Here is a 57,157-nt window from a genome sequence, read left to right as displayed (position 1 = left end):
CGGCTTACATAGACAACAGAGGAGGGGACAGCAAAGAGAACACGACCCTGCTTCTTAAAGCTTTCAGCGAGCAGACAGGACTGCTTGAACTGAGCCGGGAAACGCAGGTCGGCGTTATTCAGAAAGGCAGCACAAAAGCTGTGAGCCAGTCCCTCGTGCTTCCGAAGGACGGCAGTTACAGGCTGGTGCTGGTCCTGTATGAGGGCGGACAGAAGAAAGCCGATTCAAGGATCACTATCCGTAATCTCTCCGGCATGCCCACAGACCTGCAGGATGTTGGTATCCAGATCAGCAGCATGGACTTCATGGTGAAGAACGTCACAGCCGGGAAAGTCATCATTGAGAATGATATCTACCTGAAGAACGAGGGGACAAGGACCACTAACGATTACAGGGTACTTGTCAAGGCAAGGGAGATAGATGCCCGGCTCATTGCAGATAAGGAGTGGACGTCCACCGGCAGGATAGAGCCTGAAGCAACGGCCATCAGGGCAGTCAGCCTCACAGTCCCTGACGGTTACAACTACGTGGTGGAGGTCAGCGTATGGAACGGGGATACCCTGGTAAAAACAGGAGAGGACTATGTGCAGCTGAACCCCCAGAAAGTGATCAGCAAGAAGCAGACGGTTCAGACGAAAACTATCCAGACAAGCGATTTTGTGATTGAGGATGCGTATGAGGACGAGATGCCGGTGAATGAAATTCCAGCAGAGGAAGAAAGCCCCGGATTCGGATCTGTTATGGCAATCGTGGCTATCTTATCCGCACTGATAATTATAAGGAGGGGAAAGCATGAGTGAAGAAAACATGACAGACAGCGGGGATAACAGTGTCTTTGGCACACCTGCTGCTAACGAGAAGAACAGGAACAAAGCATATACTGCGAAAACCATAAACGAAGAGAAGAAGAAAACCACACCTGAGGAATACTTCAGATGGAGTGTTTTCGGCATAGCAATGTTGCTGCTGTTCATGGCAGCTTTCCAGTTGTACTTCTCCATGCAGGAAGTGATACGTACCTGGTTCGAATGGCAATATGTCTCCCTGTTCAAATCGGTTTACAACCTTGTGATAATAGTGCTCTGCATCTACATTATAAGGCTCTATGTTTTCAGGAAACAGGCTTAAGGCCTGTTATCTTTTTCCTGTTCTTCTCCATCTTCATTTTTATATAGCTTTCATGAGTATACTGCAAGACCCATGACGATACTCAAACCCGAACTTCTTGCCCCTGCCGGGAATATGGCATCTCTCACTGCAGCAGTTGAGAACGGCGCTGATGCTGTTTACCTGGGAGTGAAGGATTTCAGTGCAAGGGCGTATGCAGGCAATTTCACCATGGAGGAATTCAGAGAGGCTCTCGATTATGCCCACCTGCGGGGAGTTAAGATTTACGTCACCCTTAATACCCTCATAAAGGATACTGAGACAGAGACGGCTGTAAAGCTGATGCAGACCCTGGACGAGCTAGGTGCGGATGCCATTATCATCCAGGATATCGGGCTCCTGTCACTTGCAAGGGAATTCGTGCCCGAAATGCCGGTCCACGCCAGCACCCAGATGACCATCCATAACACTGAAGGAGTGCGCTTCCTGCAGGATATGGGAGTGAGCCGGGTGGTGCTCGCAAGAGAGATGTCGCTGGACGAGATCAGGACCCTAAGGCAGGAAACAGGCATGGAGATAGAGACTTTTATCCATGGTGCCCTGTGCATCTGCTATTCCGGCCAGTGCCTGATGAGCAGCGTGATAGGAGGCCGGAGCGGTAACCGGGGGCATTGCGCCCAGCCCTGCAGGAAAAAATACAGTCTCATGGAAGGCACCAAGAGGCTCGACACCCGGGGAAGCTTCCTCCTGAGCCCCAAAGACCTTAACATATCCGCGATACTCCCTGAACTCATGGAAGCAGGCATCTCTTCCTTCAAAATAGAGGGCCGCATGAAGCGCCCTGAGTATGTTGCAGGCGTAGTGAGGATATACCGCCGCCTGATAGACAGGTACGCAGAGAATCCGGAGGGATACTTCGTGTCCGATGAGGAGGACACACAGCTTGCTCAGCTCTTCAACAGGGAGTTCACTGCAGGATATTTCAAAGGCAATCCCGCAGGCAAGCTCATGAGCAGGGAAAGGCCTTATAACAGGGGAGTGCCGGCAGGCAAGGTCATCGGATACGACCGAAAAGCGAGGACTCTTAATCTTGAACTTCAAGGGATCCTGCGAATCAGCGACGGCATTGGCTTTGAAGAAGAAGAGGATTCCGGTACTGTTGTACAGGCCATGTACAGCGGAGGAAAGCCTGTAAGGGAAGCAGCTAAAGGCTCTTTCGTTTCAATACCCTTCGATATTCCCCTGAGGACGGGCACGAGGATATACAGGACATTTGACAGCTCATTTATGAAAGAGCTGCAGAGCTCATTTGAAACCACCGGCATGCGCAGGAAAGTGCCTGTATACATGAAGGCAGAGGCATCCGTGGGTGAGCCCTTCATTGTGACACTCAGGGATGGGGATGGCAATACTGCCATTGCCAGATCTGATTACATCATCGAGAACGCCTTAAATAAATCAACCTGCAGGGAGGACATACACAAACAGATGGACAGGCTAGGCAACACCGTATTTGAGGCGAGGCGCATTGATATAGATATGGGAGAAGACGGCCTTTTCATACCTATCCGGGAAATGAACGAGGCCAGGAACAAGGCCGCTGCCGGGCTGGAAAGACTCAGGACGGAAGGCCGCAGAAGGAAAAGCCATCCTGCATATGTCCCAATAACAGAAGCATCCGCTGCACCAGCCGCGGGAAAAACACTCCTTGCGGTCAGCTTCAGTACGATGGAAAGCCTCGGGCAGGCCATATCAGGAGGTGCAGACATCCTCTACTATGACCCGGAGCTATCTGTCACTAACATAGAAATCAGCCCCCAGGACATTGTTGCGCGTGCGAGAGACGCGCATGTACCGGTTTATTTCCATACGCCACTTATTGTAAAGGATACGGAGATGCGCGATCTTGAACATGCTATGGCTGCTGCCAATGAAGCAGGATTTGAAGGGGTCATCGCTGCAAATATGGGTGTCCTGCGGATGGCGTTAGCGCGGAGGATCAGAACCGTTGCGGACAGCTCCCTTAATATATTCAACAGGCAGGCTGCCTCAGTTCTCAGTGAGAGGGGAGCTGAAATGCTTGTACTTTCCCCGGAGATGAACTTCGAGCAGATAAAGGAGGTGAGTCGCGGCACAGCCACTGAGTGCATAGTCCATGGCAGGCTGAAGGTCATGGAATCCGAGCACTGCCTGGTTGCCGCCCTGGCAGGATCAGACGCGCTACCTGCTTCAGATAATGGCAGGAACGTGTTCTCACTCAGGGACGAGAGGGGATTTTCTTTCCCGGTCACCACCAACAGTAAAGGAAGAACGAGTGTCTTCAACTCAAAGGAGCTATGCCTGCTGGAAGATATACCCAAGCTCGTTGATGCAGGTGTTTCCAGATTGAGGGTCGATGTAAGAATGACAGGGGTTGAGGCCACAGGGCAGCTTGTGAAAGCATACAGGGATGCCATTGATTCATATTACTATAAACGCCGGGCAGGATGCCGGAATTGCCGGGACTTCGGGACGGACTTTACCAGAGGACATTACCACAGAGGAGTATTATGAAGATATTCCTTTCAGTCTCGATACGCGGCGGCAGAGGACTGCTGGGGACATATCTGCACATGCTGGAACTGTTGCAGCACCACGGGCACGAAGTGCTGAGTTTCCATGTTGCTGATCCCCGGCTCGATGAAAAGGAATCACTGATGAGCGAGCGAGAGATATATGATCGCGATATGGGATTTCTCACAGTGAGCGAACGCGTGATAGCAGAGGTCAGCACGCCATCTACTGGTGTGGGCTATGAGATCTGCCGGGCTCTGCAGCTTGGTCTTCCCGTGCTCTGTCTCCATTCCCCGCATTCCATGGTTTCTGCAATGATACTGGGAAACAGGAATGAAAGGCTCGCAGTAAGGCAGTACTCCTCTTTAGGGGAACTTGAAAGCGCCATCCTGGACTTCCTGGCTCACCTTTGTGCCTGATCCCTGGTGCGGAAACCAGGGAAAAAGAGTTATTTTATCTATGTGGATTGATACTTCATGTAGTACCTTTAAACTGTTTTTAAGCAATAATCATAAGCTGAATCCTTGAAAAAGGCTAAAAAAGGTAGTTTTATATACATAGTGTGTATATTATCCTTTAGATTGATTAACTGGCGCTAATTAGCCATGGAATCAATTCTTGAAGTCTGATAACAGCTCTATAGGGTTAATGCAGTATTGACTGCTGTAAGAAACCAGTATGGCTTGTTTGAATTCTTTAAAACAAATGAGGGTATCTCTCCATGGGAGGTGAGATATAATGGCACCAAAGGATCAGAAGAAGGATGACAAGAAGGGAGCAGTAAAGGCCCCTGCAAAGGATCAGAAGAAGAAATAATCTTACATTCCTTAACTTTCGTTCTTTTGAGGAGGTAAAACTCCTCTTTTTTTCGCAGCATAGTTTTTTAGCAATTATTAAATACTAATCAAGACAATTTAATAATGGTAACTATGATGAGTGAGATATTCATATTGTTAATAGCGATTATAGTTGCAGTTATCCTGTACAAGGTACTGAAAACTGCTACAAAGATGGCAATAAATGCAGTTCTGGGACTTCTCGTGCTCTTTATTGCAAACGCAGTGCTGGGGCTTGGAATAGCCTACACATGGTTAGTCATTCTTGTATGCGCCATCGCAGGAGTCGTTGGTGCCCTGCTAATGATAATATTGAGCTACCTTGGTATTGCCTTTTGAAGGCTGGCCTTTCCCTTTATGAGGTGGCGGGTGTGAAGCTCGCCATTGAACGTTTTTTCCGTCCTTATGCTTTGAAGGTCCACCTGTACAAATCCACCGAGCAATGAGACCAATTCCTGTTCCGTAAAATAATGATAGATTATGCCACCGTTCCTTAAGAAAGTGTTGTGCTCTACCTCATGCCCCCCAAATCTCATATCATCGGTGCCGAACACCTCTATGAACAGGATTCCCGAAGGTTTCAGCACCCTTCTTATCTCTTCGGCTGCAAGTGTCCTCTCGCTTTCGAACAGGTGCTGCATGACCCCATAGCACACTACCGCATCAAAGGAGTTGGCAGAAAAAGGGAGAGCAGTGAGCGTAGAAGCAATGCACTCGGCATGCCTGTCACTTCTGGCAAGGTAGGACCTTGCCTCCGATAGTGCATTCATTGAAACATCGGCGCCCACGACATCGTACTTTTTAGAGAGAGGGAGCAAGTACCTTCCGTTACCGCATCCGGCATCCAGCACGAGGGAGCCCGGGAGGACTTCCTTCTCAACAGCAGAGACAGGCCTTGGGCCTCCCCATCTCACATGCCTGTATTCCTCATCCCAGGCAAGGATGTGCGATCTCGTATCCATATCAGGGCTTATAGTTTGCAGCCTCGCTGAAGCGCTCCACCAGGAAATCCTTTTCCAGGGAAGAGAGGAACCAGCCTGCTTTGGGACCGGACTGCTGTCCGAGCACTGCAGTATAGACTGCTTTGAAAAGGTCCTTGGGATCCGCTTGTACCTGGTCAGGACTGATACCCAGTATGCTTGCCATTTCCCGGGTCAGTTCTGAATCCTGGTCCTTTGCCGAATAGACAAGGTTGTGATAGTCCTCCCCGCTCAATTCAGCCTGCAGGGAAATCATCTTTGAGAAAGATGCCAGGAAAGCCCTCTGTAGCTCGGAAAGGCTGGCTGCCTGTACCGGAAGCTCATCTTTCACGCTGAACTTTGCAAACGCAGGCGCATACATCTCAAGCCAGTTGCCTACATTGTCAGCCAGCTCCTTAATGCATTTCTCGTTCTTCGTGTCATATCCTGCCCTTTTGACGATGCGCATGATCTTCCCGAAATCCCCGCCTGCGGCCTGGTAGATCGTGATCATATGCTTGAATGGGATATCCGTGTGGCATATGCCTACTGCATGGGACAGTTCCAGTATCCTCTTCTCGTAGGAGCCGGGGTTGTCAATAGAATGCAGGCGCTCGAATTCGTCAACGAGGGTCAGCAGGGGCTGTCCCGGATCGAACTTGATGTGCTTCTCTGGCTTGGTACGGATGATCAGGTACCTGAGCACTTCGGGAGGCACGACCTTTAACATATCGGCTATGGAAACAACGACACCTGATGATGAGGACATGGCACCCTCGTTACCCAGCATGATCCACTCATAGACTATTGGGAAGGGGGCATCGTAACCGAACACTTCCTTTGCTATCAGCACGCCGGTATCGTAGGAGCCGCCCTTGGAGGCATGGTCCTTACCGTAGGGTTCCACAGTAACTCCGAGAGCCTTCCATCTTGCAGGCCAGTCCACACGCCATGTGAGCTTGCCTCCGCCTTTCATTGGAACAGTGCCGGAGTGACCGCAGGAGCACTTATAATCCACTGTCTCTGCATCCAGGTCAAAACATGTGACAATTGTCGTGTTGATCTTACCGCAGTTGCTGCATATGGGGTTAAAGGGATTCCATGTTTCTGCAGGGGTTTTGCCTGAAACGTTCTTGAGGATGGCTGCGATCTCATCCCTTTTCACAAGAGCCTTCTTGATAGCATCCGTGTAGACTCCCTGCTTGTAGAGTTCATCCGCCCTGTAGACAGTGGGATGTATCCCCAGCCTTTTAAGGGCACCAAGGAAAGGCTCGAGGTAGTGTTCGGAATAACTAGCATGCTTCCCACAGGGACATGGCACATTGGACAGGGGTTTGCCCACATGCTCTGCGTAGCTTTCGTCAAGGAAAGGATATACCTTCCTGAGGGGATCGTAAGTATCAGCGATGTAGACGAATTCAGCCTGCGTACCTTTGTCGAGAAGAGCCCTGTATGCTGCATCCGCTGTTACGACCTCGCGCATATTGCCTATATGAATATGACCTGATGGCGTTATTCCTGTAGCAACAAGGTGCTTCTTGCCCCTGGCAAGGACCTCTTCTGCAACTACATCCGCCCAGTGTGTAATATCTGCCATTCTTTTCACCAGTACCAGAGAGTGGATAATTCCTAATTACCAATAATCTTTCTTCATGATCGGTCTCAGAGAGATTAAGAGACTGTAACCTTAAATTATTGCTACTATTATAAGCTTTGCTTAAGAGGGACAGAGAGGTTTTATCGGCGATGTACACCCGACACCTGTACTTTTATGGCACAGTGCGGGATAATTTCCAAAATCATATATATCTTAACTACTTACGCCTATAGGATAGGCGGTGGGTAAGTTCATGCATCCTGAACGTACAGATCAATATCTTGAAACGATCTTTCTCCTGATAAGAAGGAATAATGCTCCTGCAAGAACCACGCAGATAGCTGCGGAGATGGGAGTGTCACCCCCGAGTGTTACAGAGATGATACAGCGGCTCTCTGAAGCAGGACTTGTGGACTATAAACCATATTATGGAGTGGAACTGACCGAGCCAGGGGAGGCACAGGCAAAGAGAATAAGACACAGCAACCGCGTGCTTAGGCGCTTTCTTACAACAGTATTGGGGATAGAACCAGAGACTGCAAGAAAGGAAGCGAACATACTTCAGCATAACACTTCAGAGACAGTGCTTGAACATATATGCCAGTACATGCGACATAGAGAATTCTGTCCTAAGTGTGAACACCCTATAGGATCAGGATGTTGTAAATTCTCCCAGTAAGGCAGTATCCATTCAGGCAGCTGAAAACTAATCTCCCGACTTTTAAAAAATGATAGCAGGAGTCCCCTCTCTCTTAAATAATGCAGATTGTTCGTAACTTGACGAACCGTAAGGTTTTAATAACTACTCAATGTAGTACCCTATGATGACCCGCATAACCACCACCAAAGTAGACATGCCTATGTGCACGTCTATGGACATACTCCATATGAGGAACAAGCGTGAACCCGCAGATCAGGACGTCCTTCCTTTTATTGCAGTTCACGGTAACCACGCGACCATCAACAACGAAGCAGTACTCTACGAAGAGGAAGAAGTATACCAGGTATACACCAAGAATGTATTTATACAAATTGAAAAGCCAACTCCAGAAAAAACCATCGAACCGAAGACCGAAGTAGAACCCGACCTGGGCATCTACCACTGAAGGCCGTGGTTTAGTAATTCATCGATCGTGACGGACTGCCCAATAAAGAAAGTGTAGTCTTTGACAAGGTGTCCGTCCATCTTTATATCATCAAGGAAGCCGTACCAGTAAACCACCATACCGGTGCCGAAATTGCCTTCGTAATCGGTGAATTGTTTTTTCATATAATAGTGGTGTTCCTTTTCATCACCAAACAGAGCCTTGCTCTCTATCCACTTTATTTTTTTGCCATTTATCTCCAGGGGCTCTTCCAGCAGGAAATCCGGTGTTTTTGCAACTCCCATTTCCCGGAGGTCATTCTCCGTCCTGAAAGATATTCCCTTACTCTGAAGCCACTGCTCCAGTATGGACTCACCCATTTTACCTTTGACCATATGGACTTCATGGGCCTGCGGAGAGAAGAAATGGTCCGAAAGCATGGCTTCCTTAACTTCTTTTTTAAGCCGCATGTCAGGAAGCTCGTCAATGTTCTTCATGAAGGATTTCTTTGGAATGCCCAGCTCGGCTAGGATCATGGTAGCCATGAGGGTTGCGGGGATCTTGTTCTTCCGCGCGATCTGGACGATGGTTGTGCCCTTCTGCCACATGGCAACATGCCTGCCACTTCTTTCCTGCACACGGGAAAAGTTCTTCTTTACGTTCGTGACCGTCTTCTGGTTCAATATGGAGTATATGACACCCACGGGTTGTGAGAACTTCTCTGAAACCCTGTCAATATCATCAACCCCCTGCAGGGAACTGTAAATCTCTTCATAGGTATTGATATCCATCCGAATATCTCCTTATTCACAGAGGTCTTGCCGTAATAGCAGACACTCATCACATCTTTTCTTTCCGCAGAATCTCTTCGAATACTCTACAATCAATGCATGGTACTCCTGATATATACCAACATCCACTGGCAGGCTGCTCTCAAAGAGGCTCTTAAGCCTCATGTAATCGCCTTCCACTCCCATGCATTTCATTATACGGGTCGTGTATGCATCTATTACAAAGCTTGGCTTGTGGGCGGCATAGAGCACTATGCTGTCCGCGGTCTCATTGCCCACGCCTTTAAGGGACAGCATCCTCTGCCTCAAAGTATCGGCGGGCAATGAGAACACAGCATCCATGGGATGTTCAATGAAGTATGCTGCAACACCCTTCAGGCGGGAAGCTTTCTGGCAATAGAAACCACAGCATCGGACCAGCTTCTCAATCAGGGCGATATCCGCTTCCGCAAGAGTCCCGGGTTCGAGCAGACCATGCTCCCTGAGAGCACATATAGCTTTTTCAACGTTGGACCACTTGGTCTGCTGGGTAAGCATCGCACCTACCACAACTTCAAAAGCCGTTTCAGCAGGCCACCAGTATTGAGGGCCTAATTCTTCCCGGAGTATATGATAGATCTGAAGCAGATCTTTATTTCTCACGCTCATATGAAAAGAGAAAGAGGGTTATTTCCAGAATTCCTCCTCGTAATTATCAGGAAGACCAAGGTTCATTACGTCATCCAGCGATTTCCTCTTTTTGGAAGCCTGCTCCTGGCTTGCTTCCCTGGATTCGATCACTGTGGTATTCTTAGTATTGATCACAGTCACTTCTTCACGCAGCTCAGAGATCTCTTCCAGGGCACTTCCTGAACGGACCTCAGGACGCTGCCACGACTTAAGCTCATCACGTGGAATGGAGCCTGATTCCCTGAGGGTCCTCACAGGAGCGATATCCGCCCAGTGCCTGGGTTTTGCCTCTTCGGCCGGAGCAGGAACAGTTTCCGTACTTTCGTAGACCTTCGGTGTATACAGTACATCTGCAGTCTGCCTCTTTTCGACAGATACTTCCACACCGCCCGGATTTTTCTGAACGGCAGCTACTTGGCTTACTTCAGCCACCTGCTTTTCCCGCGGATAGGATCCCAGGGGCTCCTGGCCATGCCTGTCCCCGAATCTCCGGCGTGTGTCCTGTGCATAGCTATCCACAACAGGAGATGACTTTGACAGGTTCTTATGAGTCGATCGGTAGCCTATGATACATTGTTCATCTCCTGAGCGCCAGTCAACAACGTACAGATGGCAGGCATTTTTCTTACAATGGGATGCCCCGTCGCGGGGGCAGTTATCAGGTAGCGTCATGTGAAATGCCTCATTTGGATAAATATTGGCATTTATTCTATATAATTAATGCTTATGATTGTATATACCCTTGATCGTAGATGCTATCAGAGGCGCGACACTGACAGAACTCTGGATCCTCTCAATGGTATCCGTGGAGATTATGTCCTTCACACCTGCATTGTGCAGTCTCATGACAGCATTTCTTGCGAGCACGGGATGCACGCAGGCAAGATATACATCTTTTGCACCCTGAGCTCTAAGCAGTTTTATGGACTCCACCATCGTCCCGCCGGTAGCTATCATATCGTCCAGCAGCACGATATCCCTGCCCTGCACATCAATGCTCTTTGTCTTGATGGTCACTGTGTCACCGGAAATGCGCGTCTTCTCAAGATAGTCGCAGTCGTACCCTATTTCCTTTGCAGTCCTTTCCACGAACTCCATGGCCCCTGCATCAGGAGAGACCAGCAGGGCATCCTTCAGGCCCATGGACCTTATATGCTGGCCTATGAGCTGGGAGGCATCCAGGTCAAACGCATCAGCGTTGAAATAGTCCAGCACGCTGGTCTTGTGGACGTTCACTGTGAACACCCTGTCAGCGTTAATGGTCCGGGCAATAGCCCTTGCGCTGATAGGTTCACCGGTCTTGAATTTCCGGTCCTGCCTTGCATATCCCATGTAGGGGATAACAACATTGATGACCGGGGAGTCCTCGCATGCGTCTATGAGCTGTAACAACGCTACAAAATCAGAATCCGTGATTATGCTCTGTATTATAGTGACCTCGTCCACATCCTCGTCCAGGATGCGTGTATAGAGCTCACCGTCAGGGAACCTTGTGAAATCGCATACTGTCGGTTCCAGATTCAATTCCCTTGCAACTCGTGATGAGAGAGCCTGAGATGCGGGTCCTCCTATGATCTTCAAATGATGTACCTCTTTTAGTTCCATTTTTTATAGTACTGCTAATGTAACGATTCTCATACATTAGTTTTGGTCCCTTTGACTTTTGAAAGGACCCTGATATTGCGTATACACGTGAGGGGATAATTACCGGTATCGTCCTTTTCGGCAGACTTGACCATATCCCATATGGTCAGGAGCGCCGTAGAGACTCCTGTAAGGGCCTCCATTTCAACACCCGTCCTGCCAACGGAACGTACTTCCACCACTGCAGATACATGGTCATCCTCTATTGAGAAGTCCACATCCACACTGGTGATGGGTATCTGATGGCACATGGGAATCAGTTCCGGGGTTTTTTTTACTGCCAGAATGGCAGCTATCCTTGCAGTAGAGAGCACATTGCCCTTTTCAACGGTTCCATTCCTGATATTCCCGATAGTGTCCCTGCCCAGAACGATCTCACCCGAGGCCATTGCCTTTCTTGCAACAGTATCCTTGTTGCTTATATCCACCATGACGGCACGGTCATTTTCTATATGAGTGAAGTTCTTTGTCAAACGATCACCGGGAGATCTCAGTCTATGCGCAGGTTCTGTCTCTGCATGTAATCCTCAATAGTTATATTTAATGTTTCTTTCAGCTCCCTTGCCTCATCAAGGGTTAGCTTGAGTATTTCCTCATCCTCCCCATGGCTGATGATCATCCGGATCCGCTTCCTTTCAATGTCAAGGGTTATTTTCCTGCTCTCCTGTTCCATACATTACCACTCCTGCTTCATAACATAAGGGATATTCTGAATGACATCGCTTGCAAGCAACCCGTACCCCTTCTCGCCAAAGGCCAGATCACCCGCTGCACCGTTGATAAAGCAGCCGCAAGATGCTGCATCGAAGGCGCTGTTGGTGGCAAACAATGCCCCAACGACACCTGCAAGCACGTCACCTGTGCCCCCCACGGTCATGCCTGCATTTCCCGTTCTGTTGAATCTTGTTTCTTCCCCATCGGATATTATATCTATACTTCCCTTCAGTACTGTCACAGCATGACTATCCAGGGAGAAGCTGCGCACCAGTTCCTTTTTCTCCTGAAGGGAAGGAGTAATTCCCGGCCTGTTGCCCCTAAGGCGGAAGAATTCCCCCCCGTGCGGGGTCAGTATGTATTCGCCTCCATCCGGCAAAGGCAAGGGCAACTGATAAAGTGCATCGGCATCAATAACGGCCTTCCTGCATAATGGCAGTATCTGCCCGATGGCTTCAAGGGTTGCTCCGTCCCTCCCGAGACCCGGGCCTATGATAACAACATCACTTGAACTAATGAGACGCCTGATAAAAGGGACGTGCTCCGGGCATAACCGGTCACCGTGCAAGCCGCCTGCCACAATCAGGTCCGGAGAATAGCCGGCTATTGTCCCGGATATGCTCCCGGGGACCGCAAGCGTCACCAGGTCTGCGCCTGCCCTTAAAGCTGCAAGGGCGGCAAAAGCAGGTGCTCCGGAATATGGTCCACCTCCAATTACCAGGATGCTGCCGGAATTGCCCTTATGTGCGGAGTTGCTTCTCACAGTAAGATTCCTCAGATCTCCCGGTCCCACAAATTCCTCGGCATCCCTGCAGACACCTATCCCCAGGACACGGACCTCACCTGTAAGGGCCTTTGAGGAGGGTAAAGCAAGGCCAGCCTTCATTTTATGGAACGTAAGGGTCAGGTCCGCCCTCACGCATTTTTCCACACTGCCTGTCCCTGCATCAAAACCGGAGGGAGAGTCTATGGAAATGACAAAAGCATCCGCGGCGTTGATAAGGTCTATTGCGCTTGATTCCGGCTCCCTCGGAAGGCCCTTCATTCCCGACCCAAGCACACCATCAACGATTATGTCGGCATCCTTCCAGCCGGGGTAGGAACGCAGGTCTGCAGAATCGCGTATTTCCTTCACATCATCGACCCCGCTGTATCTTAGCAGATCGAAATTGGTCCTCGCTTCCGCAGTCCTTATCAGGGACGCACTGCCCAGCAGGAGCAACCTCACCCGGAACCCGGGAATAAGGGAAAGGTGCCTAGCAGCCACAAAAGCATCTCCTCCGTTATTACCCCTGCCTGCAACGAACAGCACTGTTGCGCTGCGGGTCTGCGAGCTGATCTCCCGGGCAATACCCGCGCCTGCATTCTCCATCAGCTGCAGGGGACTCATACCCAGATATGCACAATTGATGTCCACTGCCCGCATTCTTGATGGTGTGATAGCTTCCATGATTACCTATTTATCCTTGGTTTGCATTCTATTTAGCAGTTAATGTCTTTTCTTTTAGGAATTCTTTAATATACCTGACATCCTTTATATGAAAAGGAGGTAATCATATTAACGCCGTTGCTAAGGAGACCACCACAACCGACAGGATCAAGATAAGACCCACCTATCTCATACTTGGAAGTGGGAGTTTCGGTTTTGCATTGGCCAAGGAACTCAGGGAGCTTGACAAAGACCTGATAATTGTGGATAAGGACGCACAGAAGGTCGAGACCCTGCGCGATGAGGCGTATGAGGCCATTGTCGGCGATGTGGGCGATCCTGCACTCCTTGACAGGATCAACACAAAGAACCTGTCAGGCATACTTATTCTCAGCTCAGATACCCAGGCAAACAAAGCCGCCCTTGAGAATGTCAGGAAGAAAGTATCAAGGGACGTATACTGTGTCGCCAGGGCCACTGATGTTATTAATATGCAGGAAATGGAATCCATGGGTGCCGACCTTGTTATCATGCCTCCCAGAATGGTCGCTAAATCCCTCTCAAGATCCCTTGAGCGTGCCGAAGGGCTCAGGCGCGGCAATAAGATGGCTCAGTGGTTTGAGAGTATAAGGAACAAAAAGATGGCCATCATGGTGCATAACAACCCGGACCCTGATGCCATTGCCAGCGCCCTTGCACTGAAAGCGATAGCAAATTCCCACGACATACGCTCCGATATCATCTATCACGGAGAGATAGGCCACCAGGAGAACAAGGCTTTTGTGAACCTGCTGGGCATCGACCTTTACAGGTATGACGATATAGAGATAACATCCTATGACAAGATCGCCATGGTGGACTGTTCCGGCCCCGGGGCCAACAATCCCCTGCCTACCAATACTCACATAGGTATCATTATCGATCACCATCCCATCACTGATTCTGAGATAGACGCAGAGTTCATAGACATACGTCCTAACGTAGGGGCCTCCTCAACCATCGTAACAAAGTATCTGCAGGAGCTCAACATCGATATCGACAGCAAGCTTGCTACAGCCCTGCTGTACGGGATAAGGACCGATACCATGGACTTTAAGAGGAACACTGACTCCGCCGACCTCTCGGCAGCGTCCTACCTTTATCCGCTTTCGGACCATGACATCCTTGACCAGCTTGAACGCCCTTCCATGTCGATAGAAACGCTGGACGTGCTGGGAGAGGCCATCAACAACCGTCAGGTAATTGGGAGCTACCTGCTGTCTAACGTAGGAAGCATCCGTGACAGGGACACACTTCCCCAGGCTGCAGACTACCTGCTCAACCTTGAGGGCATCTCAACCACCGTCGTCTTCGGTGTCAGCGAGGACAAGATCTTCATCTCAGGAAGGAGCAACGATATCCGCATCAATCTGGGAGACATCATGAAACGCGCTTTCGGAGAGGAGGCCGGCGGAGGACATGCCAATGCGGCAGCTGCACGGATAGACCTCGGGGTCTTCAGCGCAGCAAAGGACAGGCAGACCCTTCTAAGACTGGTGAACGAAGCCGTGGTCAAGCGCTTCCTCACAGCCGTGGGCGTGGAAGAGGACGACCTCTGACCCCTGCGTTCTTCCTTTCCTTTCTCCGCTTTCACCCTGATTGACAATACTTTTCCCTATTCACTGCTGATTTTCTGATGACGATGCCTTTATAAGGCCGGCTGAAAACAGTCACATGAATATATACAATATAATGAACACATATATACCTATATATCACAAAATAAATAATCTTCCAGATGGTTGGAAACTGCAGTATATGTACATGCTAAGCCCATTAATGCATCGTGCTTACCCTGAAAAGGAACTGTAAATGCCCATATCCATTCCGCACGGGTCATACCTTTTAACATAATCACCTGCAACCCAACTCCTGAAGGATGCATGAAATACCTGTTCCGGAACACAAGATCATTATAGCGCTGCAGAGAGTTCTTTTCATACAGTCCATGCACTCTGTAATACCGGGGGACACCATACGAGTCATACGAGTCATACATATCACACATACATTCCTATTTTGCATACATTTTGCAAGAGAACATAAAAGACCTGATGTGAACCTGGTCAGGGGAACATACAGAGTCATACAAGAGCATACATTGACATACAATGCCATATGATGGCGCATGCATTGGTGGAAATCCGGAAAAGCAGTATACAGAGTGCGAAAGATGCATAGAGGGCTGGTGACAGACATCTGCATAAGAGAATAAGGGTTTATAGCACCGTAGCCGCTGACAAAGGAGTGACATATCCCCAATCAGGGGCATCAGCATATGTCAGAGTGCGCCGGAACAGTCATTTAATACTGAATAGATACAGGCAGGCCATAACCATGCAGGAATCCAGATGGAAGAACACCGCTAAACACAATCAAGGTACACCTGCTTGGCGCACAACCCGCTGTGACCTTTTTCGTATACACAATAATGCACAACTCAGAGTATATGTCCCTATATGTTTAATACAAAACATGCAATATTACGTATATATTATACCCGTGGCACCCCCCGATCGCACTTTCAACACAGGCGGGCTAAGAAGGAAAGAACTCAAGACATAATTGCCAATAGATAATTGCTTATACCAGTCTTGCCAAGAACCAGAGATGGATTCCGGGTTCAAAGATTCCCTTATTGCGACATTGAGAGAGGAACTTGAGGCTGCAAAGACAACAGATAAGGAGAAGGTTGCTGCAGAGGTACGCACTATTGGCTTTTCCTGCCTCATGTGCGGCAGATGCTGCCGCAGGGAGCAGGGGGACAATTCGGTCATAGTTAGCCCTGCCGAGATACAAAGGATATGCAGATACACAGGCCTTGAGCACGGCTCTGTTACCAAGCCCCCACAATCTGAGTCTGATATTCCGGATCTGCTAGCTGAAAAAGGAAATACGGACCTTATAGATCCCCAGGGCAACATCCACACCTTCGGCTGGGAGCTGTCCCGCCGGGAGAACGGGGACTGCGTTTTCATGCAGGAGAAAAGGGAAGGGAACAGATGCGCCATATACGACGCACGCCCCATGCTGTGCAGCACATATCCTTTCTACATGGAAGACGGAGAGCTGAAGGTGTCAGAATGTGAGGGACTTGGCGGAGAGACAGGTTTTGAAGAAAGCCTGGTCATGGCCGGAAAGGTCATTGAGAGGTATGTTGAAGAGATCAAGGAAACGATCCTGCTCTATGAGAACTACGGGGGTTTCCGGAAGGGACCTGAAAATATTAATAAGGCCATTGCGAATATACGGGAAGGTATTATTAACTATATAGTACATGACAGCACAGGCAGTCACAGAACTACCCTCAGGATAGTAAGCGATCACAACATCAAGGATTAAATCACAGACTGATCAATATGTCCACCAACACCGACCAAGCAATGACGATCTCTGAGAAGATCTTTTCCAAGGCTTCCGGGAAAACGGTAAAAGCCGGCGAATTCGTAATGGCCAACATAGACAGGGCAATGACCCATGATATCACAGGACCCCTTGCTGTGGAAGGGTTTTATGAGATCATGCGGGACAAGGAAGAGAAAAAGGTCTGGGACCCCAGCAAGATAGTGATCCTCTTTGACCACCAGGTGCCTGCAGATTCCCTTAACGCTGCTGCGAATCACATAATGCTCAGGAAATTCGCAAAGGAGCAGGGCATCATCAATTATGACGTTTATGAGGGCGTGTGTCACCAGGTCATGCCCGAGAAGGGACATGTTAAGCCCGGAGACCTTGTAGTCGGTTCCGATTCACACACCTGCGCCTACGGCGCACTTGGCGCATTCTCCACAGGCATAGGCTCGACTGATATGGCTGCGGTCTTTGCTTCCGGCAAGCTCTGGTTCAAGGTTCCCGAGACCATCAGGTTCGAGGTCAACGGGAAGCTTCCGAAGCATGTGTATTCCAAGGATGTCATCCTCCACCTGATAGGCGACGTAGGCGCCGAGGGAGCAAGGTACAAGGCTGCAGAATATGCAGGCTCAACTGTCAGGGATATGCCGATGTCCGAGCGTATGACAGTGTCCAACATGGCTATCGAGATGGGAGGCAAGGCAGGCATAATAGAAGCTGACAAGGTGACAGAGAAGTACCTGCAGGAACGCATCCCCGGATTCAAACTGGACCCCTACTGGAAGTCAGACAAGGATGCAGTATTCTCTGAGAGAAGGGAGTACGATGTAAGCAATCTCGAACCCCAGGTTGCCTGCCCCCACAACGTGGACAACGTTAAACCTGTAAGCGAGGTGGAAGGCATCAAGGTTGACCAGGTCTTTGTAGGATCATGTACAAATGGCAGGTTCGAGGATATAGAGATAGTTGCCAGGATGATGGGTGACGAGCCCGTTGCAAAAGGAGTAAGGCTGCTTATAATACCCGCCTCCAGGACCGAGTATATGAAGGTGCTCAGGGCAGGCTATATCGAGCAGTTCATGGAAGCCGGCGCAATGGTGGAATCACCCTGCTGCGGACCATGCATGGGAGGCTCCTTCGGGCTTCTCGGAGATGGCGAGGTGGGCCTGGCTACATCCAACAGGAACTTCAAGGGAAGGGAAGGAAGCCCGCAGTCATTCGTCTATCTCAGCTCCCCTGCAACGGCTGCAGCCTCCGCACTTACCGGAGAGATCACTGATCCGAGAAAGATATAAGCACACTGTGCTCTGCCTTTTTTGGAGAATTATACCAAAACAAATATATGAGAAAATTCATATGATAGTTTCAGACGTTGGGATACCAACACACTCCCGTCATATTGTGATGGATTACACCAACGTCGCCATATTATTTTGATGTGAGTGAACATGCCTGATGCCGACCTTTCCATTCTCAATGAGATCTACACAGTCATACTTGAACGTAAGAACACGCCGGCTGATAACTCCTATGTCTGCTCCCTGCTGAATCACAGGAAGGGCATTAACAAGATACTGGAGAAAGTGGGAGAAGAATCCATCGAAACCATACTGGCAGTCAGGAACGACAATAGGGAAGAGATAATCTCGGAGTCGGCCGACCTGCTCTTCCATCTGCTGGTGATGCTTGCAGCAAAGGACATCTCCCTTGAGGAGATTGCTGAAGAGTTCAAAAAGCGCAGGAAATAAGAAATAACTGGAAGAAGTAACAAAAGAGATACCAGTTTTACCGATATCTCCTGTTTCTGTCAGTATATTGTCAATTCGTGGAATACATCCTTCTTTGACAGGACGCCTCGGGGAACCCCCTCGAAAGATACCAGCAGGAAGCCTATGTTATGCTTGTCGAATATCTTAACGGCATCATACAGGGAAGTCTCGGCATCCACTGCGATAAGCTCCTTTGTCATGATGTCCTTGACCCTTGCGGTCATCTTGCCACTTGCCACGGCATCCCCTATATCAGTTAAAGTAACTATCCCAACTATTTCCCCGTTATCTTTCACAGGTGCGCCGTGAATACCGTGATCTACGAGCAATCTTGCAGTTTCCTGTATACTGGCACCTATATTGATGGAAATGATATTCATGCGGGCATAGTTCTTTACAGGTTTCTTGGGAAGGGAGATCATCTCGCTTATACAGAAGACCAAGGTGTTCTGCGTATCGTCACGACCCACCACTTGCCCGCTTATCACCAACTTATTCACAGGCGTCGGGCCCACCTGCACCTTATCACCCTGTTCAAAGCTTTTTATGCTGCCAAGTACCTTTATGTTACCGTGGCACATGTCAGGATGCCTGACAGTGGTGAAACTTATCTCAGCCACAGTTGCGCCATCCACCAGCTTGTCATTCCTGAAGAGAGGCACCACCGCTTCATGGTCCATAGCCGTTATGCTGAGAGCCTCGTAGGCATCGCCGGTAGCCTTGTATCCCCCTTTGGGACCCGGGACACCTTCGACAAGCCCAAGCACTTTCAGGGATTGCATCTGGTTTCTTACAGTACCTGGATTGCGGTTTATGAGTTCGGCGATCTCTTCGCCCTTTACAGCACGATCTTTCTCTCTCTGAAGATTAATTAACGCGATCAGAATGTCTTTTTGGATAGGAGCCAGCTCCATTAAATCACCGTTCCCTGAATAATAATACATACTCAAAAGGGATATATATATTTGTAGTATATCAGATAGATATTATTGAAGAATATATTTTTTCAGGGGAGGAACACTAATTTATATGTAAAGGTGATTACCCCTGAGCAGGTAAAGAGATTATGATATTTGAAAAAATCCACACTGTCCCTACATCTGATGAACTCGTGGACAAGGCATTCAGGAGAGCCACCCGTGCAATGTCCGGAAAGACGATCACCGGAAGGGAGACAGCACTCAAGGCTAACGAGTCAATGATACTGACCGCGGCCAACATACTTACCGATAACCTCTCAAATGCAGTGCGCCGCTTCCCCAGCTTCGACAGGGTCCAGCCCTTCTATTACGAGCTGGCAGACATACTTGTAGGTGTCGATGACCTTAGGAAGGCCCTGGGCAGGATCGAGTGGGCAAGCGCCAAGATACATGACGTGGCCAGGGACCATGTAGGAAAGATGCGCCGCTCAAAAGACCCCATTATGGTAAGGAAGCAGGCCTTTGGCCGCATGGGCTCCATTATGAAGTCCATTGATAAGGAACTGCTGCTGCTCAATGAGGCGCGCAACAAGCTCAGGAAGCTGCCTGCAGTACATGATGAACCCACAATCGTCGTCGCAGGCTATCCCAACATCGGCAAATCCAGTTTCGTATCAAAGGCTACCGGGGCGACACCGGAGATTGCACCATACCCCTTCACAACAAAAGGCGTGTCCATAGGGCACTTCATGATAGGCAATGAAAGGTACCAGGTGATGGATACCCCGGGACTGCTGGACAGGCCCATGTCCGAGCGAAATGAGATTGAGCTGCAGGCCATCTCTGCGCTGAAGCATCTCAAGGCCGTCGTCCTGTTCATAATCGACCCCACTGAGACCTGCGGATACGAGATCAAGGACCAGGAGAACATGCTCAGAGAGGTCAGGCAGCAGTTCCCGCTACCCATACTGGTAGTTGCGAACAAGTCCGATCTTCCGCAGTTCAGGGAACTGGATTTCGTCGACATGAAAATGTCCACGATGACAGGGGAGGGCATCCCTGCGGTCATGGACAGGCTTGTGAAAATGATAGAGGAAAATAAGAACAAAGAGAAGGAAACAGAGTAATCCCTGTTTCTTTCAAAGGACCTTTTCCATAATCTCAAGAGCTCTCTTTATCTGTGCCTGGGACGTGGCATAGGACAGGCGCATGTGACCTTCCCCCCCGCTCCCGAAGGCAGTTCCCGGCACAACGACAACACCGTTGGAGATGCATTTCCGCACGACTTCCAGATAGTCATCGACTTCAGGAAATGCGTAGAATGCACCCTTGGGCGGATCGCACTTTATGCCAAGGGAGTTCAGGCCTTTAACGATCAGGTCCCTGCGCTGCCTGAACTCCTCGCGCATTTGCACGACAGGCTCTATGGGACCGTTCAGTGCTGCAAGGGCTGCCTTCTGGGCAATGGAGTTGGCGCATGCCTGTACATACTGATGCACCTTTATCATCTGGTCAACATACTGCTGCCTTGCTGCAATATAGCCAAGCCTCCAGCCGGTCATGGAATATGTCTTGGACGTCGCATTGACGGTTATCACATTGTCCGAGTACCGGGCAGGGCTCACATGCTCCCCTTCATAGATGAAATGCTCATAGACCTCGTCCGAGATGAGAGTGATGCCATGGTCGTCGGCAATCTCTGCAAAGGCCTTCATGTCACTCCTGCTCTGCACGGCACCGGTCGGGTTTGCCGGAGAGTTGACGATGAACGCCTTTGTGCGCGGGGAGATCCTCTCCGCGATGTCCTCGGGCCTCAATGTGAGGTCGTCTGCAAGAGGAACTGGGGTCACCTTACCACCCATGAGCTCCACAAGGGCGTTATAGGAAACAAAACCAGGGTTTGCGATGAGCACCTCATCACCAGGGTCAACAAGGGAGGCAATAGCCAGTTCCAGAGCTTCAGATGCCCCGGAGGTAACAATTACCTCGTTGGGAGTTACACTGAAATTGTTCTCCCTCTCGAATTTGGAGCTTAGTGCCTGCCTGAGTTCAGGGATGCCCGCCCCGTGTGTATAACCGGTGAAACCCTCGTTAATGGCATCAACAGCTGCCTGCTTGATATGGGCAGGAGTATCAAAGTCCGGCTGCCCGAGTCCGAGATTGATGGCATTGGACCCTGCAGCTTCGAACATCTTCCTGATACCGGATATGTCGATGCTCAGCACCCTTTGTGCAAACCTGGGAGAAGTCATCGTATCCCTCTTATTCGATATTGGTGTGCTTGGACTTGAGGTCAGCTTCCGATGCGCCTGTGATGTAGATGAGTTCGGCGATAACGGCATCAAGGAACACGCTTGCAGAGGTTTCGAAGGACGTGCCAAGCGGAGTGAGGTACGTGTATTCACCGCGCATGTGGCGCTCCAGGTATCCTCCTGCATCGTCCTTGGTCCTTCCGGGAAGCACCACGACTACATCCGAAAGGTTACCCAGCTTTGAATCCTTGTTGGAGGTTATGGCTATGACCGTAGCCCCGATATCCTTGGCAACTTTCCCAAGGTCCGATACTGAGCGGGTCTGGCCTGAACCGGATATGGCAACGATGGTGTCCTCAGTGCTGACTGCCGGTGTTGTTGTCTCACCGACCACGTGGGAAGAAAGGCCAAGGTGCATGAGCCTCATGGCAAAAGCACGACCAACAAGTCCGGATCTTCCCGCACCCAGGACGAAGATACGTCTTGCCTTCAGGATGGCTGAAAGCATCTGCTTTATGGAATCGTCATCGAGTTCCTGTGCGACCCTTTCAAGATGGTGGGCCATAAGGAGTATAGAAGATTTAAGATGATAACATTCTGTACATTCGGGAGTGTTTGCATCTGCCATAATAGGGAACCTCATATCAAGCTGATTAATAATCGTAATTCTTATCTTTTACATCTTCCTTATAGTTGATGTTTTTTATCTTCCAGCCTTCAATGCCGCTGAGCTCTTCATACAAACGCATGATGTCAGAGTCATCTCCGGTCCAGTAGCAGTCCACGACGATGTCCTCCTTCTTAAGTCCTCTGCTTATGTAGCCTGCAAGGGCGAACAAGGCCTTCTTGCTGGAAAAAGGAATATTGAATGTGGTCCTGTAACCTTCTTTTGTCCTTGCATAGGATACAAGCACATACCCGTTGCTCTCATAATACGTGATCTCATCGAAATCACATATCACCTCGAGCTCATGAACGGTTGACTGGTCTATCCCGGACATTCCAAGAAGTATCTGGCCTATCACCAGATCGGGCACCTGACGCCCGAACCATATGGAGATCTTACCATAGGTACATACCACATTCACGTCATCTCTCCCCATTTCAAAGGAAGAGAGGGAAAGATGAGGAGATATCAGGGGTTCTTTGTCATCTTTTATTCGCATTAAGGTTCACGCAATCACTTCTGTGTCGAGATGAGAGCACTTATCATATTGCGGTCCTTCCTGAGAGTCTTCAACTGGTCCGCAGGCCCGATCACCGTCATTCTTGTCTTGAGGGTGTTCTTCTTTAAGAGCCTTCCGAAAATTGACGTATCCACTTCACCGGGATAACTTTCCATCTCTATACCGGAAAAACCGTCAGGTTCGATAAGTGTCATGGTCATCTCAATGAGACTTGCTTCCTCCTCCGGGCTTAAACCCTTTTCAAGGACAAGAATCTTACCCTCCTTCACCTCATCGATAATGAACCTGACCTTTTCCACAGGGGTCATTTCAGCGAGCCTGTGCTCTGAGACCAAATCCATCTGAAAACCCTGCATTATACTCACCCAAACCTCTTTGCGATCTCTTCGTATAAAGTATCTATGTTCTTACCTTCCAGGGCAGATATGGACACCATTGGGTGCTGCGGGAAGGCATCCCTGATCGTCGAGGGGGAGGCTTCAGGCAGGTCCACTTTATTAGCTACTATAAGGAGAGGAAGACTACGGGCTTCCATGTTGCCTATAACTGTTACATTGACCTGCGTGAAGGGGTCTTCTGTCGCATCCATCACAAGGATCACACCATCAAGGTTATCGAGCCACTTGACAGCCTCGATCACACCTTCAGTAGCCTCTTTTGCACGCCTTTTGGACTCGTTCTCGTCCAGACCCTGTTCCATGAACTCGTGGAAGTCTATCTTTGTGGCAAGTCCCGGAGTGTCGATGATATCAAGGGTGATAGAACCTCCGTTGGTTTTTATGGTCACACCCTCCCTGCGCCTTGCACGTCTTGTCTCGTGGGCGATATGTGATACAGAACCCATAGCATCTCCTGTCCAGTCCCTGAGAATCCTGTTTGCAAGGGTGGTTTTACCGGCATTCGGGGGTCCGTATATACCAATACGCGCGTTCTGTTTTTTGAACAGCTTCTTAAAGAGGTCTGCAAAATTCCTTTTTATTTTTCTTATTACGCCCATTCATTCCCTCCATGAGGCGAATTAACTGATCTTTTGAATGTTATTCTAGTATAAACGATCACTGGAATATAATTGTTATTATATGACTCTAGTAATAATAGTTACCAGATATCGGGACATAGTTATTTCTGCCGTGCCATTGCTGAATTTATGGCAATCTCCGCAACATTGGCACCATAATCAGCGGTCCTGTCAATACTGTCGACAACGGTTCCCAGAGCGACAATTGACTCGTGGGATTCTATCCTCAGGCTGGCCTCGTAGAGGTGCGTGAGCAAGGGTTCCATCTTTGCGACCCTCTCGATAACCTGGTTGGCAAGATCCACATCAAAATTATATAGAGAATCTATAGCATCCTCAACTATCTTCCTGGAGAGGTCGCTTGTCCTTTCTATCATGTCCATTACATCATCAGGTATAGGCTGCTTCAGTAAGAAAGTCACTCTGGCGATCTTACGGGCATGATCAGCAATGCGCTCTATAGGGCCTGCCGCCATCCTCAGGTCGTGGTATTCATCTATTGAAGCATCAGCAGCATCCGGGAGCTTTGCCCCCCTGAGCACCGCACGATACTGTTTTGCTGTCAGGAGGAATAAGCGGTCAACATCATCATCCCTGTGATCAACATCCAGAGCCAGATCAGTATCAAGGGTCCTGATCGCCTTTACTGCGTCCATATGCATGGAATTCGATATAAGGAACATCCGGCGTACACTTTTTTTTATCGAGATCTCATCGGGATTGAGCAGATCCTGAATGACCACTTTCTTTGCGGTCTCCTCTATTATCTCCGGGCCGATAAGCTTGTAGCACATCTCCCGGATTATGTTCTTCTGGTCCGCAAGGATGCGATCAGCTTTAATCTCGATGATGTCAGAACCTACAAGATACGCAGCTATTATGTCCCTTTTGAGGATATCGCCCATCCTTCCGGTAACATCTATCTGACATTTCTTTACAGGAGGAGCATCATGTATCGGGTCGATGATAAGTTTCCCATCCGGCTGGGGATATAAACTGAGCCTGCTGCCGGTCTTGATACCGACCTTATCCGCCCATGTCTTGGGAAGGGAAATAATATATGTGGAGCCACCCGTTTGCTGAACTTTTCTTGTTTCTATTATAATCCCTCTAACGGCCTTGTTTTTGACGAATATATAGAACATCTAGTAGTATATATAGGTGCTCTTTTGATGGGGAGAACAATATATAATAGAAGATAATATTATATTTCATGGCCCATATAAAAATCCAGCCGCAAGAAATACCACTAATGAGGAAACTGCTGCCAGTGACATGCCTCGCTGTCCCATGGGAACTCTATTTCTATACAAGCAGCTACTCAAGCGGATGGGGTATCAAGCTGTCATTGCTGTACGCTAATTTTGATAGCCAGTATGGCACCCTTTTCGTAAATGTTATCCGGCAACTGTCCATGCTATCCTATGGAGGGTTTTTACCTTCGTTAAGGACCGGTGCATGGTTCCTGGCATCGATGCTTTGCATCATCCTTGTCTTTTACGAACTCAGCAGGGACCAGCTGGAATTCAGGATCAGGACCGGTACTACAGGGGTGATGCTCATTGTATGCGCTGTGCTCACATTGGTAAGTTCCCTGGCCGTCTGGAACAGTTCCTTTATGACAGTACCCATAGCACCTGCGTTCTTTGGACTTGCAGGTTACTTCCTCTTGAGTGCGGAACGGTCGAGTTCAGAAGGACCTGCCCAAGCAGAGAATGATCAATCCCCGGCAGAATGAAGTATCCCTCAGCAAGGAATACTGTACTCACGATCCCCGATCATGATGTCAATATCACCCATTCCGGGGCCTCTTCCGGAGAGAATTATAAGGGCAATGGATCTCCAGGGAATAAAGATGATTATCCCTCCATTAAAACCGCATTTAAAATTAACGGTCTCTCTGACCCCGGACAGGAGATTGTCAGAAAAACGTGCAATGTCAACAGTTTCATTGAAGTAGATATACTTGAATACGATTTCCAGCATTGACTGAAAGCGGGCCGGATAATTGACATCGGACATTTCATCTGTCCCGGAGATGCGCAGGCTAAGACCCCTTGAGTCAAACCAGTAGCAGGATTCGTTACTTTCACTAAAGTAGACCGGACTGCAACCAAGGCTCGATAAAGTACCATACAGAGAATCGTGCTCCATTCTTCCATCACCGAAGCCATAGAGAGGGATTTTACAGCCACATTCGTTATTCAACATAAAGCCCCAATATCACAGATATATCATTCTCTCAGTCAGATACCTGAGAGCGGCATGATAAGATTATGCAATTCGTTAGTTGTTATTTGACGTATATATATTAACCTTGGACTAAGATTAGTATGGTCATATAATATAGACTGGAAATATACGGAGATATTCTGGGAAACAGGTGCATCTGAGAGGATTTATATATAACAACCCATATTTATTATACCGTTAAACAAGAAGCCAGCATCAAAAAATGAAAAGCCTTCAAAGCTTTATGAAAAAGTACGTATTCTGGATGTTTTGGGTTTCAATAGCAAGCAAACTTTAGTTCAATAGTATAACATTATAGTAGGAAAATAATATTGCCCTGTTACTGAACATTTAGTATTATGAGTTCTAACAGTACAATAAAATTACCAGGATTTGCATTCAGGAAGTACGAACAAAACAATATTCTCTTCAGCCCCAGCTTATTGGCAACCTTCAGTCTGCTGAGAAGTTCGGTACTTGTATCGATTTCAGGCGCGTTGCGCATATACATTGCCTATCTCCTAATACAGGCACAACATATCGTTCTACATTGCATCGCCGGGGGCTTGATAATATACTCGGTCTACACCCTGGACAGGGCAATGGATTGTGAGGAAGATGCCGTCAACAGGACAGAACTAAAAGGTGCTTCTAAAAAGTTTACGCTCTTCATATGCCTGGTGTGTTTTGTTGTGGGGGCAGCGATCCTTGCCAGGGCAGGAATGATCACTATCGCTTTTCTTCCGCTTGTGACCGGCTACCTGTATACTAAAGGACTTAAACTGGGAAAGCTCAGGCTTAAGCTCAAGGGCGGCATGGGAATAAAGAACACTGTAGTGGGACTTACGTGGGGAGCATTCATAGCCGGGATCGCGGGTCATAGCGAGCAGGCCTCTCTTGCCACTTTGATAGTATTCCTCTTCTTCGGCATGAAACTCTTTGTCAATTCCACCATCTATGATTTTAAAGATCTCAGGGGCGACATGCTTGCAGGGATAAACACACTCCCGGTAAGCCTTGGAGAAAGCAGGACCAGAGCATTACTATTCTGCATGCACCTGGTATCACATGCTATACTGCTGCTTTTCCTGCTGAAAGGGATAATAGGCTTTGAGCCGGTCATACTGTTCTATAGCCTCCTTGCAGGAATTGTGAGCATCCACAATTTTACATATCCCGTGGATATAGAGAGCAGTGAGCGAAGAGCAAAACGCCTGTTCGTGGTGGACGGGGAATCAAGCTCCATAGTAGGCCTCAGAACCATCGGCAGCATGCTGGCATGAATATACTCAAATGGAGGTGATCTTGCGGGACATACCTTTATAGTACTCGAAAAGATCATTTCCCCATTTAAGTGCAGACTCGTCATAGCCCACCATGTCGTTACGGGGGTCATAGGATCCGTTGGCATAGAACAAAGAGAGTGAGAAGAAATAGTCCGTAACCACAAAAGCAACCCGGGCGTCTTCGATGATGTAAAGTTCCGAACAGGGAGAGTCCAAGAATACCTGCAGTTTGTCCCTGTGTTCAGATATTACCTTCGAAAATACCTTTTCTGTCAATACCAGTTCTGCAGGTATCCTGTCCTTGGCGAGGTCAACAAAAAAATCAGGATAGCTCGGGATAAATATGGTGGAGACACCTTTTAAGGTAGTTGATTTAATAATATTCTGCTGGAATATCTTATGAGATTCATAAATGTTCTCGAGCGGGTCCGCAATCACTTCGCACTCATATAGGTCTGCCATTCTTTCGAGCATAAAAAGCGGGATGTCATCCACAAGGTGTTCCGACCAGAAAGACTCATTCTTCTCTATGGTCTCCAGTATATCCAGGAACGGCTTATAATGTTTAGCTATTGCCTTCCCTATGGATGTTATGTGATAATGTTTATCGACCCGCTGGATTAGGTTAGCCGCTTCCATTTCCTTGATTCGGGGAGAGATCTCAGGGGAAGACACGTTGAAGTGGTCCCTTATTTCCGAGAGAGTGCTCGGAGCCCGCTCAAGCAGGAATAGAATGTCCTTCCTTTTTTCAGAAAAGGTCAATATGCTCAGCAATCCTTTTGATTTCACTGCAATCACGCTGTATTTTCAAGGAAATATAGGTTTGGGGATCAGGGGGAGAATCCTGTATAATCCTGTATTAAACCATCTACGTTTAATTATTTATAAATGTTGTCGCCGTAAAAAAAATTACAGGACTTCTAGAGCCTCCTTTTGCAGACAAAGTACTATTTTAAAATTATTTTCTTTTTAAAAAAGAATATAAAGATCCTGCAGAGCTCCGTATAAGTGCCTCTGCAGGCATCGGTGAATATATATCAATGCAGGAAATGCCTCATCCCGGTGAACACCATGGATACACCAAGCCTGTCAGCAGTGGCGATCACTTCATTATCCCTTATGGAGCCGCCTGGCGAGAGGATGAACATTATGCCGCTCTCAGCAGCGTGGACTATGCTGTCATCAAAGGGGAAGAAGGCGTCTGAGGCCATCACACACTTTGAGAGTACCTGCCTGCAGTAATCCTCAAAGGACATATCGACCTTTTCACGTTCATAGATAACAGCCAGATTCTCCCTTGCCTTGGTGGCTGCCAGTTTCCTGATGGAATCCACCCTGTTGGGCTGCCCGGCTCCCATGGCAAGCATCATATAGCATCCTTCATCATACTCGTAAGCCAGGGTCACTGCATTGGATTTAACGCACTTGCATGCATGCAGGCTGAACTCGGAAAGAGAGCGCAGTTCCTCAGGGAACGGGATCTTTGTAACGGTTTCCCACTTATCGTATATGCCGATATTGCGGGCCTGTTTCAGCATGCCGCCAATGATATATTTATAAGTGTCATCCACCGCAAACTCCTCGTTGAAACTGGGAAGCTCGAGCAGCCGTAGATTTGCGCTCTTGTTCCTCAGATATTCGAGCGCATCATGCTCAAAGCCCGGCGCAAGAATGATCTCGACGAATTTACCGTTAAGGAATTCTGCTGCCTTGAGATCGAACACAGTGTTAGTGCAGATAATGCTTCCGAAGGCGGATATGGGATCACCGTCCCAGGCTGCCTGAAGAGCCTGGAGAAGAGTGTTCCCTGTGGCCAGGCCGCAGGGATTGTTGTGCTTGACTATTGCAACAGCAGCTTTTCCATGCCCGAGCTCTTTCACGGTCTGAAGGGCATTGTCGGCGTCAATATAATTGTTATAGGAGAGCTCTTTACCGTGCAATTGTCTCGCGTTTGCAAGAGAGGGGCCGGACACTCCTACCTCTTTATAGAACTTTGCATCCTGATGCCAATTCTCGCCATACCTGAGGGTCACACCTTCGTTGAAGCTCATGCGCAGGACTTCCTCGCCAAGGAGCTCCTTGCTGAGATAAGTGTCTATGGTCGCATCGTAATCTGCAGTATGCCTGAAGGCTTTTACTGCCAGCTGCTCACGTGTTTTCTGAGAGACCACCCCGCTTGAACGCAGTTCCTTGAGCACATGCCCGTAATCCTCCGGGTCGCAGATAACGGTCACTGAGCGATAGTTCTTGGCGGCCGAGCGCAGCATTGCAGGTCCGCCTATGTCGATGTTCTCTATGGCCTCCTCAAGCAGGACCCCTTCTTTTGAGACCGTGACCTCAAAGGGGTAAAGGTTCACTGCAACCATATCTATGAGCTGCACATTCACCTTCTCTGCCTCACCCATATGGTCATGGTCGTCACGGACGCACAGGATCCCGCCGTGTATCATCGGATGAAGGGTCTTTACCCTGCCACCCATCATTTCAGGAAAACCGGTAACCTCTGAAACGTCTGTAACAGTTATACCTGCATCACGCAGGATACGCGCAGTACCGCCAGTCGAAATGATCTGTACGTCGAGCTTTTCGAGACCCCGAGCAAAATCCACAATTCCGGTCTTGTCAGAAACGCTGAGCAGTGCCCTTTTTAGCAAAAAATCACCGTATGAGATTGGTGCCTATCCTGTATAAATATTCTGGTCAGTCATCTTCAAGCCAAATGGACTGAGCCACAAAAAAGAGTAGCAGGTCAGGGAGTGAACCTGACCACAGGACATACCTCTATGCACTTACCGCAGTGAGTACAGCCTTCTCCTATGACAGCTGCTCCCCTGAGCACCCTTATCTTACCATGAGGGCATTTTCCCACGCATACTCCGCAGCCACTGCAGAGCAGTGCTCTTCTGACCGAGAGCTCTACATTGTGCATCAGAGACCGTGCCTTCCTATCAGTGTCACTGCGGGCTGTCACCGTTCCCGAGGCAAAGACCTGCGCCCTGTCCTCGCCGTGGAGCAGCGAAACGACGCCTTCCATATATGATGCACTTCCGACTGCCTCAAGCATGGACGTAGCCTCCAGTTTCTCAAGATCGATAGCAGTATTGAAATTACCCTCTGCCGAGACGCCACCCTGTTTACATGGCCTGTACCCGGAAGTGACAGTAAAGTTCAGCACTGCGGGAACATCGCTTCGGGGTATGAGACCTATACCTTTCCGGGATGCGATCTCCTTTAGCTGAGGTGGCAGTTTTTTCCATCTCCAGAGACCGTACTGCACCCATTCTTCCGAGAGACCCATGCCCTTTGCATAGGAAAGCAGGTAGTTGTTCAGCTTTCTCTCCATTTCGGGATGGGTATCCTTGAGCCTTATAAGGTCTGCCAGCGAGCAGGAGGGACAGAGCCAGCAGCCGATCCTGTCAAAACCCTTCTCGTAAAGAGGATTATAAGGCAGTTTGTTCTTGAACAGATACAGCCAGACATGCATCGCTGTCCAGTTCTGGATAGGAGCTGCAGCAACCTGGTTGCCTACCCAGGGATTCTTCCAGACGCTCTCGCTTTTTGCACGCGTATCGGATTCATACTTCCTCTGGCCTATGAACGTGAGGCATCCGTCCTCATAGTTCTCATCTATTATCTGTGTGATAGGACCCAGCTTGCAGACCTTGCAGCACCATCTGGCCTCCACGCTGGGAGGACCGAAGTTGACTATGGAATCCCAGAAAGCATTGCCAGAACTTATGGATCTGAGAGGCTTACCATACAGTCCTGCAACCTCAAGGGCATTCTGAACGGTCTCGGGGAACTCGATCCCCGTATCAGCGAACAGGAGCTCATAGTCATCCATACATTCGCTCACCAGGTGCAGTACCGCAAGGCTGTCCTTGCCTCCGGAATAGGACACTGTCACCGGCCTGTCCACAGAGGAAGCTACGTTGCGGATGAAGCTGCGAGAGCGCTCGGCAAAGTCCTCAAGATATCTCTCATTTGCTACGACGACATCATCCCAGGTCTGGCCGCCTGAAGGAACTGTTATATCTGCAGGGACTTCCTTGGTGCGCACCTTCACTGCCACACCCTTGCCCCTTTCAAGCATCCTGGCACCTGACATGCGGGCCCTGCCCGTTGCAAGCACCTTTCCGTCACGTGTGAGCACCACTACCTCATCGGTCTCCGTGATGTCGGGATCGGCATCAAAGACTCCCGGCGCGAGAACGCTGGCGCCCTCGAGAATGAACTTCTCGGCACCATGGTCTATGACCACCCATCCTTTCAGGGAAGAATGATCGGCGCTGTCAAATATGCGCCTGGCACCGGCAATTCTCAGGAGCAGCGTCCATTTGAGAGGTTCAAGCTCGAACCTGATGTTGCCCACAACCTCGCCATCAACGATGATCTCCTCCATCCGGTCATCATAGGGAGACTTGTTCAGCACAACTACGCGGTCCTCCGGTAAAAGAGGAGCATTGAACTGTCTTGTGGAAACTGAATTGATAAGGCCGATCTCATATCCGAATGCGGGCCTGATATCCCCCGGGGGCGTTATCGTCACCTGGCCTGCACCGGAGCCGCAGGAGCATTTCTTTCCAAGTACAGGTACATTACATGAGGGGCACCAATGAAGGAGCAGTTCACCAAGATAAAGAGGCTTTGACATCGTGCAACCTGATTTGTCAAGAATTAAATACTTTTTGGATACACCCGGAGCCTGAAAGGAGGATATCGAAATAGCTGCTGAAACCTCACACAGATTACACGGATTTACACAAATTCCACAGGGCGAGGATATCTAAAACGAATATTTCAAAATCCGTGTCTCCCAAAAGATATGTAAAAAGCATCCATCAGAATGGAAAAGAAAGCAGGCTTTTGAACCTGAGATCGAATGTGGTTTTTTAAAAGAACTTGGAGGCAAGGGAAGATTGCACATTGCACACAGGAGAATGTGCACAGTTCTCGCACAGGGCGCTTTCTTTCCGGTCAGGCATGGAGCCGTCCTTGATCCTGCGAACCTTGGGGAGCACGCTGAGCACCTGCCTGCGGTCGTCAGAACGTATGTTCATCCTGCGGATCACACCTTGTCTTGCATAGGTTGCAATACCAGTCTTTACAGGAGAAGCGCCGGCCTCTTCCAGCAGCATCGCAAGAGCTGCCAGATGCAGGCGGTCATTGGCCCAGAGACCATTATCAGGGCATCTGCCGGTCTTGATTATCAGCGGCGAAAGAGTGCCATCGATGTCAACAATGCCGGCAGGTATGCCACTGAGACCAAGCAGTTCAGAATGGAAAAGCGAGCCTGGCCTAAAGGACTCAAGCTGCCGCACCAGTCCTGTATCAGATTCAGTGCGTAAGAAGGAGAGGAGGTTGTCACTAATGTTCCTGAGACCAGACTGCAGATTCCCGGTAGCTTCCTCTATTATATCTGCCGGGACATCTGCCAGTTCCTCCGGATGTATGAACTTTATTTCCTCAGCCGTCCTGAACAGCAGTTCTTCCAGGGCCCTGAAAAGCTCTTCGTCTTTTGACGAATACGTTTTCAACAGTTCCGGGTAGGACAGACCCGTTTCCCTGAGGATCATATGCTCTACCTGGGGAAAAGAAAGTGTAGCGGATGCACGGCTATCCCTCTGGGCATAATATACTTTCCTCGGGCATGAGAAGTAGAGGACAAGTTCGGAAATATTGACATTGGTTTTATGCTTTTTAAGAAACATATTTTTATAGAAGATACAGAGCATAATATATATAATCAGATGATTTGATTCGGTATGGAAATAATGCTTTCGTCAATTGACGAAAGGGCATTCGTTAAATATATATGTGAATCTATCCTTAGGAAAGTGAAGCATGAAGGAAGAGGAATCGCATGGAATAATCCGCCAGCGTCTGGCAGAAAAGATGGCAGGCGAGATCACCTTGTCCGAAAAACCTGGTGAGGCATTAAAGAAATGGCGGTTAAACTTCGAGATTGCCCAAACAGACCTGTCCGGCTATCTGGGAGTATCACCTTCGGTTATCAGCGATTATGAGAGCGGCAGGAGGAAATCCCCGGGCACTCTCATAGTGAGCAGGATAGTCGAAGCTCTGCTTGAGATAGACGCGCAGCGGGGAGGGCAGAAGATTCATGCTTATGAGGGGATGCTTTTTACAGAGAAGACATCAAAGGCCATTTATGCCACATACGAGTACACTTTTCCAATTCAGGTGGCAAAGCTTGCAAGCCTTATAGAAGCCGATATAGTACACAAGGGTGTTGAGAAACCTTTGTACGGATTCACTGTGGTTGACAGCAGAAAAGCCATTCTGGAACTTTCCTCTCATGAGTTCCAGAAGCTATATGGATGGAGCACGGAGCGGGCAATGGTCTTTACCAAGGTGACCACCGGTAAATCGCCGATGGTGGCCATCAGGGTCACCAACCTTAAGCCTGGTGCCGTGGTCATGCACGGCCTTCGCGGAAGCGAGGTGCATATGATGGCGAAGAAAATGGCCGAGATAGACAGGATTCCCCTTCTTGCAACGACGATGGATATTGACGAAATGGTAGCGGCGCTGAAGAAATACAGCGAGTACCACGTTATGGAATAAATCAAATGGTGTAAAAATGAGCGTAGGGATAGTCTCATATGGTGCCTATATCCCCCGGTATAGGATAAAATTAGACGACATCGCCAAAGTATGGGGAGACGATGCGGAAATATTAAAGTCAGGATTAATGGTCTTCGAAAAATCATTTCCCGATGTGGATGAGGATACAGCCACCATCGCAGTGGAAGCTGCAAGGTCGGCAGTCAGGAGGGCAGGCATAGATGCGCAGAGAATAGGTGCTGTGTACACAGGCTCAGAGAGCCATCCCTACGCTGTGAAACCCACAAGTACGATAGTTGCAGAGGCTGTATGTGCCACACCTGTGCTGACTGCGGCGGATTTTGAGTTCGCATGCAAGGCAGGCACAGCCGCAGTCCAGACATGCATGGGCCTTGTTGCCTCGGGCATGATAGACCTCGGCATGGCAATAGGCTCGGATGTGGCCCAGGGAGCTCCCGGAGACGCGCTCGAATATACTGCAGCTGCAGGCGGTGTAGCCTTTATCATAGGAAGCAAGAAATCAGAGATCACAGCAGTCATTGAAGATACTTATTCCTTCACAACCGACACCCCTGACTTCTGGAGGCGTGAGGGCATGCCATACCCGGAACACGGAGGACGCTTCACAGGTGAGCCCGGATACTTCAAGCATGTGACCAACGCAGCAAAAGGGCTCATGGAAAAAATGAATACTAAGCCTGAAGATTATGATTTTGCCGTATTCCACCAGCCGAACGGGAAGTTCCCGTCACGTGCAGCCTCAATGCTGGGATTCAGCAAGGAGCAGATAAAGCCCGGACTTGTCGTCCCGAGGCTCGGTAACACCTACTCGGGCTCCTGTATGATGGGAATCGCAGCAACCCTGGACCAGGCAAAGCCCGGTGACCGTATATTTGCAACCGCCTTCGGATCAGGTGCAGGTGCTGACGCGTTCAGCATAACAGTTACCGACAGGATAGAAGAGATACGCAACAATGCACCCAAAGTAGAGGAACTTCTTGCAAACCCGGTATATGCGGATTATGCAAAGTATGCAAGGCACAAAGGAAAAATAAAGTTGGCTTGAGGTGTGAAGATGAGAGAAGTAGCGATCATTGGTGTGAAGAACACACTTTTCGGAGAGCAGTGGGACCGCTCGTTCAGGGACCTCGTTGTAGAGGCCGGTGTTGGCGCCGTAGAGGATGCAGGTGTTGCAGGAGAGAGGATAGACTCCATGTTCGTCGGGAACATGAGCGGTGGCCAGTTCGTTGAGCAGGAGCACATTGGAGCACTCATTGCAGACTACTCCGGCCTGGCAAAGAACCTGCACGTACCTTCCACACGTGTGGAAGCGGCGTGTGCTTCAGGCGGACTTGCACTGAGACAGGCTTTCTATTCAGTAGCTTCCGGAATGGATGACATAGTGATTGCAGCAGGCGTGGAAAAAATGACCGATGTGCCCTCATCCAAGGCATCATCAGCCCTGGCGGCAGCTGCTGACAGGGAATGGGAGGGCATCATGGGAGCCACTTTCCCTGGGCTGTACGCTATGATTGCAAGGATGCACATGCACAAATATGGCACTACAAGCGAACAACTTGCGCAGGTCGCTGTCAAGAACCACTACAACGGCCAGTTCAACCCCATAGCCCAGTACAGGAACACCATCACCGTGGATGCAGTACTAAGTTCTATAATGGTGGCAGATCCTCTGCGCATATTCGACTGTTCACCCATTACCGACGGTGCATCAGCCGTGATACTGGCACCTGCAGATGTTGCCCATGAGTACACGGACACCCCTATCTACATAAAAGCATCCGGACAGGCAAGCGATACAATCGCACTGCATGACCGCAGGGACATAACCACATTGGACGCTTCTGTGGTAGCAGGCAGGCGCGCCTATGAGATGGCGGGACTCGGGCCAAAGGATATAGACCTTGTTGAGGTACATGACTGTTTCACCATTGCGGAGATATGCGCCATTGAGGATCTTGGCTTCGTAAAGAAAGGTGAGGGCGGCAAGGCGACGCAGCAGGGAGAGACTGCCATAGGCGGCAGGATACCTGTGAACACTTCCGGTGGCCTGAAAGCATGCGGACACCCTGTGGGTGCAACAGGGATCAAGCAGGCCGTTGAGATAGTACAGCAGCTCCGCGGGGAGGCAGGCAAGCGTCAGGTGGACGGCGCAGAGGTTGGAATGACCCACAACGTGGGTGGTTCCGGTGCAACTGCAGTCGTACACATCTTCTCGAGGAACAGGTGATCACGATGTCAGTACCGAGATTTTGGAGAAAACAGATAGCCAGGTACAATCTTGTTGGTACATACTGCAAGACATGCAACGAATATTTCTACCCCCCGCGCAACGTATGCCCCACATGCAGGCGTGACGGGCAGATAGGCGAACATAAGTTCAACGGCAACGGTGAACTGGTTACCTATACCGTCATCCACACAGCAGCCGAGGGCTTCGAGGGACAGACCCCTTACGTGCTTGGCATCGTCCAGCTTGAAGAAGGACCGAGGCTCACAAGCCAGATAGTCGGCGATCCTAAGGAAATGCACATCGGCATGAAGGTCAGGCCCGTATTCAGGAGGCTGGGACAGAGCGGCGAACGTGGCATGATCTATTACGGTACAAAGTTCGTTCCTGCATAACATGATCGAAGTGGAAGTGAAGGTTCGTGCCGATCACCGGCAGGTAAGGAATAAGCTTAGGGAAATGGGCGCACGCCAGGTAGGTGTCGAGAAACAATCCGACACTTACTATAATGCCCCCCACAGGGACTTTGCAGAAACCGACGAGGCACTGAGGATACGCTGCGTGAACGGCACCTCCGTGCTCACATACAAGGGCAGGAAACTGGACACGGTGTCCAAGACCCGCGAGGAGTTCGAGACCGCCGTTGAGGGTGACGAAGCCCGCAGCATTCTCCTTTCCCTGGGGTTCAAGCAGTCAGGCCGTGTCCGCAAATCAAGAGACGTCTACAGATATAATGACTTCATAATCTGCCTGGATAAGGTGGAAGGTCTTGGCGAATTCGTAGAGATCGAGCTCATGGCTGAGTCCGAGCCCGGTTCGGATATTGAGCTCCACAGAAAGCGCATTTTTGACCTTTTCCTGGAACTGGGCATCCAGGAGAGCCAATCCATCCGGGAATCCTACCTTGAGATGATACTTGAAAAACAGGCAGACTAAGATTCTGCATAATCAGTCCCAATCTGCGTATATAATAAAAAATATTGACTAAAAAGTATTGACGGGAAATCCCCGTCAACTGTTTTTTGTGATCGGTTTTAACCAGCGTTTATCTTATACATGAGCCCGGTTCCATTTCCTTGTCCGCGGTCAGCAGGGCGACATTCTTACCCAGTTCGGCCGCAAGGATCATTCCCTGGGATTCGACGCCGCAGAGTTTCACGGGCTTGAGGTTGACAAGCACGTTAACGGTCTTGCCGACCATTTCCTCAGGCTTGTAGTACTCGGCAAGACCCGCAACCACCTGCCGTGGGGACTCGTCGCCGATATCCACCAAGACACGCAGGAGCTTGTTGGATTTCTTGATCTTCTCGGCAGAGACTATCTTTCCTATCCGGATGTCCAGTTTCGCGAAATCATCGTATTCTATAGGCGGCTTGTACTCCGCAAGAGGCTCCTTGCCTGACTCCTTTGCCATAGCGGCCTTCACTCGCTGGTTCAGGATCTTGTCCATTTCTGCGATCCTGTCATCCTCCACCTTGGTGAAAAGGATCTGGGGCATCTTCAGTAGAGTGCCTGCTCTCACCGGGACGAAGGCCTCATCATAGCTTGCGGAGTGCACATCAGTATCCATGCCTATCTGCACCCAGGCCTCTTCCATTTTACCAGGGAGTACAGGCTCAAAGAGCAGTATAAGGGCCTTTGCAATCTGCACGCAGTTCCTTATGACCTTTGCACATGCATCGCGGTCCTCTTTTATTAGCTTCCAGGGCTCATTGGACTGGAAATAGGAGTTGCCGTAGGAAGCCAGCGCCATTGCGGTATCTGCGGCCTTCTTGAACTCATACTCATCCGTGGCCCTTGAAACCTCATCAATAGTGGTCCTTATCTGTTCCATTATAGCCTGGTCGATATCCCCTTCCGGGACCTCCCCGAAGTTCTTGTATGCAAAGAGCAGGTTCCTGTACAGGAAATTGCCGAAGACTCCCACCAGCTCGGTGTTAATCTTGTCCTGGAAGATCTTCCATGAGAAGTTGACCTCCTTTGTGTGGGAGGTATAGCTCGCAAGGTAGTATCTCAGGAGGTCCGGGTGGAATCCCTGGTCAAGGTAGTCCTCCTCGACCCATACGACATAGCCACGGCTCTTTGAGAACTTCCTGTCCTCTATCTTGACCATGCCTGAGGCCACAACTGCAGAAGGCTGGCTGTAGTCTGCACCTTTGAGCATTGCAGGCCAGAAGATGCAGTGGTGGTAAATGATGTCGCCGCCAATGAAATGGACTATGGGACAGTCTCCTTTCCAGAACTTCTCCCAGTCGCCATTAGTAGCTTTTGCCCACTGCTCCGTAAATGCCATGTACCCGATGGGGGCATCCACCCATACGTAGACCACAAGGTCATCATGTCCCGGGAATTTTACACCCCATTCAAGGTTCCTGGTGATACACCAGTCGGTGAGCTCCTGCTTTACCCAGCCGATGGCGTAGTTCTTCGCATTGAGAGTCCCTCCGAGCTTGTCCAGATGCCCGAGCAGGAAATCCCTGAAGTCGGAAAGCCTGAAGAAGAAGTGCTCCTGTTTCCTGTATTCTGCAGGACCCTTGCAGATGGTACAGGCGGGTTCCTGAAGCTCTCCGGGTTCGAGGTGCTTGCCGCATCCCTGGTCGCATTCATCCCCGCGGGCCTCCTTGCCGCAGCCGGGACAGATGCCCTGTACATACCGGTCAGGCAGGAAACGGTCACATTTGGGGCAGTAGGCTATCTCGATGGTCTTCGGGTAGACATAACCCTTGTCTATAAGCCTGTTAACGATATCCAGCGTGCGGTTGTGGTTCTCGGGGTCGTCGGTAGTGCCGAAGGCATCGAACCTGACACCCATCTTCCGGAATACCTCCTCGAAGTGCACGTGATATTTCTGTACGAGCTCCTTTGGCGTGATACCCAGTTCCTCGGCATTGACCACAATGGGTGTGCCATGGGTGTCTGACCCGCATATGAAGACAGCTTCCCTGCCTCCTTTCTTAAGGGACCTCACATATATATCCGCAGGAATGTATGTACGCAGGTGCCCCACGTGGGCTTTCCCGTTGGCATAGGGAAGACCGCATGTGACAAGCACGGCTTTATCAGAAGGATTTGACATGTATTTTCTCCGTTATGGTAATGTTTCCGTTGTGTAATATCAGTGAATATATCTCATGTTCATTGCCTGCCAGTATAAAATATATTTCGCTTGCAAACTGCACAAGGTATTTCAATGTCCATACTCAATTTACATGCAGGATGGAAATTGCCAATGAGTGAAAAAGATCCTGACAACAACAATCCCCCTGATGCTGAATACCATACATATCCTTACTCTTATGGAAGTACGACCGAAGAAGATGTGAGTGGCCCGATATCCCCGGAGAGCGATACAGGCAGCGCTTCGGAACACTCCGGCACAGGTGAAGTAACTCAGACACATGTACGGAATGGACAGAATAGCAATTCCGGCAAGCCCGATGAAAGAATGTACGGAGGGAGGGATTACGAGGATAGAGCCTCGCCGGAGGATCCTTATGGAGGCAGGACCCCGGTTAAGAGGAAAAGCCGCAGATGGCAATACATTGCCATTGTAGGTGTGCTCTTGCTGATCATCGGATCAAGCTTTGCCCTCATCTACCAGTCTTTCAGCGGTGAACTTTACTCATCAGGCGACAAGGTTGCAGTAATATATGTACAAGGGACGCTCCTCACGAGCAGTGTGCCCGGAGGCTTCGGTTACGCGACTTCGGAAGATATCAATGCCAACATCAGGAAAGCCACTAACGACAAAGCCGTGAAAGCCATAGTCCTGCGCATCAACAGCCCCGGCGGGTCCTCTACTGCAGGAGAGGAGATATACTCAGAGGTAAAGAGGGCCAGCGAGAGCGGAGTGCCCGTGGTGGTCTCCATGGGTGACGTCGCAGCCAGCGCGGCCTACCATATCTCAGCGCCTGCCGATCTCATCGTAGCCAACCCATCCACCATGACCGGAAGCATCGGCACGATATGGACCTTCCAGAACACTTCAGCCTACTATGAAAAGGAAGGGATCGATGTGTATGTTGCAAAATCCGGCGAGTTCAAGGATATGGGAGGTTCATGGCGCGGACTTTCTGACGATGAGAAAGAGTATGCCAACGAAGTCGTCATGGAAGTGTACGGACATTTCATAAGGGACGTTGCAGACAGCAGGCAGATGAGCCTTGAAGATGTAAAAGACCTTGCAGACGGAAGGATATACACCGGGCAGAAGGCAAAGGAACTGGGTCTTGTGGATGAACTGGGTAATCTCTATTATGCCATCAACAGGGCAGCCGAGCTTGGAGGCATTCAGGGCGAGCCGGTGGTGGTCTACATGAACAGGCCTACCCTTTCAAGCCTGCTCTTTGGCTCTGAATCGGATGCATCGGCAGTCGAACAGTTCCTGCATTACTACGAAGAGAGTCCCTACGGCCGGATAAGCTGAGAAGATATGCCTCTGAGCATTTCACTCCATCCTGCCGCAATCCTCATGCCTGAAACAGTCGGCCATGTGATCATTGACCATACCCACGGCCTGCATGAAGGCATAGACTATAGTTGGACCCACGAAGTTGAATCCCCTTTTTTTCAAGTCCTTGCTTACCTTTTCGGACAGTCCGGTCTTTGAAGGGATTTCCGCTGCGGATCTCCATGAGTTCTGTATCGGTTTGCTGTCCTTCAGGAACCCACGAAGGTAAGTGTCGAATGAACCGAACTCGTTCCTGACGCCGATGAAAGCCTTTGCATTGCTGACAGCGGAAAGTATCTTTTTCCTGTTCCTTATGATGCCTGTATCCTGAAGCAGTTCATATATCTTCGATCCGCCATAGCCTGCAACTATTTCGTAGTCAAAGTCATCAAAAGCCTTCCTGTAGCTCTCCCTTCTCCGGAGGATCGTATCCCAGCTAAGCCCCGCCTGGGCACCTTCGAGTATCAGGAACTCGAACAGCTTCCTGTCATCGTGTTCAGGCACACCCCACTCAGTATCATGATACTCCGTCTCGAGTTCATTCATTTCGGACCAGGCGCATCGCTTCATCATGAGTTCAGAAAAGTCATCAAACATATTATATCTTCTTCATTCTAATCCTGTTCAATGCATTCAGGGAATACGGGTAACAATGACCAAAGAGAATCCTTTTGACATACGTGCACAAGAGTATGACAGGTGGTACGAGGAACACCTTCCGGTCTATGAGTCCGAACTGGAAGCCATCAGAGGGTTGCTTCCCGCGGACATACCGGAAAGAAGCCTTGAAATAGGTGCAGGCACCGGGAGGTTCACATCTGCCCTGGGTATCAGTTATGCCCTGGACCCGTCGAGAAAGATGCTCGGGATGGCGGAAAAAAGCGGTGTGGACAGGATTCAGGGAGTGGCAGAGGAACTGCCCCTGAAAGGTTCATCCATGGAACTCGTATTGATGGTGGCATCACTTTGTTTTGCAGATGCTGAAAAGGCACTGCAGGAGATATATCGCGTACTTGCACCCGGCGGAGAGCTTATTATCGCATTTATCGAGCGTGACAGTCCCCTGGGGAAAGAATATAAGAAGAGGACATCAAAAAGCAGCTTTTACAGGAATGCTACTTTCCATTCTGCCGGGGAACTCACAGGCAGGCTTCATGAGCATGGATTCCATGGGCCTGTCATCAGGCAGACACTGTTCAAGCCCCTGCCCGAGATCAGAAGTGTGGAAGAGCCCGAGGAGGGTTTTGGAAAAGGTTCTTTTGTGGTCATAAGGACAACAAGTATAAAGAAGGAATCAAAAACCTTCTTTCAATAAAGGACATTAGGAAGGGGTATTATGAGTGGAGCGGGCAAAGATTTCATGGAGAGGACGAAGTTCCGGTACCTGGAAAGGTCGGACCAGGCAACGGGTCATCCACAGCCTCCTTTGCAGTCAGTCGGGAAAGGTGACCTGCCGGTATTGGAACTGCCGGACCCTGCAAAGATCACCGTTAAAGGAACCGACCTCAGAAAAGCTATTGAAAGAAGGACCAGTATAAGAAGCTATTCAAGGGAGCCTCTTTCCCTTGAGGAGTTGTCCTACCTGCTGTGGTGCACGCAGGGTGTCAAAGAGGTTGCAGGCGGGGCAGCGACCTTCAGGACAGTACCGTCGGCAGGTGCACGGCATGCGCTTGAGACGTACATTCTCGCCAATAATGTCAGCGGGCTGGAAAACGGACTTTACCACTTTCTGGCCATAGGCCACAGGCTGGAGAAAGTGAGTGATGACCCGCAGATAGCTGCAAGGATAAAAGCTGCCTGCCTGGACCAGGGGTTTGTGGTGACAAGTGCCGCCACTTTCATCTGGTCGGCTGTGGCCTACAGGATGAAATGGAGGTACGGTGAAAGGGGATACAGGTACATGCATCTCGATGCCGGTCACGTGTGCCAGAACCTCTACCTGAGCGCTGAGGCCATCGATTGCGGGGTATGCGCCATCGCAGCTTTCCAGGATGATGAGATCAACAGCGTATTGGGCATTGACGGCGAGGAGGAGTTTGTGATATACGTGGCAACGGTGGGTAAAAAGTGAGAGACAGGGATTCAGAAGAAAATAAAGCTGCAATAAAGGAACTCCTGCAAATTCCGCGTGGGGAAAATGACCGCAGGCGACCCGAAAAATTGAAATGGCGGAACTGGAAAGATGGATCACTTAGTGATGGTCCAGCTCTATCCCGAGGTAGTCCCTTATAATGGCGAAGGCCATTGCAGGAGGGAATGCTCCCACTTCCGTGATTATGAGGTCTATGTACTCTGCAGGAGTCACATCAAAACCCGGATTCTTTACTTTTACATTGGGCATCTCTTTCAGGAGCTTGGGATCGATCACCTCATCTGCGGAGCGGTCCTCTATCTCAACCATTTCCCCAAGCAGGGTCCTGGGACTGAACTTGTAGGTCTCTGCAGCAACTATCACGTTCTTGCGGGCTTCCTGTGCAGCGAGGGCCAGCTGGGAAGTGCCTATCTTGTTGATCAGGGCGCCATTAACGGATATGGAGTCCGCTCCCACGACCACAAGATCCACTTCTTTCATGGTGAGCCTCACAGCCGAATCCACTATCAGTGTGGTCGGAATACCGTGGTCGCTCAGTTCTTTGATCGTGATGAATCCCTGCCTGCGGGGCCTGGATTCAGTGGCGATCACCGATATCCTCTTACCCTGGTCAAAAGCGGTCTTGATAATGGACAGGGCGGCATGGGAATTACAGTGGGTAAGGATGACATCACCATCGCGTATCCTCTCGGCACCGATCCTTCCTATCTTGCCCAGTGCCTCGGTGGCATTCTTGATGAACCTGTCAGAACTGGCAACTATCTCGTCAATAGCTTCGGGTACTGTCAGAGAAGTGTGTTTTTTGGTCAGCATTACTGCATTTGGCAGGGAAACTGCTGTCGGGCGTGTGTTTACCAGTACCTTTGCAGCTTCTTCAATCTTGATGTTGAACTCCTCTATGTCCAGCGACCCCAGGGTCAGTGCATAGTTCCTCAATGCGGCAGAAGCTGCGACCGCTATCCTTCCTGCACCCCTTATTTCCATCGAGCGTATCTTCTCTGCTGTTGTAAGTAGATCGTCCATGAATATAAGTGGGAGTTAAACGATTTATATTTAGCCTGTGAGATACTTTTTATCGATGCAGTTATACAACTATTAACGGGGATGGAAGTGCCGGAAAGAATACCACCGTCTGATGACTCCGTTCTTATGCGCTGGATGAGGACTGAGGTAACCAGGATCAACGAGGGGATAGTTACAGAGCGCAAAAGCCTCTCCCAGTTGCTCATGGAAGAGAGACCTGCCTCGAGGACAAGAGCCGGGAAAGAATACCTTTTTGATGAGGAGACCCTTGGGCTTTTCGCGGAAAAGCTGCCCTACGCCCTTCATCATAAACTGAGGCTGCCTGTCATCTTCTTCTACAGCCCAAACGTGCCTGACAGTTGCTATCTCAACGATCCCGAGGCTTTCCATGCCCTGCAGATCCTAGGGGACTTCAGCGGAATGCGCAGGATGCAGCAGGGCAAGCTCTGGGTCGGGAGGGCCATTGCATATTCGATTATGAAAAAGTATCCTACGGCCGTGCAGATAGCTATGGCCTGAACAAATGCTACTTTGCCGGAATAAGGTTTGCAGGGAATAGGAGCAAATATCATACGGTACTATAATGTCCCGTTACTGTCAAGATTACTGAGGTAGAATTGTATGACCACCATCCAGTCCGTCAACCCCGCAACAGGCAAAGTCATCAGCGAAGTGGAAATGCATACTGAGGAGCAGGTGAGCAGGATGCTCAGAATATCTGCCGGGACTTTCAGTGAATGGAAAAGGACGGATGTTTCGGAGCGCAGCGAGCTTCTTCATAAAGTAGCAGAGATACTGCGCAGGAACAAGCAGCAATACGGGGAGCTAATCAGCACCGAGATGGGAAAGGTCATCAAGCAGGCTGTTCCCGAGGTCGCCAAATGCGCGGACATGTTCGATTATTTTGCCGATAATGCGGAGAAGATGCTGGAACCGGAGCCTGCAGAAGAAGGGGCATGCAATTCGTTCATTCACTATGAGCCAGTGGGGACCGTGCTTGCCATCAAGCCGTGGAACTTTCCCTTCTGGCAGGTACTCAGCGCGGCATCACATGTACTTGCAGGAGGGAACGTCATGCTGCTCAAGCATTCCAGTTACGTGCCTCTGTGTGCACTGGAGATAGAGAACATTTTTACAGAGGCAGGTTTCCCGGAAGGCATCTTCCAGACCCTGCTTATCGACGGAAGAACAGCTTCAGGCCTGATATCCAGAAATGAGGTCAAGGCAGTATCCTTTACCGGAGGACACGATGCCGGACAGAAGGTTGCCGAACTTGCCGCCCGCAACATGAAGAAGTTCGTGCTGGAGCTTGGCGGCAGTGATCCGTTCATAGTCCTTGACGATGCCAATGTGGAGATGGCCGCCAAGGTCGGCGTCCCGAGCCGCTTCATGAACACCGGCCAGACATGTATAGCAGCCAAGCGGTTCATTGTTGCTGAAGCCATAGCAGAGGAGTTCACGGAAAGGTTCGTGGAACTGACGGGAAAGCTCACTATCGGCGATCCCCTGGACCCGCAAACGGATATCGGGCCGATGGTCCGGGAAGAGCAGGTCCGGCTACTGGAAGACCAGGTACTGGATGCTGTATCCAAGGGTGCCAAGATCCTTGCCCAAGGCGGGAGGATGAAAAGTGAGGGTTACATGTACTCTCCAACTGTGCTCAGCCACGTAGGCAGGGACATGAGGGTAATGAGGGAGGAGACATTCGGGCCCGTGGCACCGATCATAAGCGTGAGGGATGAGACAGAAGCCATAGGGCTTGCGAACGATTCGGAGTTCGGGCTGGGCGCCAGCGTCTGGAGCCAGGACAGAGACAGGGCCATGAGAGTTGCCTCAGAGCTTGAGACCGGAATGGTGGGCATTAACTCGTTCTGCACTCCCCAGGCCTGCCTGCCTTTTGGCGGAGTGAAGAAAAGCGGCATGGGCAGGGAACTCTCAAGGCATGGATTCCTTGAGTTCATGAACATCAAGTCCGTGAAGATAATGTGAGATCTCACTCAAGCCGGGGTCCGGGACCTAAAACACTTTCCTCTCACCGCAACTGTAACAGTACCCCTTATGGACACAAACAGTGCCACCGCACCCGGAGCAGGTCCATTTTGATTTTTCATTTTCCAGGAAGGGCATGATACCGCAATCCCGAATATATTCCAGATTCTCTATCATCCTCATATGGTACTTTGTGCGGTATCTCTTATCCAGTGCTTTCAGTTTCTTACACGGGAATACTGCGCATTTAAAACAAAACTGGGGGCCTTCTTTCTGGAAAACATCACATGTCTTGATCTTGCACTTCCAGCGGGTGACAGGCTTATTGTCGTCAGGCCCCCTGCAGCCGGGGCATTTGTTCTTTTCCCGCAGGTATGCCACGCAGATGTTGCAGTTCATGCCGCAGGGAGCTATTAGTGAGGCATTGTCAGGGGATTTCACAATATCAAACCGTCATTTTTTATTTTGCAGTGCAACTCCCACGGTTATGGTCATCACTGGGATGATCAGATACCGTAACCCTATCTGGGTGAAATAATCCCCTACAGGCATCCCGAACATCGAGACCAATACAACCAGGTCCAGCAGCAGGTTGATAAAGAGCCAGGTAAGTCCCAGTGTGATTCCTTCCTTAAGATAGCCCGCACCTATCCCTTTGAAATATGAGATCAAAAGAAAAGCAGCAGTAACGGAACCGACCACTATCATGATAGATTTGAAAAGGGATATGTCGATTGTCAGTTCCCCTTCTCTTGTATAAAAGAGCAAGGAGGCTACAAACGGGACAAGCCATGAAAGGAAACCGTAAGCCACATTCTTGAGATATTTGTTTTGCATGATAGGTATTCAAAAATTGTTTCTATATAAAGAGTTGCGTTCTGGGCGGGAAGTGCTGATATAGACCGGCAATCGAAAGCATAACTGCAACCGTGTTTGAAGTCTTAGCAATTGTTTAATAAGTGTACTTGCTTTACTATAAATTAGCTGACAACAGCAAATAGCAAAACTGATACAACGAAGCCAGTAATCACGGGGGATCCTATGAAGAAGTTAATAATAATGTTTCTTCTGGCACTTGTCATTCTTGGTGCGGGATGCACAGAGAACAACAACGATGAGCCAGAGATCTCAGATGACGCCGTCATCACCCATCTGACCTATGGAGCTTTCACCTTGCCTGAGATGGCAGTTCAGGAGCTTATTGTCAACTCCACGGCTGTCAATCTGAGCTATTATAACTATGACAACGAACTGACAGCCAGGTACATCAAGCCAATAGACAGGCAGACACGCAACAATCTGATTGAGCTGTTCAGGGACAACGATTTCACAGGGATGGACGATCTCTATGAACCGCAGGAAGGACAGCCAATAGTTGCCGACACCGGAACCCTGGAAATAACAGTGGTTCAGGAAGGAATGAACAAGACCGTAAAGGTTGACCCGTATTTCGATGACTACATGCCTGCCGGTCTCAGGGAAATAAATGATGCCTTGGTCGATCTGAGAGGCTATGCCCTGTCAATCTCCGAGGATGAGGCAAAAGCAATTGCTGAGGAATGGGTCATGAGCGCACCCACATACAGCTTCGATGGTTCCGGCCTGGTTCTTGTGGACTACCAGTCAGGTGTGAACTATCCTGAGGAACACGTGCTCACCTACAACTTCACCAGCAGCCACGGCGGTTACGGTAACAGGACAGACCAGATGGTCACCCAGGTGATCACCAACCACACCATCGAAGTGATATTATACAACAGCAATGTCGTGTCCGCGATCATCGATGGCGTATGGGACGAAAGAGAACAGGTGATGCTGGAATATTTCAGGATGGAATCTGGCCGCGTGAACTGCACCGAGGCACCCTGGCAGCTCTGGTACGCAGAAGGCAACATAAATTTCATCAAAGAGCCTACCGAGGAGGAACTGGCAATAGCCTACTTCGGCGCAGTACACGGCATCGAGATATCGGACTTCATTGCCGAAGGTCCGGAGAATGGCATGTGTCGCTACAGCCTGACATCTAAGGCTGAGCATGTGCCTGCACTGGAACAGATGGGATGGCAGCGGGTGTAAGCCTCTAGCATCCCATACACTTTTTTAAGCCGGTGGGCAAACATTGACGTAACCACTTTTATATGCAATCAGGTCCAACTGAAATTGGGGGAGTAGTCAGGACCATTTACCGAAGGTCATTTCCCTCAAAGCAATTCATTGGGGGACGTTGATATGGAAAGCATCAGATCTGTTAATCCTGCCACAGGGGAGATTATCGGGGACTTTGAACTGGACACGGGATACATCGTGGAAGATAAGATAGGGTTATCTGTCAAAGATTTCAGGGACTGGAAAAGCACAACGCCTTTTGACAGGTCCATGTACCTTGATAATGTCGCAGGCATACTCAGGGAGAGAAAACAGGAATTGGCCGAGATAATCACCAGAGAGATGGGTAAACCTATAAGGGAATCCCTGGGAGAGATAGAGAAGTGCGCAGTGCTCAGCGAGTATTTTGCCCGTAACGTCGAAAGGTTCCTTGCGGCTGAGTTCGTGGATACTGATGCCGAAACCTCCGGTTTCCTGTACGAGCCCCTGGGGGTTATCCTTAATATAATGCCCTGGAACTTTCCCTTCTGGCAGGCAATGAGGACAGCCATCCCCGCAATTGCCGGAGGTAATGTGATATTGCTCAAGCATTCCAGTAACGTGCCCGGATGCGCCCTTGAGATAGAGAAGATATTCTGCGCAGCCGGGATAGCTCCCGGAGTATACCAGACCCTGCTTATAGGAGGAGAGATGGCTTCAGGCCTGATATCCAGGAACGAGGTCAGGGCAGTATCCTTTACCGGGAGTAACCCTGCCGGGCAAAAGGTGGCAGCTGAGGCAGGTCGCTACATGAAGAAGTATGTGATGGAGCTTGGTGGCAGTGACCCTTTTATCGTACTGCGGGATGCGGATGTGGAAAAAGCAGCCGAGGCTGCCGTAAAGTCCAGGTTCCGTAATGCCGGACAGAGTTGTACTGCAGCCAAGCGCTTCATTGTTGATGAAGCAATAGCTGAGGACTTCACGGAAGGGTTTGTAAGGAGGACAGAAAAACTCAAGATAGGCGACCCCATGGACCCTGCCACTCAGATGGGCCCCATGATAAGTGCAAAGCAGCGGGAGAAACTGCAGAAGCAGGTCGATGATACACTGAAGATGGGTGCCGATGTCCTGCTTGAGGGGGGAGCCACGGAAGGGGACGGGTTCTTTTATATGCCAACAATACTCAGTCACGTAAAGGAAAATGCCCCTGTGCTCACTGAGGAAACCTTCGGGCCTGTGGCTCCCATAATAAAGTTCAGTGAAGAGAGGGAGGCCGTCAGGCTGGCCAACAGTACAAGGTTCGGGCTTGGTGCAAGTATCTGGACCGAGGACAGGGACAGGGCCATGGACCTGATAAGGAACATACAGGCTGGCGTCATTGCCATCAACCACATGGTAACATCAGACCCTGCCCTGCCCTTTGGAGGCTACAAGGAAAGCGGCATCGGCAGGGAGCTGTATCGTGTAGGCATGCAGGAGTTCATGCAGATCAAGTCCTTGAAAATATACTAAGGCGTGTGAAAAATGAAGGGTAGCGACCTTTTCGTGAAATGCCTTGAGAATGAAGGCGTAGAATATATATTCGGGGTTCCCGGGGAGGAGACTGTCGACCTGATGGATTCCCTTTCACGGTCCGGTATAAAGTTCATTGTCACCAGACATGAACAGGGTGCCGCCTTCATGGCGGATATGTACGGAAGGATGACACACAGACCCGGAGTCTGCCTTGCGACCCTGGGACCGGGTGCTGCGAACCTGATTACAGGGGTTGCCGATGCCCAGTTAGATAAAGCACCCCTGGTAGCCGTCACCGGACAGGCGGGGCTTGAGAAGACACACAAGGAATCGCACCAATACATTGACATGGTTGCCATGTTCAGGCAGGTCACAGCCTGGAACTCCAGGATCACAAGACCCGATTTCATACCCGAGATCATTCACAAGGCCTTTGATATCGCTATTGACAGGCCCGGATCGGTGCATATAGAACTTCCGGAGGACATTGCTACAGAAGACAGCAAAAAGGAGCCTCTCTTCAAAAGAGGTCGTCCTCACATGACGATGTATGACGAGCAGGATCTTAAAAAAGCTGCTGAAATGATCAGGGAGAGCTCAATGCCCCTTATACTTGCAGGGAACGGCGTCTTCAGGGGAGAAGCTGCCAGCGAACTTCGGAAATTTGTCACATTCTCCGGCCTGCCTGTTGTCACCACATTCATGGGCAAGGGAGCGATACCGGCAGACGACGAGCATTACCTTGGCTCAATGGGAATCAAGGACAGGGACCACGTAATGTGCGGCATGGAGATGGCCGATCTTGTGATAACTGTGGGTTACGATTATGTGGAATACAGTCCTCGTTCCTGGAATCCTGACGGTTCGAAGAGGATAATCCATATACACTCCGACCATCCCGAGACAGACGAGAGCTATATCCCGGATATCATACTGCCCGGAAACATCAGGCAGGCACTGTCAGGACTGAACGAGCAGTGTGATTTCAAGAAGGAAATGCCTGAAAGGTTCAGCAAGGTGCGCTCAAGGATGATGGCGGAGCTTGAGGATTTCAAAAATGATGCATCTTTCCCGATGAAACCCCAGAAGGTGATCTATGATATCAGGGAATGCCTCTCAAGGAACGATATACTTGTAAGCGACGTGGGTGCTCACAAGTTATGGATCGGAAGGCTTTTCCCTGCGTACGAGGCAAACACTGTCTTTATCTCCAACGGCCTTGCCTCAATGGGATTTGCACTCCCTGCGGCCACACTTGCAAGTTTCCTGAAACCCGAACGCAGGGTTGTCGCAGTTGCAGGGGATGGTGGATTCCTGATGAACGTGCAGGAGCTGGAGACCGCTGTCAGGCTCGGATGCAGCCTTGCAATGGTCATATTCAATGATTCCAGGTATGGGCTCATAGAATGGCATGAGAAAAGGAAGTTTGACCAGAGTACAGGCACTGATTTCACAAATCCTGATTTTGTGAGGCTTGCAGATAGTTTCGGAGCAAAGGGGGTAAGGATAGAGAATGCAGAAGAGTTCAGGCCCAGATTAAAGGAGGCTCTTAATGCGGGCGGGGTCTGGATATTTGATGTGAGGGTTGATTACTCGGAAAACTTCAGGCTCACGGAGAAACTGAGCAGTAATGTCTGCGAACTCTGATGGCCTGTGTGAAGGTTTTTAAATCTATTCTGCCTATGGGCAGGTATGCGCTCCCGGGCCATTGCAACTGGTAAGGAAATTCTAAAGCACTATCAGGTTATCGGGGATATTGCCATCGTATCCGTTCCGCAGGAAATGGAGGACTGCAAGCCAGGGATCGCCGATGCCGTCATGGACAGGTCGCATAAGGTAAGGACAGTGCTTAACAAGGTCTCAAAGGTCGAGGGCAACAGGAGAGTTGCCGATTTTGAGATTCTTGCAGGTGACAGTACTGAGACCTTGCACCGGGAGTTTGGATTTGCCTACCGGCTGGACCTGAGGAAAGCTTTTTTCAATGCTGGCCTGGGATCTGAAAGAATGAGGGTGGCGTCGCAGGTACAGCCTGGAGAGCACGTCCTTGTCCCGTTCTCCGGTGTCGGGCCCTTTGCTATACCTGCAGCTTCCGCGGGGGCAGATGTAGTTGCACTGGAAATGAACTTCGATGCCTGCAAATGGCTTGCCGGGAACTGCAGGCTGAATAAGGTCGAAGAGAGTGTCCATATCATAAACGCCGATGCCGGCTGCATGAGCCGGCTTCTGCGATGTCGCTTCGACAGGGCGATAGTCCCCACGCCCTACGGGATGGACCATTTCCTCGAGACCGTATATCCGCTGATTGAAACAGGAGGTCATATTCATTTCTATACCTTCAAGATGAAGGAGCAGATCCCCGGACTGGTCGGGATGTACGAGGAACTGGGGCTTGATGTGTTATCCTATCGCAGGTGCGGGAACGTGGCACCAGGGGTCAGCAGGTGGGTTTTCGATCTCAGGAAAGAATAGCAGGGAATAAGTAAGGAATAAAAAGAGAAAGACAGGCAGCCCTGATCACATGGATTCAGGAGCGCCTATTCCAAGTGTGTCGAGTGTGTTTGCAAGCACTATCCTTGCGCAATCCACAAGTGCAAGCCTGCTTGCCCTTATGTCGTCCTCCTCGGCAGTGAGTACGGGTACGAACCTGTAGAACTGGTTGAAGGAGTCTGCCAGTTCCCGGGCATAGATGGCCATGGCGTTTGGCTTGAGCTCCCTTGCAGAGGTTTCCAGCACGCTGTCAAAGGAGGCCATCTTCTTGATAAGGTCCACTTCGCTTAGCTCGACCAGTAAGGAAGGGTCTATTGGGACTGCTGGGTCCCAGAGGCCGTCCTCTCCGGCTTTCTTGAGGATGCTGCATGCACGCGCATGGGAGTACTGTATGTATGGGCCCCCCTGCTTCTCGAAGTCCAGGGCCTCCTCCCAGTCGAAAACCGTGGATTTCTCAGGGGAGACTTTTACAATATCGTACCTGACAGCACCTATTCCCACGGTCCTTGCAACGTCCTTCTTGAACTCCTCGGACATTTCCGGGCGGCGCTTATCAACTTCAACGTAAGCCTGCTTCTCTATCTGGTCCAGCAGGTCGTCGGCGGAAATGAACTTGCCCCTGCGTGTGCTCATGGAGCCTTCGGGGAGCGATACGAATTCGAATATTACAACTTCGGGCTCGGGTTTGCCGAGCAGCCTCAGGGTTGCCTTGAGCTGTCCGGATATGAGCTTGTGGTCGGCTCCCAGCACATCTATCATCCTGTCAGCCCTTTCGCTCTTCCATTCATGATAAGCCAGATCGCGGGTCGTGTAAAGGGATGTGCCGTCGGTACGCTGTATGACCAGGGTCTTTTCAAAACCGTAATCCGACAGGTCAACTACGAGTGCCCCATTATCGATCTCGGTCTTGCCTGTGGCCCTGGCTTCGTCTATTATCCTAGAAACTGCACCCGAGCGGATAAAACCGGACTCATGCGGGAAACTGTCGTGCTGCACGTTCATGCGGAGCAGGGTTTCCTTGATACCTGCTATGGCCAGGGAGACAGCTTCATCAAAGCCCTTGATGGTTTTCTCATCACCCTTTTCCACAAGCTGCATTAGCCTGTCGATCTCAGCCACCTTGGCCGGGTCTGCATTCAGGTCAACGTTGGCCTTGATGTACACGTCAGCAATAGCATGGTCAGGCTTTCTGGTCCTGTCGAACTCGAAGCGGGAGAGCGCCCATGATACGATGGCTATCTGGCGGCCCATATCGTTGACATAGTACTGGGTCTCCACATCGTATCCCGCACGCCTGAGCACTCTTTTGAGAGTGTCACCGATGATGGAATTGCGTATGTGGCCCACGTGCAGAGGGCCGTTAGGGTTTGCAGACGTATGCTCCAGCAGTATGCGTCCATTGCAGAAACCTCCCCCGAACTCTGATGTCTCGGTCCTTATCCTGAACACAGTATCATCGACATAATCGCGTGATGCGTCTATATTGATGTAAGGACCTACTGCAGTGACCTTTCCGATAAGGGAGCCGTCGGGAAGGAAAACTGCATCTGCTATTCTTTGTGCAAGGTCCTTGGGACTCTGCTTTGCCTGGGAAGCAAGCCTGAAGGCAACCTTTGAGGCTATATCGGCATGCTGGGACGACTCCAGCCCGAGATCATCCGCCTGCAGGCCCATGGATGCAAGAGCATCCGTAAGAACTGAAGTAACCTGTTTTTTGAACTCAAGGAACAAAATAACACCTCAATATAAGATCAAACGCCTGTGTTGAACCTCAGGATAGCCACAATGCCACCGAATGCGTTGAACAGCTGGGAACCCTCATCAAAATCAGTGGAGATGAATTCCACATTGGTGGCCATCTGGTCTGCAAGCTCGGATAGTTCGTCCACAATATCCGCCCTCTCGACAACTTCAAGGGTGGTACCGCATACAGGGCATTGTCCTCCGGCTTCGGTCTGCTCTCCTGGCTTGAAATCCTTGGTGATCTTGTTCTCGTAGTCTCCTGTGGGACAGCGCAGGGTGATCCTTTCGGCCCTGAGACCCTCTGATATCATCAGCACCTCCACGGCACCGATGCTGAGATTATGACGCACCTGGGCCTCACCATATGCGGCTTTTCCTGAGTCCGACACAAGCTCCCTGAGGAAACGCTGCATGAGCTTCTTCTCCACCATCAGGTCAAGGTCGGAAAGCCTCTCACTGGCTGCATTGACAAGCTCCGAGAGACCTGACTCGTCAGTGTAGGCGATATCGAACATGCCGAGGATCTTCTTCTGGATCTCGTGATGGAAGAACTCACCGGCCTCGAACTCCTCTTTTGTGGGGGAGGGACCGCCTATGAGCACGCCTTCAAAATCCTTATGGTTCACTGCCATAAATACCTCGCTGGCAGCATCGCCTATGCGCTTGTAGAACTCATGGATGGCAATAAGCCTCAGTTGCTGGAACCTGTGGGCACTCTGACCTCCCTTCCTCTGCTTTCCGGGAACTGCAGATGTAAGATGCCTGTAGGCCTCTATGTGCTTACCCACCAGCAGGCCGACCGTGGCCTCCCTCCTGTCAAGTACCAGCAGGCCGTATGTCTTGGCATCCCTCAGCATCTCCTCGAGAGGTTCAAGGTAGAATGAGGAATCACAATGGTACCTGTAGGTGATGATAGGCTGGGGCGGTTCAACGATGGTGGTCTCCATATTGGTCTTGTTGGCACCTATGTCCACAGCACCAGTGAAAAATACAATACCGTTCTCCGGAACCTCTACGTACCTGAGCCTTGAGAGCAGGGAATCCAGGGCACCCTGGACATTGTCCCTTGTGACCTTTGACTTGATGTTGGCTGCCTGGCCGTGTTCTGTCCTGAGCTGGGAGGTGATATCGGATATTTGCTTGTTGGGAGGAATATAGAGAGATATCAGCTCGGTACCGCGGCCCTTCTTGGTGCGCAGCTCCTCAAGCTTCTTTTTGAATTCATATTTAGAATGAGCAGATTGTTCTGACATATTGGAAATACTCCGAAATTAAACTGCATTTAAGATGCTTTCATATCTTCGATTAGATTGAGGTGCATATGTACACCTAACTATAAATATAGATTGTGACAGGATATTGAAAATATTGCGATATTCAGTATCATAACATAGGTTCATGCCAGATGTGATACCGTGCCGTCCTTAGACAGCAGCACGACCCGGCTTATCTCAACATCGTCAGCGATCCTGTATCCAAGCAGGGCGGCAAGCCTGTCCGAGAACTCAAGCACTTCATCATGTGAAGGCATAGCTTCCCGGGGGAGTCTCTTCCTTGAGAAACCCAGGTGCATGTAAGCTTTGACCTCGATATAATCAGGCTCAGCTTTGCGTATCAGCTCTGCGTAACCCTCGGGATCGAACATGTTGACATCCTTTATGAGAGTTATGCGTATAACGGTCCTGGTGTTCTTTTCTTTCAGTACCTCCAGGGAGCGCCCTATGCGTTCCCAGAGGTCTGCCGATCTGGGACCGCACACCTTCTCATAGGTCTCCCTGTCGGGTGCATCAAGACTCATGTAAAGCTGGGAAGGATTTATGCGTTCCATCATTTTAGGGTTGGTCCCGTTACTCACAACAAAAGTGGTGAAACCCTGATTCGTGAACTCATCGATGAGTTCAGGGAGATATGGGAAAAGAGTAGGCTCTCCTGAAAGTGATACTGCTACATGCCTGGGCTCGTTGCCCTCCAGCCAGCGCTCTTTCGGGGCAGAACCTCCAAAGCCTGAGATGAGCTTTCTCTGGGACTCGATACAAGACCCCACTATTTCCACTGGAGAGTCCCATTCCACGGGAGTCGCCACGTCGATCTCAGTGGGTCTCCAGCAGTGCAGGCATCTCTGGTTGCACATGAGCGTCGGTGTCATCTGGAGGCACCTGTGAGATTCTATGCCATAAAAAGTGTTCTTGTAGCATGCACCCTCATCCTGCATGGACCTGCGAAGCCAGAGGCAGGTCTTGACGGCGGAGTGCCTGCCTGCAAGGCTGTAACCCTGCTTTCTCAGCAGGCTGTTGAAATCGGTTATATCCTCAGTCTTTTCTCTTCTTCTCGACATTTGAGCTGTAGTTGATATTCAGGATATATATAATGTATGGAAAAGTTCCACTGGAAAGAATGTACAATCAGTAAAAGGAAAAAGAGGCAGTACTTTCTAAACAAAAAGTATATCATAGGCCTGGAACTACCTTCTGATATGAGTTTCCTGCGCAAGATATATGATGGATCCCTGGAAAAAAGAAAGGCCAGCAACATCGAAAAGGATGCTGTCGAGGCTTACAGCAAAGGGCATGTGTATGTAAAACTGGGCTACTACGAGCAGGCAATTGACTCTTACATAAAGGCCGAGGAGCTTTGGAATTCTTTAGGGGACCTCCTTTCTGCACGGGAAATGGAAGAAGAAGCCTCAGAAGCATATGTACGTGCCGTAGAAACCTGGTTTGACAGGAGTTTTGTACTTTATAAGACAGGTAGATGTGAAGAGGCATTGCAACTTATTGACAGTACTCTCGAAAGACAAGCGAACAACCCGGAAATATTCTGCAGCAAAGCGCTGATCCTCTTTGAGAAAGGGGATTATGAGAATGCGCTCAAGTGCCTTGATGACGCCCTGAACCTGGATGCCGGGGACTCTGGTGCCTGGTGCTATAAGGGGAATGTCTTGTGCAAGGTGGACAGATACGATGAGGCACTGGAAGCTTATGATAGGTCCATCCATCTATCAAATCCCCTGGAGTTCAGGTTCCCTCGCTTTGCATGGATATCGAGAAGCCCCTCATCGCAGATCAAATCAGATTCGGCACAGGCCTGGTATTGCAAAGGTATAGCCCTTTTTGAGCTTGAAAGATATGAAGAAGCACGTGACGCGTTTGGAAATTCACTACAGATAGAACCAGGCTTTGAGGAAGCAAAGAAGCTATGGTCACTTTGCTCTAAAAAAGCATAAACAGGACATAGCTGAACTGTATGGGACTGAGGAACTGCTAAGGACTCTGCAAAAATTAATTAAAAGCTATTAAAGGGCAATCAAAGATGGTGATGTGCCACCTTTAATTGCCCTGTCCTTTTTCTCTCGTGTAATTAATCAGTATTTGTGGCCCTTTGCCATCTCCACCATCGCCCTGAGGTTCTCGGTAGGTGTCTTGCTGACAATACCGCATCCCGGTGCAAGAAGTCCTACGCCTGCATCCAGCACTTTCTGTGATGCTTCCTTTACCACTTCGGG

The 57,157-nt window shown here is 49.8% G+C and carries 59 protein-coding genes (1 of these 59 cut by a window edge); 29 read left to right on the top strand and 30 right to left on the bottom strand.

What is annotated here, in order from left to right; genetic code table 11:
• The 5 genes from PV02_RS00295 to PV02_RS00275 all read left to right on the top strand — a co-directional run.
• A protein-coding gene (locus PV02_RS00295) for a DUF7490 domain-containing protein (RefSeq protein ID WP_256621302.1) crosses the window boundary here: on the top strand, positions 1–800 show its 3' portion. The gene continues 172 nt to the left of window position 1, outside the view; only the last 800 of its 972 coding nucleotides appear in the window; the start codon falls outside the window, past its left edge; its stop codon occupies positions 798–800.
• Positions 793–1,128 (top strand): DUF8060 family membrane protein, encoded by a 336-nt coding sequence (locus tag PV02_RS00290; RefSeq protein ID WP_256621300.1) that lies wholly within the window; start codon positions 793–795, stop codon positions 1,126–1,128. The genes PV02_RS00295 and PV02_RS00290 overlap by 8 nt, the downstream gene beginning before the upstream one ends.
• Before the next feature lie 72 nt (positions 1,129–1,200).
• A complete protein-coding gene (locus PV02_RS00285; RefSeq protein ID WP_256621298.1) occupies positions 1,201–3,660 on the top strand; it encodes a U32 family peptidase in 2,460 nt (819 codons plus the stop codon).
• Positions 3,657–4,079: a TIR domain-containing protein gene (locus PV02_RS00280; RefSeq protein ID WP_256621297.1), complete on the top strand. Its 423-nt coding sequence runs from the start codon at positions 3,657–3,659 to the stop codon at positions 4,077–4,079. The genes PV02_RS00285 and PV02_RS00280 overlap by 4 nt, the downstream gene beginning before the upstream one ends.
• 501 nt (positions 4,080–4,580) lie before the next feature.
• Positions 4,581–4,835, top strand: a complete 255-nt coding sequence (locus PV02_RS00275) for a pro-sigmaK processing inhibitor BofA family protein (protein WP_425438335.1) — start codon at positions 4,581–4,583, stop codon at positions 4,833–4,835.
• On the opposite strand, the gene PV02_RS00270 is transcribed toward PV02_RS00275, so the two are convergent.
• Together PV02_RS00270 and lysS are read right to left on the bottom strand one after the other, a co-directional pair.
• The gene (locus tag PV02_RS00270; RefSeq protein WP_256621296.1) at positions 4,814–5,458 is read right to left on the bottom strand and encodes a class I SAM-dependent methyltransferase; all 645 of its coding nucleotides are present in this window, start codon (positions 5,456–5,458) and stop codon (positions 4,814–4,816) included. The genes PV02_RS00275 and PV02_RS00270 overlap by 22 nt on opposite strands.
• A 1-nt stretch (position 5,459) precedes the next feature.
• Positions 5,460–7,052 (bottom strand): lysine--tRNA ligase, encoded by a 1,593-nt coding sequence (gene lysS / locus PV02_RS00265; RefSeq protein ID WP_256621295.1) that lies wholly within the window; start codon positions 7,050–7,052, stop codon positions 5,460–5,462.
• 253 nt (positions 7,053–7,305) lie between these two features.
• Between lysS and PV02_RS00260 the strand changes: the two genes are divergently transcribed.
• On the top strand, positions 7,306–7,731 hold the full coding sequence (locus PV02_RS00260) for a metal-dependent transcriptional regulator (protein ID WP_256621293.1): 426 nt from the start codon (positions 7,306–7,308) through the stop codon (positions 7,729–7,731).
• A gap of 208 nt (positions 7,732–7,939) precedes the next feature.
• Complete coding sequence (locus PV02_RS00255; protein ID WP_256621292.1) at positions 7,940–8,158, top strand: hypothetical protein; 219 nt, start codon at positions 7,940–7,942, stop codon at positions 8,156–8,158.
• Here PV02_RS00255 and PV02_RS00250 read toward each other — a convergent pair.
• Genes PV02_RS00250 through PV02_RS00220 form a run of 7 tightly spaced genes read right to left on the bottom strand, consistent with a single transcriptional unit; the run spans position 8,149 to position 13,405 of the window.
• Positions 8,149–8,928 carry a C15orf41 family protein gene (locus tag PV02_RS00250; RefSeq protein WP_256621291.1) on the bottom strand — a complete coding sequence of 260 codons (780 nt, stop codon included), beginning with the start codon at positions 8,926–8,928 and terminating at the stop codon, positions 8,149–8,151. The two genes, PV02_RS00255 and PV02_RS00250, sit on opposite strands and share 10 nt — an antisense overlap.
• A 12-nt stretch (positions 8,929–8,940) precedes the next feature.
• A complete protein-coding gene (locus tag PV02_RS00245; RefSeq protein ID WP_256621290.1) occupies positions 8,941–9,576 on the bottom strand; it encodes an endonuclease III domain-containing protein in 636 nt (211 codons plus the stop codon).
• Positions 9,577–9,594: 18 nt separating this feature from the next.
• Positions 9,595–10,269, bottom strand: a complete 675-nt coding sequence (locus PV02_RS00240) for a hypothetical protein (RefSeq protein WP_256621289.1) — start codon at positions 10,267–10,269, stop codon at positions 9,595–9,597.
• Positions 10,270–10,314: 45 nt separating this feature from the next.
• Entirely contained in the window at positions 10,315–11,178 is an 864-nt protein-coding gene (locus PV02_RS00235; RefSeq protein ID WP_256621288.1) for a ribose-phosphate diphosphokinase, read from the bottom strand.
• Between the two features lie 53 nt (positions 11,179–11,231).
• Positions 11,232–11,714, bottom strand: a complete 483-nt coding sequence (moaC, locus tag PV02_RS00230; RefSeq protein WP_256621286.1) for a cyclic pyranopterin monophosphate synthase MoaC — start codon at positions 11,712–11,714, stop codon at positions 11,232–11,234.
• Between the two features lie 17 nt (positions 11,715–11,731).
• Positions 11,732–11,914 (bottom strand): hypothetical protein, encoded by a 183-nt coding sequence (locus PV02_RS00225; protein ID WP_256621285.1) that lies wholly within the window; start codon positions 11,912–11,914, stop codon positions 11,732–11,734.
• Positions 11,915–11,917: 3 nt separating this feature from the next.
• Positions 11,918–13,405 carry an NAD(P)H-hydrate dehydratase gene (locus PV02_RS00220; protein ID WP_256621283.1) on the bottom strand — a complete coding sequence of 496 codons (1,488 nt, stop codon included), beginning with the start codon at positions 13,403–13,405 and terminating at the stop codon, positions 11,918–11,920.
• 107 nt (positions 13,406–13,512) lie between these two features.
• Here PV02_RS00220 and PV02_RS00215 point away from each other — a divergent pair, with 107 nt between their 5' ends.
• The 4 genes from PV02_RS00215 to hisE all read left to right on the top strand — a co-directional run bounded on the left by PV02_RS00215 (position 13,513) and on the right by hisE (position 18,522).
• Positions 13,513–14,982 carry a DHH family phosphoesterase gene (locus PV02_RS00215; RefSeq protein WP_425438338.1) on the top strand — a complete coding sequence of 490 codons (1,470 nt, stop codon included), beginning with the start codon at positions 13,513–13,515 and terminating at the stop codon, positions 14,980–14,982.
• 1,051 nt (positions 14,983–16,033) lie between these two features.
• Positions 16,034–16,765 carry a YkgJ family cysteine cluster protein gene (locus PV02_RS00210; protein WP_256621282.1) on the top strand — a complete coding sequence of 244 codons (732 nt, stop codon included), beginning with the start codon at positions 16,034–16,036 and terminating at the stop codon, positions 16,763–16,765.
• A 17-nt stretch (positions 16,766–16,782) separates the two neighbouring features.
• Positions 16,783–18,069: a 3-isopropylmalate dehydratase large subunit gene (locus PV02_RS00205; RefSeq protein WP_256621281.1), complete on the top strand. Its 1,287-nt coding sequence runs from the start codon at positions 16,783–16,785 to the stop codon at positions 18,067–18,069.
• 153 nt (positions 18,070–18,222) lie between these two features.
• Positions 18,223–18,522: a phosphoribosyl-ATP diphosphatase gene (gene hisE / locus PV02_RS00200; RefSeq protein ID WP_256621279.1), complete on the top strand. Its 300-nt coding sequence runs from the start codon at positions 18,223–18,225 to the stop codon at positions 18,520–18,522.
• 59 nt (positions 18,523–18,581) lie between these two features.
• Here hisE and PV02_RS00195 read toward each other — a convergent pair whose 3' ends face one another.
• A complete protein-coding gene (locus tag PV02_RS00195) occupies positions 18,582–19,457 on the bottom strand; it encodes a CBS domain-containing protein (RefSeq protein ID WP_256621277.1) in 876 nt (291 codons plus the stop codon).
• 152 nt (positions 19,458–19,609) lie between these two features.
• Here PV02_RS00195 and PV02_RS00190 point away from each other — a divergent pair, with 152 nt between their 5' ends.
• Positions 19,610–20,590 carry an NOG1 family protein gene (locus PV02_RS00190; RefSeq protein WP_256621274.1) on the top strand — a complete coding sequence of 327 codons (981 nt, stop codon included), beginning with the start codon at positions 19,610–19,612 and terminating at the stop codon, positions 20,588–20,590.
• A gap of 12 nt (positions 20,591–20,602) precedes the next feature.
• Here PV02_RS00190 and PV02_RS00185 read toward each other — a convergent pair whose 3' ends face one another.
• The 6 genes from PV02_RS00185 to PV02_RS00160 all read right to left on the bottom strand — a co-directional run bounded on the left by PV02_RS00185 (position 20,603) and on the right by PV02_RS00160 (position 25,065).
• The gene (locus PV02_RS00185) at positions 20,603–21,715 is read right to left on the bottom strand and encodes a pyridoxal phosphate-dependent aminotransferase (RefSeq protein WP_256621273.1); all 1,113 of its coding nucleotides are present in this window, start codon (positions 21,713–21,715) and stop codon (positions 20,603–20,605) included.
• Between the two features lie 10 nt (positions 21,716–21,725).
• A complete protein-coding gene (gene hxlB, locus PV02_RS00180; RefSeq protein ID WP_256621271.1) occupies positions 21,726–22,343 on the bottom strand; it encodes a 6-phospho-3-hexuloisomerase in 618 nt (205 codons plus the stop codon).
• Between the two features lie 25 nt (positions 22,344–22,368).
• Positions 22,369–22,881: a hypothetical protein gene (locus PV02_RS00175; protein ID WP_256621270.1), complete on the bottom strand. Its 513-nt coding sequence runs from the start codon at positions 22,879–22,881 to the stop codon at positions 22,369–22,371.
• 14 nt (positions 22,882–22,895) lie between these two features.
• Entirely contained in the window at positions 22,896–23,258 is a 363-nt protein-coding gene (locus tag PV02_RS00170) for a DUF2073 domain-containing protein (RefSeq protein WP_256621269.1), read from the bottom strand.
• 5 nt (positions 23,259–23,263) lie between these two features.
• A complete protein-coding gene (locus tag PV02_RS00165) occupies positions 23,264–23,899 on the bottom strand; it encodes an Era-like GTP-binding protein (protein ID WP_256621268.1) in 636 nt (211 codons plus the stop codon).
• A gap of 122 nt (positions 23,900–24,021) precedes the next feature.
• Positions 24,022–25,065, bottom strand: a complete 1,044-nt coding sequence (locus PV02_RS00160) for a phosphate uptake regulator PhoU (RefSeq protein ID WP_256621267.1) — start codon at positions 25,063–25,065, stop codon at positions 24,022–24,024.
• A gap of 107 nt (positions 25,066–25,172) precedes the next feature.
• Here PV02_RS00160 and PV02_RS00155 point away from each other — a divergent pair, with 107 nt between their 5' ends.
• On the top strand, positions 25,173–25,658 hold the full coding sequence (locus tag PV02_RS00155; protein ID WP_256621266.1) for a hypothetical protein: 486 nt from the start codon (positions 25,173–25,175) through the stop codon (positions 25,656–25,658).
• Between the two features lie 8 nt (positions 25,659–25,666).
• Here the strand turns inward: PV02_RS00155 and PV02_RS00150 are convergent, their stop codons facing one another.
• On the bottom strand, positions 25,667–26,131 hold the full coding sequence (locus PV02_RS00150; RefSeq protein WP_256621264.1) for a hypothetical protein: 465 nt from the start codon (positions 26,129–26,131) through the stop codon (positions 25,667–25,669).
• 380 nt (positions 26,132–26,511) lie between these two features.
• On the opposite strand from PV02_RS00150, the gene PV02_RS00145 reads away from it, so the two are divergent.
• A complete protein-coding gene (locus PV02_RS00145) occupies positions 26,512–27,435 on the top strand; it encodes a UbiA family prenyltransferase (RefSeq protein WP_256621263.1) in 924 nt (307 codons plus the stop codon).
• Positions 27,436–27,441: 6 nt separating this feature from the next.
• Here the strand turns inward: PV02_RS00145 and PV02_RS00140 are convergent, their stop codons facing one another.
• From PV02_RS00140 to PV02_RS00125, 4 genes are all read right to left on the bottom strand, one after another.
• Positions 27,442–28,227, bottom strand: a complete 786-nt coding sequence (locus PV02_RS00140; protein ID WP_256621262.1) for a helix-turn-helix transcriptional regulator — start codon at positions 28,225–28,227, stop codon at positions 27,442–27,444.
• Between the two features lie 248 nt (positions 28,228–28,475).
• Complete coding sequence (purH, locus tag PV02_RS00135) at positions 28,476–30,092, bottom strand: bifunctional phosphoribosylaminoimidazolecarboxamide formyltransferase/IMP cyclohydrolase (protein ID WP_256621261.1); 1,617 nt, start codon at positions 30,090–30,092, stop codon at positions 28,476–28,478.
• A 95-nt stretch (positions 30,093–30,187) separates the two neighbouring features.
• Positions 30,188–32,092, bottom strand: coding sequence for a phosphoadenosine phosphosulfate reductase domain-containing protein (locus PV02_RS00130; protein WP_256621260.1), 1,905 nt, complete (start codon positions 32,090–32,092; stop codon positions 30,188–30,190).
• 238 nt (positions 32,093–32,330) lie between these two features.
• Entirely contained in the window at positions 32,331–33,149 is an 819-nt protein-coding gene (locus PV02_RS00125; RefSeq protein WP_256621259.1) for a Dna2/Cas4 domain-containing protein, read from the bottom strand.
• Between the two features lie 133 nt (positions 33,150–33,282).
• Between PV02_RS00125 and PV02_RS00120 the strand changes: the two genes are divergently transcribed.
• Genes PV02_RS00120 through cyaB form a run of 5 tightly spaced genes read left to right on the top strand, consistent with a single transcriptional unit; the run spans position 33,283 to position 37,207 of the window.
• Positions 33,283–34,023, top strand: a complete 741-nt coding sequence (locus PV02_RS00120) for a helix-turn-helix domain-containing protein (RefSeq protein ID WP_256621258.1) — start codon at positions 33,283–33,285, stop codon at positions 34,021–34,023.
• A 16-nt stretch (positions 34,024–34,039) separates the two neighbouring features.
• On the top strand, positions 34,040–35,089 hold the full coding sequence (locus PV02_RS00115; protein WP_256621257.1) for a hydroxymethylglutaryl-CoA synthase: 1,050 nt from the start codon (positions 34,040–34,042) through the stop codon (positions 35,087–35,089).
• Between the two features lie 9 nt (positions 35,090–35,098).
• Positions 35,099–36,271 carry an acetyl-CoA acetyltransferase gene (locus tag PV02_RS00110; protein WP_256621256.1) on the top strand — a complete coding sequence of 391 codons (1,173 nt, stop codon included), beginning with the start codon at positions 35,099–35,101 and terminating at the stop codon, positions 36,269–36,271.
• A gap of 5 nt (positions 36,272–36,276) precedes the next feature.
• Positions 36,277–36,666: a Zn-ribbon domain-containing OB-fold protein gene (locus PV02_RS00105; protein ID WP_256621255.1), complete on the top strand. Its 390-nt coding sequence runs from the start codon at positions 36,277–36,279 to the stop codon at positions 36,664–36,666.
• 1 nt (position 36,667) lies between these two features.
• The gene (gene cyaB / locus PV02_RS00100; RefSeq protein ID WP_256621254.1) at positions 36,668–37,207 is read left to right on the top strand and encodes a class IV adenylate cyclase; all 540 of its coding nucleotides are present in this window, start codon (positions 36,668–36,670) and stop codon (positions 37,205–37,207) included.
• Between the two features lie 109 nt (positions 37,208–37,316).
• On the opposite strand, the gene metG is transcribed toward cyaB, so the two are convergent.
• The gene (metG, locus tag PV02_RS00095) at positions 37,317–39,347 is read right to left on the bottom strand and encodes a methionine--tRNA ligase (protein WP_256621253.1); all 2,031 of its coding nucleotides are present in this window, start codon (positions 39,345–39,347) and stop codon (positions 37,317–37,319) included.
• Between the two features lie 153 nt (positions 39,348–39,500).
• On the opposite strand from metG, the gene sppA reads away from it, so the two are divergent.
• The gene (gene sppA, locus PV02_RS00090; RefSeq protein WP_256621252.1) at positions 39,501–40,697 is read left to right on the top strand and encodes a signal peptide peptidase SppA; all 1,197 of its coding nucleotides are present in this window, start codon (positions 39,501–39,503) and stop codon (positions 40,695–40,697) included.
• Between the two features lie 21 nt (positions 40,698–40,718).
• Here the strand turns inward: sppA and PV02_RS00085 are convergent, their stop codons facing one another.
• On the bottom strand, positions 40,719–41,318 hold the full coding sequence (locus tag PV02_RS00085; protein ID WP_256621251.1) for a DNA-3-methyladenine glycosylase I: 600 nt from the start codon (positions 41,316–41,318) through the stop codon (positions 40,719–40,721).
• A gap of 55 nt (positions 41,319–41,373) precedes the next feature.
• Here PV02_RS00085 and PV02_RS00080 point away from each other — a divergent pair, with 55 nt between their 5' ends.
• Together PV02_RS00080 and PV02_RS00075 are read left to right on the top strand one after the other, a co-directional pair.
• Entirely contained in the window at positions 41,374–42,036 is a 663-nt protein-coding gene (locus PV02_RS00080; RefSeq protein WP_256621250.1) for a class I SAM-dependent methyltransferase, read from the top strand.
• A gap of 21 nt (positions 42,037–42,057) precedes the next feature.
• Positions 42,058–42,792: a SagB/ThcOx family dehydrogenase gene (locus PV02_RS00075; protein ID WP_256621249.1), complete on the top strand. Its 735-nt coding sequence runs from the start codon at positions 42,058–42,060 to the stop codon at positions 42,790–42,792.
• Positions 42,793–42,912: 120 nt separating this feature from the next.
• On the opposite strand, the gene PV02_RS00070 is transcribed toward PV02_RS00075, so the two are convergent.
• Positions 42,913–43,836: a ribose 1,5-bisphosphate isomerase gene (locus PV02_RS00070; RefSeq protein ID WP_256621248.1), complete on the bottom strand. Its 924-nt coding sequence runs from the start codon at positions 43,834–43,836 to the stop codon at positions 42,913–42,915.
• 81 nt (positions 43,837–43,917) lie between these two features.
• Here PV02_RS00070 and PV02_RS00065 point away from each other — a divergent pair, with 81 nt between their 5' ends.
• On the top strand, positions 43,918–44,355 hold the full coding sequence (locus PV02_RS00065) for a DUF61 family protein (RefSeq protein ID WP_256621246.1): 438 nt from the start codon (positions 43,918–43,920) through the stop codon (positions 44,353–44,355).
• A gap of 102 nt (positions 44,356–44,457) precedes the next feature.
• Entirely contained in the window at positions 44,458–45,825 is a 1,368-nt protein-coding gene (locus tag PV02_RS00060; protein ID WP_256621244.1) for an NAD-dependent succinate-semialdehyde dehydrogenase, read from the top strand.
• Between the two features lie 27 nt (positions 45,826–45,852).
• On the opposite strand, the gene PV02_RS00055 is transcribed toward PV02_RS00060, so the two are convergent.
• Positions 45,853–46,266: a DUF3795 domain-containing protein gene (locus PV02_RS00055; RefSeq protein ID WP_256621242.1), complete on the bottom strand. Its 414-nt coding sequence runs from the start codon at positions 46,264–46,266 to the stop codon at positions 45,853–45,855.
• A 12-nt stretch (positions 46,267–46,278) separates the two neighbouring features.
• Complete coding sequence (locus PV02_RS00050; RefSeq protein WP_256621241.1) at positions 46,279–46,662, bottom strand: hypothetical protein; 384 nt, start codon at positions 46,660–46,662, stop codon at positions 46,279–46,281.
• Between the two features lie 204 nt (positions 46,663–46,866).
• On the opposite strand from PV02_RS00050, the gene PV02_RS00045 reads away from it, so the two are divergent.
• The 4 genes from PV02_RS00045 to PV02_RS00030 all read left to right on the top strand — a co-directional run bounded on the left by PV02_RS00045 (position 46,867) and on the right by PV02_RS00030 (position 51,894).
• On the top strand, positions 46,867–47,901 hold the full coding sequence (locus PV02_RS00045; protein ID WP_256621239.1) for a hypothetical protein: 1,035 nt from the start codon (positions 46,867–46,869) through the stop codon (positions 47,899–47,901).
• A 153-nt stretch (positions 47,902–48,054) separates the two neighbouring features.
• Complete coding sequence (locus PV02_RS00040) at positions 48,055–49,422, top strand: NAD-dependent succinate-semialdehyde dehydrogenase (RefSeq protein WP_256621238.1); 1,368 nt, start codon at positions 48,055–48,057, stop codon at positions 49,420–49,422.
• Positions 49,423–49,434: 12 nt separating this feature from the next.
• On the top strand, positions 49,435–51,072 hold the full coding sequence (locus PV02_RS00035) for an acetolactate synthase large subunit (RefSeq protein ID WP_256621237.1): 1,638 nt from the start codon (positions 49,435–49,437) through the stop codon (positions 51,070–51,072).
• 45 nt (positions 51,073–51,117) lie between these two features.
• A complete protein-coding gene (locus tag PV02_RS00030) occupies positions 51,118–51,894 on the top strand; it encodes a class I SAM-dependent methyltransferase (protein WP_256621236.1) in 777 nt (258 codons plus the stop codon).
• Positions 51,895–51,939: 45 nt separating this feature from the next.
• Here PV02_RS00030 and argS read toward each other — a convergent pair whose 3' ends face one another.
• The 3 genes from argS to twy1 form a co-directional block, all read right to left on the bottom strand.
• A complete protein-coding gene (argS, locus tag PV02_RS00025) occupies positions 51,940–53,643 on the bottom strand; it encodes an arginine--tRNA ligase (protein WP_256621233.1) in 1,704 nt (567 codons plus the stop codon).
• Positions 53,644–53,663: 20 nt separating this feature from the next.
• Positions 53,664–54,908, bottom strand: coding sequence for a peptide chain release factor aRF-1 (prf1, locus tag PV02_RS00020; RefSeq protein WP_256621232.1), 1,245 nt, complete (start codon positions 54,906–54,908; stop codon positions 53,664–53,666).
• 143 nt (positions 54,909–55,051) lie between these two features.
• Complete coding sequence (gene twy1, locus PV02_RS00015; protein WP_256621231.1) at positions 55,052–55,990, bottom strand: 4-demethylwyosine synthase TYW1; 939 nt, start codon at positions 55,988–55,990, stop codon at positions 55,052–55,054.
• Positions 55,991–56,128: 138 nt separating this feature from the next.
• Here twy1 and PV02_RS00010 point away from each other — a divergent pair, with 138 nt between their 5' ends.
• Complete coding sequence (locus PV02_RS00010; RefSeq protein ID WP_256621230.1) at positions 56,129–56,878, top strand: tetratricopeptide repeat protein; 750 nt, start codon at positions 56,129–56,131, stop codon at positions 56,876–56,878.
• A 138-nt stretch (positions 56,879–57,016) separates the two neighbouring features.
• Here the strand turns inward: PV02_RS00010 and PV02_RS00005 are convergent.
• A partial coding sequence (locus PV02_RS00005; protein WP_305891092.1) for a uroporphyrinogen decarboxylase family protein occupies positions 57,017–57,157 on the bottom strand: 141 nt, incomplete at its 5' end.

Source organism: Methanolobus chelungpuianus (genome assembly GCF_024500045.1).
GTDB classification, from domain to species: domain Archaea; phylum Halobacteriota; class Methanosarcinia; order Methanosarcinales; family Methanosarcinaceae; genus Methanolobus; species Methanolobus chelungpuianus.
The sequence above is the reverse complement of the archived record's forward strand: the minus strand, read 5'-3'. Positions and strand labels throughout refer to the sequence as shown.

Excerpts from the sequence above, each read along its gene's own strand:
- PV02_RS00290 (WP_256621300.1), top strand. The coding sequence starts at position 793 with ATGAGTGAAGAAAACATGACAGACAGCGGGGATAACAGTGTCTTTGGC.
- PV02_RS00285 (WP_256621298.1), top strand. The coding sequence starts at position 1,201 with ATGACGATACTCAAACCCGAACTTCTTGCCCCTGCCGGGAATATGGCA.
- PV02_RS00280 (WP_256621297.1), top strand. The coding sequence starts at position 3,657 with ATGAAGATATTCCTTTCAGTCTCGATACGCGGCGGCAGAGGACTGCTG.
- PV02_RS00275 (WP_425438335.1), top strand. The coding sequence starts at position 4,581 with ATGGTAACTATGATGAGTGAGATATTCATATTGTTAATAGCGATTATA.
- PV02_RS00270 (WP_256621296.1), bottom strand. The coding sequence starts at position 5,458 with ATGGATACGAGATCGCACATCCTTGCCTGGGATGAGGAATACAGGCAT.
- lysS (WP_256621295.1), bottom strand. The coding sequence starts at position 7,052 with ATGGCAGATATTACACACTGGGCGGATGTAGTTGCAGAAGAGGTCCTT.
- PV02_RS00260 (WP_256621293.1), top strand. The coding sequence starts at position 7,306 with ATGCATCCTGAACGTACAGATCAATATCTTGAAACGATCTTTCTCCTG.
- PV02_RS00255 (WP_256621292.1), top strand. The coding sequence starts at position 7,940 with ATGAGGAACAAGCGTGAACCCGCAGATCAGGACGTCCTTCCTTTTATT.
- PV02_RS00250 (WP_256621291.1), bottom strand. The coding sequence starts at position 8,928 with ATGGATATCAATACCTATGAAGAGATTTACAGTTCCCTGCAGGGGGTT.
- PV02_RS00245 (WP_256621290.1), bottom strand. The coding sequence starts at position 9,576 with ATGAGCGTGAGAAATAAAGATCTGCTTCAGATCTATCATATACTCCGG.
- PV02_RS00240 (WP_256621289.1), bottom strand. The coding sequence starts at position 10,269 with ATGACGCTACCTGATAACTGCCCCCGCGACGGGGCATCCCATTGTAAG.
- PV02_RS00225 (WP_256621285.1), bottom strand. The coding sequence starts at position 11,914 with ATGGAACAGGAGAGCAGGAAAATAACCCTTGACATTGAAAGGAAGCGG.
- PV02_RS00220 (WP_256621283.1), bottom strand. The coding sequence starts at position 13,405 with ATGGAAGCTATCACACCATCAAGAATGCGGGCAGTGGACATCAATTGT.
- PV02_RS00210 (WP_256621282.1), top strand. The coding sequence starts at position 16,034 with ATGGATTCCGGGTTCAAAGATTCCCTTATTGCGACATTGAGAGAGGAA.
- PV02_RS00205 (WP_256621281.1), top strand. The coding sequence starts at position 16,783 with ATGTCCACCAACACCGACCAAGCAATGACGATCTCTGAGAAGATCTTT.
- hisE (WP_256621279.1), top strand. The coding sequence starts at position 18,223 with ATGCCTGATGCCGACCTTTCCATTCTCAATGAGATCTACACAGTCATA.
- PV02_RS00195 (WP_256621277.1), bottom strand. The coding sequence starts at position 19,457 with ATGGAGCTGGCTCCTATCCAAAAAGACATTCTGATCGCGTTAATTAAT.
- PV02_RS00190 (WP_256621274.1), top strand. The coding sequence starts at position 19,610 with ATGATATTTGAAAAAATCCACACTGTCCCTACATCTGATGAACTCGTG.
- PV02_RS00185 (WP_256621273.1), bottom strand. The coding sequence starts at position 21,715 with ATGACTTCTCCCAGGTTTGCACAAAGGGTGCTGAGCATCGACATATCC.
- hxlB (WP_256621271.1), bottom strand. The coding sequence starts at position 22,343 with ATGGCAGATGCAAACACTCCCGAATGTACAGAATGTTATCATCTTAAA.
- PV02_RS00175 (WP_256621270.1), bottom strand. The coding sequence starts at position 22,881 with ATGCGAATAAAAGATGACAAAGAACCCCTGATATCTCCTCATCTTTCC.
- PV02_RS00170 (WP_256621269.1), bottom strand. The coding sequence starts at position 23,258 with ATGCAGGGTTTTCAGATGGATTTGGTCTCAGAGCACAGGCTCGCTGAA.
- PV02_RS00165 (WP_256621268.1), bottom strand. The coding sequence starts at position 23,899 with ATGGGCGTAATAAGAAAAATAAAAAGGAATTTTGCAGACCTCTTTAAG.
- PV02_RS00160 (WP_256621267.1), bottom strand. The coding sequence starts at position 25,065 with ATGTTCTATATATTCGTCAAAAACAAGGCCGTTAGAGGGATTATAATA.
- PV02_RS00155 (WP_256621266.1), top strand. The coding sequence starts at position 25,173 with ATGAGGAAACTGCTGCCAGTGACATGCCTCGCTGTCCCATGGGAACTC.
- PV02_RS00150 (WP_256621264.1), bottom strand. The coding sequence starts at position 26,131 with ATGTTGAATAACGAATGTGGCTGTAAAATCCCTCTCTATGGCTTCGGT.
- PV02_RS00145 (WP_256621263.1), top strand. The coding sequence starts at position 26,512 with ATGAGTTCTAACAGTACAATAAAATTACCAGGATTTGCATTCAGGAAG.
- PV02_RS00130 (WP_256621260.1), bottom strand. The coding sequence starts at position 32,092 with ATGTCAAAGCCTCTTTATCTTGGTGAACTGCTCCTTCATTGGTGCCCC.
- PV02_RS00125 (WP_256621259.1), bottom strand. The coding sequence starts at position 33,149 with ATGTTTCTTAAAAAGCATAAAACCAATGTCAATATTTCCGAACTTGTC.
- PV02_RS00120 (WP_256621258.1), top strand. The coding sequence starts at position 33,283 with ATGAAGGAAGAGGAATCGCATGGAATAATCCGCCAGCGTCTGGCAGAA.
- PV02_RS00115 (WP_256621257.1), top strand. The coding sequence starts at position 34,040 with ATGAGCGTAGGGATAGTCTCATATGGTGCCTATATCCCCCGGTATAGG.
- PV02_RS00110 (WP_256621256.1), top strand. The coding sequence starts at position 35,099 with ATGAGAGAAGTAGCGATCATTGGTGTGAAGAACACACTTTTCGGAGAG.
- PV02_RS00105 (WP_256621255.1), top strand. The coding sequence starts at position 36,277 with ATGTCAGTACCGAGATTTTGGAGAAAACAGATAGCCAGGTACAATCTT.
- cyaB (WP_256621254.1), top strand. The coding sequence starts at position 36,668 with ATGATCGAAGTGGAAGTGAAGGTTCGTGCCGATCACCGGCAGGTAAGG.
- metG (WP_256621253.1), bottom strand. The coding sequence starts at position 39,347 with ATGTCAAATCCTTCTGATAAAGCCGTGCTTGTCACATGCGGTCTTCCC.
- sppA (WP_256621252.1), top strand. The coding sequence starts at position 39,501 with ATGAGTGAAAAAGATCCTGACAACAACAATCCCCCTGATGCTGAATAC.
- PV02_RS00085 (WP_256621251.1), bottom strand. The coding sequence starts at position 41,318 with ATGTTTGATGACTTTTCTGAACTCATGATGAAGCGATGCGCCTGGTCC.
- PV02_RS00080 (WP_256621250.1), top strand. The coding sequence starts at position 41,374 with ATGACCAAAGAGAATCCTTTTGACATACGTGCACAAGAGTATGACAGG.
- PV02_RS00075 (WP_256621249.1), top strand. The coding sequence starts at position 42,058 with ATGAGTGGAGCGGGCAAAGATTTCATGGAGAGGACGAAGTTCCGGTAC.
- PV02_RS00070 (WP_256621248.1), bottom strand. The coding sequence starts at position 43,836 with ATGGACGATCTACTTACAACAGCAGAGAAGATACGCTCGATGGAAATA.
- PV02_RS00065 (WP_256621246.1), top strand. The coding sequence starts at position 43,918 with ATGGAAGTGCCGGAAAGAATACCACCGTCTGATGACTCCGTTCTTATG.
- PV02_RS00060 (WP_256621244.1), top strand. The coding sequence starts at position 44,458 with ATGACCACCATCCAGTCCGTCAACCCCGCAACAGGCAAAGTCATCAGC.
- PV02_RS00050 (WP_256621241.1), bottom strand. The coding sequence starts at position 46,662 with ATGCAAAACAAATATCTCAAGAATGTGGCTTACGGTTTCCTTTCATGG.
- PV02_RS00045 (WP_256621239.1), top strand. The coding sequence starts at position 46,867 with ATGAAGAAGTTAATAATAATGTTTCTTCTGGCACTTGTCATTCTTGGT.
- PV02_RS00040 (WP_256621238.1), top strand. The coding sequence starts at position 48,055 with ATGGAAAGCATCAGATCTGTTAATCCTGCCACAGGGGAGATTATCGGG.
- PV02_RS00035 (WP_256621237.1), top strand. The coding sequence starts at position 49,435 with ATGAAGGGTAGCGACCTTTTCGTGAAATGCCTTGAGAATGAAGGCGTA.
- PV02_RS00030 (WP_256621236.1), top strand. The coding sequence starts at position 51,118 with ATGCGCTCCCGGGCCATTGCAACTGGTAAGGAAATTCTAAAGCACTAT.
- prf1 (WP_256621232.1), bottom strand. The coding sequence starts at position 54,908 with ATGTCAGAACAATCTGCTCATTCTAAATATGAATTCAAAAAGAAGCTT.
- twy1 (WP_256621231.1), bottom strand. The coding sequence starts at position 55,990 with ATGTCGAGAAGAAGAGAAAAGACTGAGGATATAACCGATTTCAACAGC.
- PV02_RS00010 (WP_256621230.1), top strand. The coding sequence starts at position 56,129 with ATGAGTTTCCTGCGCAAGATATATGATGGATCCCTGGAAAAAAGAAAG.